We start from the raw sequence: 50,487 nt of genomic DNA, 5'->3' as shown, positions 1-50,487 counted from the left end.
CCGCAGGGGCATCCGCACCAAGCCCCCGCCGGGGCCACCGGGGCCCCCCCCCCCCCCCCCCCCCCCCCCCCCGGGGGGAACCACCCCCCGGGGGCCCCCCCCCCCCCCCCCCCCCCCCCCCCCCCCCCCCCCCGCCCCCGGAGCACCGGGCGGCCCGGTCGCCGCCCGGGTACGGCAGCACGCCTCAGCGCCCGGTCGCGTGCGCCGACACCGCGGCTGCGGGCCGGGATCTGCTCTCGGCGAATCGCCCTTGGTGCTCGTCTCCGGCGGTGCTTGAGTGGCCGGATGGAGATACTCGTTCTGGGTGGCACGGCATGGGTGGGCCGGGAGCTGTCGCGGCAGGCGGTCGGGCGCGGCCACCGCGTGACGTGCCTCGCCCGCGGCGAGAGCGGTCACGTGGCCGACGGAGCGGTGCTGGTGGCCGCCGACCGGCGCGATCCCTCGGCGTACGCACCGCTGCTCGACCGTGCGTGGGACGCGGTCGTCGAGGTGTCCTGGCAGCCCGGCCTCGTCCGCGGGGCCCTCGAAGCGCTGGGTGACAACGCGCGGCACTGGACCTACGTCTCCTCGGTCAGTGCCTATGCCTCCCATGCCGTGCCGGACGCGGACGAGTCCGCGGCACTCCTGGCTCCGACCGATCGGAGCGAGGTCGACCGCGCGCTGTACGGCGAGGCGAAGGCCGCCTGCGAGCGGGCGTCGACGGCCGCGGTGGGCGACCGGCTCGTCATCGCACGCGCCGGCCTCATCGGCGGACCCGGCGACCACACCGGCCGCTCCGGCTACTGGGTGGCCCGGGCCGCTCGGGATCCCCGGGGGCGGATGCTCGTACCGAAGTCGCCGCTCCTGCCGACCCAGGCGATCGACGTGCGGGATCTCGGCGCGTGGCTGCTCGACAACGCGGAGGCGGGGACCACCGGCACGTACAACACGGTCGGCCCGGCCGTTCCCTTCGGGGACTGGATCGAGCTGTCCCGCGCCGTCGGCGGGCACACGGGGCCGGTGACCGAGGCCGACCCGGACTGGCTGCTGTCGAACGGTGTGGCCGAGTACATGGGGGCCGAGTCGCTGCCGATGTGGCTGGTCGCACCGGGCTGGGAGGGCTGGTCGGCCCGGAGCGGCTCCGCGGCCGCCGCCGCGGGCCTGCGGCAGCGTCCCCGCGCCGAACTGCTGGCCGACACACTGCTCTGGGAGCGTCGGCAGGGCCTGGACCGGCCGCGGCCCGCGGGCCTCAGCGCACGCCGTGAGCGCGAACTGCTCGACGCTCTCGGCTGACGCGGCCGGCCGCCGTCCCGCGGCACGGACACCGTCCCCGTCGAGCCCCGGCCCCCGACGGCGAACGCCCCCGGACAGGGGTGGGGCCGCCCGGAGGCCCCGGTCGGCAACACCGCCCGGGGAGTGGGTGTTGCGGGAGCCCGCTCAGCCCTCCGCGACCCGGATCACGGGTGCGTGGGTGATGGGGAAGTTCACCGAGCGGGCGATGAAACACACCGCGTGCACCTCTCCGTGCAGCGCGCGTGCCTTCTCCGCCATCGACGCGTCGGCGACGGTCACCTCGGGGCGCAGGAGGACCCCGGTGATCTGGCCACCTCCGCCGCTCGCGTCCATGGTCATGGTGCCGTGGGCATGGTCCTCGTAGTCGACGACCGCGACTCCGCCGACGGCGCAGAGGTGGAGGTACCAGAGCATGTGGCACTGGGCGACGGAGGCGACGAGCAACTCCTCCGGGTTCCAGCGCGCGGGGTCGCCGCGGAACGCGGGGTCGGACGAGGCGGCGATCCCGGGCTTGCCGTCCGCCAGTACCTCGTGGTCCCGGCTGAAGGACCGGTAACCGTCCGTGCCCGATCCGAGGTTGCCCGTCCATTCGACGGTCACGTCATAGGTGTGTGCTGCTGCCATGGGCGTGAGTCTAGACAGGGCCCGGGGCGGTCCCCGGGCCCTGTTCGACGACACCGGTGCCGCGACGGCGGACGCGCGGTGGTGGACGCGCGACGGTGGATGCGCGACGGTGGATGCGCGGCACCGCGCCGGCGGCGGCAGGGGAGTCACGGGGTGCGGGCCGCGTCCGTTACCGCGGAGCGGCGGCCTGCCGGCACTCAGGGGTGGCCGCGGTCCTCAGCACCCAGGTGGCACGGCGCCCGGCCCGTCGTCTCCCGTCCGCTGCCGGCCGCCGGGCGCGGCTTCCCCGTGCATCCGGATCACCACGTACGCCTCGCCCTCCCTCGGCGGCCGCGTCCAGGAGCGGGTGGCGAACGTATGCAGCCGCCCGTTCACGATGGCATGACGCGGCAGACAGGCACCGAACTCCCCGGTCACCGCCTCCAGCAGCAGACGTTCCGCCTCGGCGCCGTCCTCCGGGCCACCGAAGAACCGGCCCGGGTCCAGCGCCCGTGGTATCTCTCCGCTTGACCCGGCCTTTCCGTCCGCGTATGTGAACGCGTACTGCTCGGCACCGTCCCGCGCCACCGAAAGGTGGAGGAACGGTTGCCCCGTCCTCAGGCCGCACCACACCACCACCGCGCGGGTGCCCGCGCCGGCGGCCGCGGCCGGGGAGACGAACCGCTGCGGGTCGAACAGGGCGGGATCGCCGTCGAAGGCGAAGCTCCAACCGGCGCCGGCCCGGCCGACCGCCATGAGAGCCCTGTCGTCGTAGGACGAGAACTCGATTTGCCCGTGCAGCGACTCGTGGCGTGCCTCCCAGAAGGTCATGGGTGCGTTCAGCACGGTACCGTCCCCGTCCGCGAGACGTCCGGGCAACTCCGCCGGCTCCACACCCTCCACCAGGACGAACCGGTAGGACGTGCGATGGTTGCCCGGGTCCGGCTCCGCGAGCCACGCCAGGTTGCCCGGGTCGAGCCCGGCCGTCGGCCTCGGTGCCTCACCCGCCTGCCCGCCCCTGGGAGTGGACAGCAGTTCGCGGCCCCGCTCCGGGGTCAGCAGCGGCCCGAGCACGGGGTCGGCCACCCACCCCAGCGGCGCCAGGTGGTCCGGTCCCAGCGGTTCCCACAGCGGCAGAGCGTTCATCAGCGTCCGCCATGCCCCGTCGGTGTCTCCCCACCGCGCCAGCTCCCGCGCCCGCTCGACCGCCTCCCCGAACGGTCCGGCCGCCGTGTACCGGTACGTGCCCTTCCGCACCTGGTCCAGCGTCGCGTGGGCCAGTGACCCCGGGTCGTCGCCGGCGCCCTGTGACGGGAACGTCATCGTGGCGTCGTCCCGGTACGCGTGCGCCGCGTGCTCGGCGACCAGCGGCGGCAGCACCTCGGACGTGTACTGCGGGTCCGTCACCATGTGTTCGAAGGACACCATGGAGGTCTGTCCGAGCAGGCGGCGAATCTGGTCGCCCAGCCCGGCGGCCCTCGGCCTGCCGTACTTCCTGGCCTCGTCCAGCGCCTTCCCGGCCCGTTCCCAGTCGCCGCGCAGCGCCTCCAGCCGGGCCTTCTCCACCAGGGCGTCCAGCTCTCGCGTCGTGTCGTTGGCGAACTCCGGCTCCTCGTCGCTCCGCCGCGCCCGCAGGCTGTGGAGCTCCCGGTGCATGTCCCGCATGAACTCCAGAAAGTTCGCGTGGCGCTCGGGTGGCGCGGCCCGCCAGCTCGCCCACGTGTACACGGCCCACTCGCCGTCCTCATCCACGTCCTCGGGATCCATGAGGACGTAGGTGATGTCGGACTCGACGTCGAGCTGCAGCCCGCGCCGCCAGATGTCCACCTCCCGCCGCTCCTCGGGCCCGGCGTCCTCGTCCAGGTACTCCTCGAACATGCCCGCGAGTCCCGAGTCGTCGTCGTGCCAGCGCGCGTCCGTGGTTCCCGCCAGCAGCCACACGAAACCGCCCGCGTGCCGCCACCCGTCGCTGACCTTGAGGAACTCCCGGTACGACGGGGGCATCCGCCGGCCGAGGCGCTCCTCCATGGCCGCGATCCGCTCCTCGGACGCGGGGGGTAACCCCAGCCACCGCGCCCGCCGCGCGGCCTCGTCGTCCTCGCCCCGCGTCTCACCGTCCGGCAGGGAATCCGCCCACTCCCCGCTCCACCGGAGCAGGAAGGACCGCCAGTCGAATGCCGTGTTGTCTGTCATACGCCCGATGCTGCCACCCGCCACTGACAGTGCCCCGCCGCCCGCCGCGGCCAACGGGACCCGCCGCGCACCCGGTCCGCCGACCCGCTTCGGCATGACGGGTGCCGCGTCCCACCCCGGTACGTCCCGACGGATGCGCGCGCGGAACCCAACTGGCACGCCGTCAGGCACGTCTGCCAGGGGCCGGCTCCCGTACCACGACAGTAGTGCCCGCTGTCCGCACGGCACGCCGCTGTACAGTGAGAAACGCCCTTGACCTGCAGCAAGCAGGCAGGGAGCCGACCTTGAGGAGCACTCGATGCTGCGGACCGTGTTCAAGTCGAAGATTCACCGCGCCACCGTCACTCAGGCCGATCTCCACTACGTCGGGTCCGTGACCATCGACGCCGGGCTCATGGAGGCGGCGGATCTGCTGCCGGGTGAGCTCGTCCACATCGTCGACATCACGAACGGCGCGCGCCTGGAGACGTACGTCATCGAGGGTGAGCGCGGCTCCGGGGTCATCGGGATCAACGGTGCCGCCGCGCATCTGGTGCACCCCGGTGATCTGGTGATTCTGATCAGCTACGCGCAGGTCGACGACGCCGAGGCGCGCTCGCTGGTGCCCAGGGTGGTACACGTGGACACGGAGAACCGGATCGTCGGGGTGGGCGCCGACGCGGCGGCGCCGGTGCCCGGGAGCCGTACCGAGCGCAGCCCGCACACGGCGGTCTGATCCGTCCGGCCGGGGCACTCCACGGAGTGCCGCCGGTCCGGCGGGTCCCGCAGCAGTCACGGTCCGCGGTCAGCGGTCCGTCCGTCCTACCGAGGGAGCAGGCCGCATGTCCGACAGACCGGAGTACGACATCCGGGACCACCGGGAGAAGGGCCTTCTGGAGGCGTACGAGAACGGCGAGGTCACCGGCCGTATCACCTACTTCGTGCTCGACGGCGATCCCGCCGCGCTGGTCCCCGTGCACACGGTGGTGGAGCGGGAGCACGAGGGCAAGGGCATCGCGGGCGCGCTGGTGCGGACGCTCTACGCGATGGCCGGGCGCGAGGGCGTCCCGGTCGTTCCGCTGTGCCCGTACGCCGCGACCTGGGCCGAGCGCCACCCGGACGAGGCCCCGGCCGCACCCCCGGAGCTGGTCGCGGCGGCGCAGGCGCAGCTGACCGCGGAATCGCGCCTCTGGTGACACCGGGCGGGTGCGGGACCGCCGCCCGGTCCCGCACCCGCCCGGCCCGCGCCGTCTCCCCGCCGCCGGTCACCCCGCCCCCGGCTACCCTGCGGATCATGCTCGCGCTGCTGCACACCTCCCCGGTCCATGTACCCGTCTTCGACGCCCTGCGTGATCAGGACCATCCCGGGGCGCGGCTGAGCCACCTCGTGCACGAGGATCTGCTGGCCCGTGCCGTAGCCGAGGGGCCCGAGGCCGTCGCGCCGGCCGTGGCCGGGATCCTGGCCACGGCGGCCGCCGGGGGCGCGAATGCCGTGCTGTGCACCTGCTCCACGATCGGGGCGGTCGCCGAGGCGGGCGCGGCCGGTGCGGGGATACCGGTGCTCCGCCTGGACCGGCCGATGGCCGCGGAGGCCGCGCGGGCCCGGCGGATCGTGGTGGTCGCGGCGCTGGGCAGCACCCTCGGGCCGACGGAGGCCCTGATCCGGGAGGAGGCCGCCGACCGGGCCGTCGAGGTACGGACCCTGCTGGTGGAGGGCGCCTGGGAACGCTTCCAGGACGGTGACGGCGACGGATACCTCGCCGCCGTGGCCGCCGCCGCCGACACCGTGCGCGACGCCGATGTGATCGTCCTGGCCCAGGCGTCGATGGCCGGTGCCGCAGGGCGTACGACCACCGCCGTACCCGTCCTGTCCAGCCCCCGCCCCGGTCTGCGGGCGGCCGTCCGGGCGAGCGCGCACGGGCGCTGAGCAGGCAGCCGGCCGCCGCCGGGGCATGCGCGGCGATCCGTTCCGGGATCTGAGGCGTGTGGACAGCGCGCGCGGGGGAACGCGGACGGGGAGACAGTGGGAACGCATGAACTCCGAACCCTGGAGGACCGGCATGACCCAGCCCCCCGTACCGCCCTCGCCCGTACCGACTCCGGGACCGCCGGGTCCCACACCGGGGCCGGTGCCCGGGCCGGGGCCCGTACCGTCGCCCCCTCCCGCGCCGGACCCGATTCCGCAGCCGCCGACGCCCGGACCCGAGCCCACACCGGAGCCCGAGCCCGCGCCCGGTCCGGCCTGAGACGGATCTCCGCGCCCGGCCCGGGACGGAAAGCCCACGGCGGGGCCCGGCATCGGTGTCCGGACCCGCGCCGCGCCCGCTCCCGGCGGGAACGGGCCCGGCGGAATCGGGCCCGCCACCGGGCCATGAGAACAGCCCGCCGAGGGCGTCCCGCCACCGTGCGGGCCCGACACCGCTGCGGCCCGGCACCCCGCGGCCCGGCACCTGGTCACGCGGTCGGCCGACGGGCCCGCCGCGGCCTGCCGTCAGTCCGTGGCCACCTCCGAGCGGTCACCGCCCCAGAGGGTGTGGAACGAGCCCTCCCGGTCGGTCCGGCGGTAGGTGTGCGCGCCGAAGAAGTCGCGCTGGCCCTGGGTGAGGGCCGCGGGCAGCCGCTCGGACCGCAGCGCGTCGTAGTACGCGAGCGCCGCCGAGAAGCCCGGCGTCGGAACACCCTGCCGGGCGGCCGTCGCGACGACCTCGCGCCAGTCGTCCTGAGCCGCGCCGGTCTCCTCGGCGAACTGCTTGTCCGACAGCAGGCTCGGCAGCTCGGGCCGGCTGTCGTACGCCTGAAGGATCCGGTCCAGGAACGCCGCCCGGATGATGCAGCCCTCGCGCCAGATCGAGGCGACCGCACCGAGGTCGATGTTCCAGCCGTACGCCTCGCTGCCCGCCCGGATCTGGTGGAAGCCCTGGGTGTACGACACGACCTTGGAGGCGTACAGCGCCTGCTCGACCCGCTCGGCGAACCGGTCCGCCTCCTCCTCGCCCAGCACCCGCGGTGAGGGGCCCGGCAGCCCGCGCGAGGCGTCGCGCAGCTCCGCGTGCCCCGACAGCGAGCGCGCGAAGACCGCCTCCGCGATCCCGGAGACCGGTACCCCGAGGTCGAGCGCGACCTGGACGGTCCAGCGGCCCGTGCCCTTCTGCTCCGCCCGGTCGGCGACGATGTCGACGAAGGGCTTTCCGGTCGCCGCGTCGGTGTGCGCCAGCACCTCCGCCGTGATCTCGATGAGATACGACTCCAGCCGGCCCGTGTTCCAGGTGCGGAAGGTCTCCGCGATCCGGGCGGGGGAGTACCCGGCGACCGAGCGCAGCAGATGGTAGGCCTCGGCGATCAGCTGCATATCGGCGTACTCGATGCCGTTGTGGACCATCTTCACGAAGTGGCCGGCGCCGTCGGGGCCGATGTGCGCCACCGTCGGGGTGCCGTCGTGGGCCTTCGCCGCGATCTTCTCCAGCAGCGGTCCGAGCGAGGCGTACGACTCGGCCGAACCGCCCGGCATGATGCTCGGGCCGTGCAGCGCGCCCTCCTCACCGCCGGAGATGCCCACGCCCACGAAGTGGATACCGCGCCCGCGCAGTTCCTTCTCGCGCCGGCGGGTGTCGGCGAAGTGGGCGTTGCCGCCGTCGATGATGACGTCGCCCTCCTCCAGCAGCGGCGCGAACTCCTCGATCACCGCGTCCGTCGGCTCACCCGCCTTGACCATGATGACCAGACGCCGCGGCCGCTCCAGCGCCGCGACGAACTCCTCGGCCGACTCGGCCGCGACGAAACCGCCCTCGTCACCGAACTCCTCGATCAGCGCCCGCGTCCTGGCCGCGGTGCGGTTGTGCACGGCGACCGTGAAGCCGTTGCGGGCGAAGTTACGGGCGAGGTTGCGGCCCATCACCGCGAGTCCCGTGACACCGATCTGGGCTGTTCCACTCATGCGTGCTCCTGGATGTCCTTCGGAAAATCCCACTCCGCCCCCACCGGTACGTGCGGGCGGACCCAGCCATTCATCGATCGGCAAGTCCGGGAAGTTCCCGAATATTTCCGGACTCTCCTGGAGTACACCCTCTCGGAGGCCGCGCAACCCCGGTACCTTTGCGGCGCTCCCGCCCCGTGTGCCCCGGTGCGCGGGGGCTGAGCCCTTGTCATAGTCCGGGCCGACCGCCTAAGTTGACCGCTTGGTACGTGACCGTTTCGTGATCTGCGTGATCCGTTCCCTGGGGGAGATTCCACATGGCCGCAACCGGTCGGCACCGCCGATACCAGCCGAGCCGCATCAACCGCGCGTCTCTCACGGTCACCGCGGGCGGCGCGGGCATGGCGCTCCCGCTGATCGGCGCGGGGACGAGCCAGGCCGCCTCCGTGGACGTCTGGGAGAAGGTTGCCGCCTGCGAGTCCTCCACCAACTGGAGCATCAACACCGGCAACGGCTACTACGGCGGGCTCCAGTTCACCCAGTCCACCTGGGAGGCGTACGGGGGCCGGGAGTACGCGCCCCGCGCGGACCTCGCCAGCAAGGACCAGCAGATCGCCGTCGCCGAGCGGGTCCTGAAGGGCCAGGGCCCGGGGGCCTGGCCGGCCTGCTCGGTCCGGGCCGGGCTCACGCGCGGCGGGGACGCGCCCGAGGTCTCACCGGAGCGGAAGGCCGCCGGGGAGGGCAAGAGCACCCGGGGAGAGCACCGCTCGCCGAAGCACGCGGCCCCCCAGCTGTCCGCACCGCAGCAGCAGAAGGCACAGCAGCGGCAGCAACCGCAGCCCAAGTCGACGCCGACCACCGTGCCCACCCAGCGCGAGGGCTACACCGTGGCCCACGGGGACTCGCTCTCCAGGATCGCCGACGCCAAGGACGTCCGCGGCGGCTGGCAGCAGCTGTACACGCAGAACCGCGCGGTCATCGGCTCCGACCCCGATCTGATCCACCCGGGCCAGCGGCTGGTCCTGCGGATACAGGCCCCCGCGCAGGGCTCCGGCGCCCCCGCGGCGCGGCCCGAGAGCAAGCCTCCCGCCTCCGCGGCGCCGGGGCCGTCCCGCACGGCGCCCGAGCAGGCCCCGCCGAAGACGGCACCGAAGAAGGACGTCCCCCGTTCGGACGTCCGCGAGGCCGCGCCCCGGGCGAAGCCGCAGCCGAAACCGCACACGAAGCCGCAGTCGAGGCCCCAGCCGAAGAAGCAGGACGCCAAGCCGGTCCGGGCCGCCAGGTCCGCGTCCGGGCTGAGCGCGCCCGTCGACGCGTCCACCGGCACCCCGTACCGCAAGTCGGGGTCCTCCTGGTCCAGCGGCTACCACACCGGCGTCGACTTCCCCGTCCCCACCGGCACCTCGGTGAAGGCGGTCGCCTCCGGCCGGGTCGTCTCCGCGGGCTGGGGCGGGTCGTACGGCTACCAGGTCGTCATCCGCCACAACGACGGCAAGTACAGCCAGTACGCGCATCTTTCCGCGCTCAGTGTGCGCTCCGGCCAGGAGGTCGCGAGCGGCCAGCGGATCGCCCGCTCAGGCTCCACCGGCAACAGCTCAGGACCGCACCTCCACTTCGAGGTCCGGACGGGTCCGGGGTACGGATCCGACATCGACCCCCTCGCCTATCTCCGATCGGGCGGCGTCTCGCTCTGAGGCGAACCCCCGGACTTCCGCGGACCGGGTCTCAGCAGCCCGGATCCGCGCGGACCCGAGGCCCGCGGACCGGGAACGGCACCGTCGCGTGAGGCCCGGCGGAGACGAAGGAGCCCGGACTTCGGAAGGGCGAAATCCCGACCCCCTGGGCTCCGCCTCGGCCCCCGGGCGCACCTCCGGCGACCTGGGCCGCCCCACGGGTGACGAACCGGGCTCCCGCTCGCGCGAGGCGGCGAGCCGCTCCGTCGTCAGCAGGACCAGCCCGGCCGCCGCCAGTGCGCCGAACGCCAGCGCCAGCGCGGTGCCCGGGATCCCGTACCGGAAGCTCTCGCCGAACATGGTGATGCCGACGGCCGCGGCCACCACCGGATTGACCACGGTGACCGTGGCCAGCGGAGCCGCGAGGCCCGCGCCCCGGTAGGACGCCTGGGAGAGCAGCAGTCCGCCGATCGCGAGCACCCCCACCGCGATCAGGCTCGGCCACTGCGCCAGCGGATGCGCCCATTCCCAGTCGACCGCGACCGTCTTGGTGAACACGGAGGCGATACCGAACGCCACGCCGGCGGAGGCGGCCAGCAGCACACTGCGCAGCACCGGCCGGTGGATCGTCTGCGCCACCAGGAAGATCAGCGCGACGACGCCGAAGGTCGCCGCCGCGAGTACCCCGCGCTGTCCCGTGCCCAGCGAGTCGGTGTCCGTGTCCCCGCTCAGCGCCAGCAGCCCGGCGAGGCCGGCCGTCGCCATGATCGCGCCCTTCCAGGCCATCGCGCCCGCCCGCCGCCGTACGAACAGCGCGGCCATCGGCAGGGCGAACACGATGGTGAGCGCACCGAGGGGCTGGACGACGCTCAGCGGCCCGTAGGCCAGGGCGATCACATGCAAGAGGGCGCCGAACCCGTTCAGGGAGACGGCGAACCACCACCCTGCGTGATGCAGCGGAGCGTACGGGCGGGCAGGGGTGGATGCGGCGACATGCTCCTGCATGATCGCCCCGGCCGCGTAGGCGACCGCGGAGACCAGCGACAGGAGCACGGCCAGCACGAGGGAACTCATGGAGACCACGATCTCTCTGTTCCGCGTCCGCGTCGTCGTCCTGGAGCAGGCAATCGGACGTACTGCCGACGGAGTACGAGCCTAGGCCTAAAGTCCTATGCGCGACGGTTGACCAGGTCACGGGGGTGGAGACGGGACCGGCCGCGGATACGGTGGCGTGCGGGCGGCGCACAGGGGCGCGGAATCGGGACACGGGGCGGTGAGCGGGGAGTGGACCTGCTGGAACTGGGAGCGATCGGCGGCTTCTTCGCCCTGCGGACCGGGGACGGTTCGTCCACGGGCGGACCGGGCGGAGAGTACCGGCCGGGCGGATCGGACACATCGGCAACGTGGCACGGCCTCCCGCTCGCGCGGCTGTACGCGGGCGCCGACGGGCCCCTCGCGGTCCGTGTCGACACCGTCGCCGTCCGGCTCCGCGCACCCGAGCGGCGTGTCGCCGCCTCCATCGCCCAGCTGGGACTCGCCGCACGGCTGTGGTCCGTCGCGCTCGGCTCCGCCGCCCTGTACGGAGAGCTCCCCGACCTCGATCCACAACGGCTCCACTGGGCTCCGGACCGCAGCTCGCCCGACGATCTGCGGCTCACCCGGCTGCGGACCGTGCCCGCGGGCGCGGGCGCGATCAGGGACATGGTGCAGTACGGGCACCTCGCCCCCCTCGCCGACGCGTTCCGCCGCGACACCCGGATCTCCCCGCGGCTGCTGTGGGGCAACGCGGGCTCGGCGCTCGCCGCGGCCGTACGGGAGATCGACCGCTGGGCGCGTGGGGCGGGCAGGCCCGAGGTCGGGGAACGCGCCGCCGCACTCGCCGCTGAGCTCTTCGGCCACCCCGATCTGTCCGGTACGGTTCACGGCCCCGGGCACCGCCGCACCAGCTGCTGTCTGTACTACCGGGCGGGCGGCGGGCTGTGCGGCGACTGTGTCTTCGACCGTCCGCCGGGTGCACCGGCCCCGTGATCCCGCGGCACGCCGTCTTCCCCCTGCGCCCCCGGTGGGTGACCATCGAAGGGTGAAGGTGGGACTGCTCACACGCGAGTACCCCCCGGACGTCTACGGGGGCGCCGGGGTCCATGTCGAGTTCCTCGCCCAGGAGTTGAGGGCGCTGACCGAGCTGGAGGTGCACTGCTGGGGCGAGGGCGAGGCCGAAGGGGTGCTGCGGCACCGGCCCGCCGACGGACTCGCCGGGGCGAACGAGGCACTGCGCGCCTTCTCCGTCGACCTGGCGATGGCCGCGGAGCTCCAGGGCCGCGAACTGGTCCACTCCCACACCTGGTACGCCGCACTCGCCGGCCACTTCGCCAAGCTCCTCCACGGCGTCCCGCACGTGATGACCGCGCACTCCCTGGAACCCCTGCGCCCGTGGAAGGCCGAGCAACTCGGCGGCGGTTACGCCCTCTCCGGCTGGGCCGAGCGCACGGCCATCGAAGCCGCCGACGCGGTCGTCGCCGTCTCACGGGGGATGCGGGACGACATCCTCGCGTGCTACCCCGCGATCGACCCCGGCCGGGTGCGGGTCATCCACAACGGCATCGACACCCGCCTCTACCGCCCCGACCACGACACCTCCGCCCTTCAGCGGCTCGGAGTCGACCCGAGCCGCCCCTATGTGCTCTTCGTCGGCCGGATCAGCCGCCAGAAGGGCGTCCCCCATCTGCTGCGCGCGGCCAGGGCCTTCGATCCGGAGGCACAGCTCGTCCTCTGCGCGGGCGCCCCCGACACCCCCGCGACCGGAGCCGAGTTCCGGGAGCTGGTCGACGAGCTGGACCGGGCCCGTGACGGAGTGCACTGGATCCCCGAGACGCTGCCGCGCCCGCAGATCATCCAGCTCCTCACCCACGCGTCCGTGTTCGTCTGCCCGTCGGTGTACGAGCCGCTCGGCATCGTCAATCTGGAGGCCATGGCCTGCGGCACACCCGTGGTCGCCTCCGCCGTCGGCGGCATCCCCGAGGTCGTGGACGACGGACGCACGGGACTGCTCGTGCCGTACGGCGCCCGGCACCCCGAGTCCTTCGAATCCGCCCTGGCACAGGCGGTGAACCGGGTCCTCGACGACCCGCCCGAGGCCGCGAGGATGGGCGCGGCCGGGCGGCAGCGCGCGGTGCGCGAGTTCGGCTGGGAGCGGGTGGCCCGGCGGACGTACGAGCTGTACGAGGAGGTGCTCGGGCGGAAGTGACCCGGTGACGCGGGACGCGGCACGGGGCACGGGGCGGCCCACCCGGCCGTCCGGTGTCCGGGGACCGTCCGGTGCGCCGGAGCCCGGGCACCCGGCGGCCGGGGGATCGGCCCATTTGTCCCAGGCGCCCGGGGGGCCGTAGGGTTGCGCATTTGGAACCCGCGGAACGCGCACGCGCCCACCGCGTTCGCGACGGAGGAACGGCAAGGCACATGACGGTGACAGAGGACAGCCCGGCGTTCGGGCCCGGGATCGATCCGGAGCGGCTGGCCGTGTGCCTGAGTGTGCTGGACGAACTGGACCGCCTGGAGATCGACCACCCGGACGCGATAGCGGTCCGCCGCGCGACCGCCGGCATCTACCGCACGGTGAAGCAGCGCCGCCGCCAGGAGCGCAGGGCTGCCAAGACCGCCCACGACAGGGCGGTCACGGAGGCCACGGCCACCGGCTCCGCCGAGCGGATCGACGACGAGACCGAGGGGCTGCTGCCGTCCTCCTCCGTCTCCGGGGAGATCGCGGGCATCCTCCAGCGCCCGAGGTCCTGCTACATCTGCAAGACCCGCTATGTCGAGGTCGACGCCTTCTACCACCAGCTGTGCCAGAAGTGCGCCGCCGACAACCGCGCGCGCCGGGACGCCCGGACCGATCTGCGGGGCAGGCGGGCCCTGCTCACCGGTGGACGCGCCAAGATCGGGATGTACATCGCGCTGCGACTGCTGCGCGACGGCGCGCACACCACGATCACCACCCGCTTCCCGAACGACGCGATCCGCCGCTTCAAGGCGATGCCGGACAGCGACGAGTGGATCCACCGCCTGCGGATCGTGGGGATCGATCTGCGGGACCCCGCGCAGGTCGTCGCGCTGGCGGACTCGGTCGCGGCCCAGGGGCCCCTGGACATCCTGATCAACAACGCCGCGCAGACCGTGCGCCGCTCCCCGGGGGCGTACCGCGAGCTCGTCGCCGCGGAGTCCGCTCCGCTGCCCGCGGGTGAGCTGCCGCCCTCGGAGGTCATCGGGACGTTCGGCAGCGGCGCCGTGGACTCCGTGGCCGCGCTGCCGTCGGCCGCGGGCCAGGGGCTGAGCGCCGACGACATCACGGGACTGGCCCTGGTGTCCGGCTCCGCGACCCCGGCCCGGATCGAGGCGGGCACCGCGATCGACGCGGGCGGCCTGGTGCCGGATCTGCACGACACCAACAGCTGGATCCAGACCGTCTCCGAGGTGGACCCCGTGGAGCTGCTGGAGGTGCAGCTCTGCAACTCCACCGCGCCCTTCATCCTCATCAGCCGGCTCCGCCCGTCCATGGCCGCCGCCCGCGCCAAGCGGACGTACGTGGTGAACGTCTCCGCGATGGAGGGCGTCTTCAGCCGCGGCTACAAGGGCGCGGGCCATCCCCACACCAATATGGCGAAGGCCGCGCTGAACATGCTCACGCGCACCAGCGCCCAGGAGATGTTCGAGACGGACGGCATCCTCATGACCGCCGTCGACACCGGCTGGATCACCGACGAGCGTCCGCACCCCGACAAGATGCGCCTCGCCGAGGAGGGCTTCCACGCCCCGCTCGACCTGGTCGACGGCGCCGCCCGCGTGTACGACCCCATCGTGCGCGGCGAGGACGGCGAGGACCTCTACGGCTGCTTCCTCAAGGACTACACGCCCGCGAACTGGTAACCGCCCCGCGACCCCGCCCGCCGGCGCGCCTGCGCGGCGTCCGACGGTAAACGCGCCATTTCGGTGTGTACGCGACGAGGCGGGGCCGACCTGCGTTCCGGGGCCGGGACGGGTTCATCGGGAACACGTTCCGGCCCCGGCGTTCACTGCTCCATCCGGGTTCCCTCCCGTGACAGCGTTCCGGGGCCCTCCATACCGCCGTACAGCCGGGTTCCGGTATCCATCCTTGGCCAGAAATGGGCAGAATCTCCGGCCCCATCGAGCATGCCCTTGCTCATTTGGTTACTCTGAGGGCCACGGACGCACCCAAGAGGTCCACAAATGCCCCTTGGCCGTCCTGGGACACGTCTGCAACCAGGCTGCGGTCCCGCCCACGTGCCGGCGCCACCGCGACCGAACCGCCCTTGTCCCAGTTACGCGACACAGAGGAGTGCGCGGTGACACCTGATGTGAAGAAGCAGCACGAGCAGCGGCCCCCCGAACGGACCGGCGAGCGGATCGCACGCTCCGACGAACTCGGCAGCCTCGAAGTCTGGGCCCGGTCGGCCCCGATCCGGCTGGCGGGGTACGAGGACGACCTCGCCGAGCCGCACATCCTGCCAGGGATCGACTGACCCGGGATCATCACGCGGTAACCCGCACCGTGCCCTCCGCGTTCGCGCGGGGGGCACGGCCGCGTTCCGGGCGGACCCGGTCTCGCGGACCCGGCACCCGGACCCGGTCTCGCGGGCCCCGCTCGTCCCCGTGCCCGCCTTCAGCGCAGCCGGGTGGGCGGCAGGAACTCCCATACCTCGTCCCGGTGCCACCACGCGCCCGTCGCCCTGCGCTCCCGCCGGGTCGTGTAGCGGTACCGCCAGATCCGGGCGCGCACATGGACGGGCGGGGCGCCGGGGAACGGATTGACGCCCAGCAGCCGCAGCGTGTCCCGGTCCCCCTCCAGCAGCCGCTCCACGAACGGCCCGAACCACGAGCGCGCGTACGCGGGGGAGAGCGCGGCGAACCACATCATCCAGTCGAGCCGCAGATGGTACGGGGCGAACTGACGCGGCATCCGGCGCGGATCCGTGGGCTTGCCCTTGAAGCCGTACTCCCGCCACACCGTGCCCGGGTGCAGGACCCTCTCGTCCGTGCCCTCCACCACCACCTCCCGGCGCACCCGGCTCACCGTGCCGAACGCGCCGTAGGAATTGACCAGGTGCAGCGGGTCGTACGTGGTGTTCATGCGCTGCCCGCGGGAGAGCAGATTGCGCGCGGGATACCAGCTGCGTACCACCACCAGCGCGGTGACGGCGATGACGACGACCGCGTACCACGGCGGCGCGGCCGGCAACGCGGGCGGAGCCGCGACGAGGGAGGCGTCCACGGCGGAGAGGGCCAGCACGATCGTGAGCCAGTTCAGCCAGGCGAAGTTGCCGGAGAGTACCAGCCACAGCTGCGTACAGACGATCAGTCCGGCCGCGACGCTCGCCACCGGCTGCGGGGCGAAGAGCGCGAGGGGCACCACGAGCTGGCAGAAGTGGTTCGCCCCCACCTCCACCCGGTGCAGCGGCCGTGGCAGGTGGTGGAAGAACCAGCTCAGCGGCCCCGGCATCGGCTGGGTCTCGTGGTGGTAGTACAGACACGTCAGATCGCGCCAGCAGCGGTCGCCGCGCAGCTTGATCAGCCCGGCGCCGAACTCCACCCGGAACAGCACCCAGCGCAGCAGGAACAGCACTAGCACCGGCGGGGCCGTACGGTCGTTGCCGAGGAAGACCGCCAGGAACCCGGTCTCCAGCAGCAGGGACTCCCAGCCGAAGCCGTACCAGGTCTGCCCGACATTGACGATCGACAGGTACAGCACCCACAGGACGGCCCACCAGGCCATCGCCACCGCGAGCGGCAGCCGGTCGGCCGCGCCCGCCACCAGCGCGGCCGAGAGCGCCGCGCCCGCCCAGGCGCAGAACGCGAACAGCCGGTCCGAATAGCGCAGTTGGAAGAGTCCCGGCGCCGCGCGGAACGGCAGGTGGCGCAGATGGCGGGGCACGGGCAGCATGCCCCGCTCACCGATCAGCGCCCGGAACTGAAGGGCCGCGGTGAGAAAGGCGACCACGTACACGGCAGCCAGACCCCGCTGGAAGACCAGCCGGCCCAGCCAGTAGCCGTTGTCACCGAACCACTCCATCGTCTCCATTATCGGTCGTGGCGAGCCGTCGCACGGTCCGGCCGAGCCGCCGGGCGCAGGCCCGCTGCAGCATCCGCGTGAGCGGTCCCCCGAGCCGGGTGTACCAGGATGCCGGGCGGCTGAAGGCCATCACGGTGAACCACACCGAACCGTCGTCCCGGATGTCGACGACGAAGGACTCCTCACCGCACTCCGGATGCCCGGTGAGCGTTCCGTAGGCGAATCCCGTCCGGTCCCCGCCGCACTCCGCCCAGACGACCTCGCAGGGTGCGGCGATCCGCAGCGGGCCCAGGCCCGCCGAGACCTCCACCCGCACCCCGGCCGCGGCGCGCGGGGCCGTGGCCCGCAGCCGCAGGCCCGCCGCGCGGTGCACGCGCCAGGTGGTGACCGCGGCGCCGGCCGCCTCGTAGACCGCCCGGCCCCGGCCGATCCGGGTCGTGTGGTGCAGATGGTGGTAGCCGTCGGGCATCGGCCCGAGCCGGGTGGCCCCCGCCTCGGGACAGGAGCGTGTGCGCCGAATGGGCGCAAGCCCTCCGGACGGTCCCGGGCGCCGTCGTCCGGGCAGGGGCAGACCGAGCCTCGCGATCAGGCTGACCAGGACGGACACACCCACCACACCCCCGGGCACCCGCGCGATCGGCTCCCCGTGAGCCGATACCAGGCATCCGATTGAACGCGTTCAAGTCGCGATGCGCCAGGGAATCCGGCAGAACTTGAAGGACATATGACGGTGATCACGGTGAGAAGACGGGAGATGCTCGTGCGTCCCATTCGTCGTCGGTGGTCCGCTCGTCGCCGGTGGTCGGCGGCGGCCGCGCTGTCCACCGCACTGTCCCTCGGATTCCTGGTCTCCGGATGCGGGGGCGACGACGTCGTGGCCACCGGCAAGGACGAAGAGGTCCTCCTCCAGCCCGCGGCCGACCAGGGCCCCGACCCGTACACCGCCACCACGGCCCGCGCGCTGCCCGCGCCCGCGCCGCAGGCGGTCCTGCCCTCGCCCCCGGCCGGTGGCCCGCCCACCAGGGGGCACACCCTGCGCACCCTCTCGGGGGCGACACCCGGCCTGTACGGCGGCATCCGGTCCATCGGCAGCTGTGACGTCGAGCGGCAGATCACGCTGCTGCGCGCCGAACCGGCCAAGGCCCGCGCGTTCGCCGGGGGCGCCGGGGTCTCCCAGAGCGCGCTGCCCGGCTTTCTGCGCGATCTGACCCCCGTCGTGCTGCGCGCCGACACCCGGGTCACCAGCCACGGCTACCGCGACGGCTCCGCGGCCGCCCGCCAGGCCGTCCTCCAGGCGGGCACCGCCGTGCTCGTCGACCGGCACGGCACCCCGCGCGTCCGCTGCGCCTGCGGCAACCCGCTCCGGTCGCCGACCGCTGTCGAGGGCGGAGTGATCCAGAAGGGCCGGCCGTGGACCGGCTACGACCCCGACCGCATCGTCGTCGTCAAACCGACCAACCAGGTCATGAGCAGCCTGGTGATCGTCGACGTGGCCAGCGAGAGATGGGTCGACCGGCAGACGGGCAGCGACGGCGAGAGGGACAGGCGCCCCGATGTGCTCCCGCCCGTGAACCCCGACGACATCTACACCTACCCTTCGGCACCGGCCGGGCCCGGGGACGGCACCGGCCCGGCTGATCCGGAACGTTCCACGGGCCCGGCTGATCCGGAACGTTCCACGGGCCCGGCTGATCCGGAACGTTCCACGGGCCCGGCCGACCCGGAACGTTCCACCGACCCGGCCGACCCGGAACGTTCCACCGACCCGGAACGCTCCACCGAACCGGCCGATCCGGAACGTTCCACCGACCCGGCCGACCCGGATCCCACCGACTGCCCGGACCCCTCGACGGCGGTTCCCGGGGACCCGGACGCTCCCGCGCTCCCGCCCGGCTGCCCCATCGGTCCGTACGACACCGCACCCCCCGTCGAGCCCGTGGACCCGGAGCAGTCCCCGGCCGATCCCGGGCTGCCCCCCGACGAGGAACTGCCTCCGTCCGACCCGGAGCCGACCGGCCCCAGCGAGCAGTCGGCCGAGCCGGACACCTACGCGGGGTGACCGGGCCGATGGCCCCAACCGGTCGAAGAATCCGACAAATGATGGCAGAGTGTCCCCATGGTTGATCGGGCAGCGGGGGCCCTGACGCTTCCCGACGACTGGCCGGCCGGCCCGGACAGGAGCCTGACCCTCAACCGGATGGGCAGCTTCGACTGGGACCTGGCCAGCGGACTGATGCATCTCGACCAGCCCGCGCACCGGGTCCTCGACATGCCGCCCGGCGAGTACGACGGCCGCCGGGAGACCATCACCTCCCGGATCCCGCCCGAGGACGCCGCCCGGCTGGAGGCGCTGGTGGCGCAGGCGCTGAAGAGCGGCAGCGAGCACTACGGCGTCTACTTCCGCATCCGCCGCCGCGACGGCAGTCTGCGCTGGACCCACACCCAGGGCTGTGTGCGCCGCGACGGCACCGGCCGCCCCCGCCGTGTCATCGGCATCGTCCGCGACGCCACCGAGGAGCTGGCCGACTCCACGGCCCGAATCGCCGCCGACACCGAGCGGCGCTGGCAGACGAGCGTCGTCGAGTCCACCACCGCCGCACTCGCCCACGCCCGGACCGTGCAGGACGTCATCGACGTCCTCAAGGACGCCCACGGCCTGGAGATCTTCGGCGCGACCAGCCTGGTGATGGGACTCCTGGAGCCCGGCGGACGCATCCACCTGGTCGCCGGGGGCCCGGAGGACGCCTTCGTGCCCGGGACCCGCTACACCCGCGTGGACGAGCAGTACCCCATGAGCGAGGTCGTACGCACCCTGGCGCCCCGCTTCATCGAGGGCCCCCGGGACTTCGCCGACTCCTACCCCGTGCTCTGGCCCCATATCGAGGAACTCGGCATCGAGTCCGCCGCCTACCTCCCGCTCATCGCCCAGGGCCGGCCCATCGGCGCCTTCGGTCTCCTGTACGGCGGCCGGACCGGCTTCAGCTCCGAGGAGCGCAATCTGCTGGTCGCGCTCGGCAGCAGCATCGCCCAGAGCGTCCAGCGCGCCGTCCTCTACGACCAGGAGCACGACCTCGCCGAAGGGCTCCAGCAGGCCATGCTGCCCCGCCGGATCCCCGATGTGCCGGGCGCGCAGATCGCCGTCCGCTACCGCTCGGCACGGATGGGCCGGGACATCGGCGGCGACTGGTACGACATCATCGCTCTCCCCGGCGGCCGGGTCGGCGCGGTCATCGGGGACGTCCAGGGGCACGACACCGACGCGGCCGCGGTGATGGGCCAGCTGCGGATCGTGCTCAGGGCGTACGCGGCCGAGGGCCACAACCCCGCCACCGTGATGGCCCGCGCCTCCGTCTTCCTGCACGAACTGGACACCGACCGGTTCGCGACCTGCATGTACGCCGAGGCCGACCTCTCCAGCGGCGTCGTCCAGGTCGTCCGCGCCGGGCATGTCGACCCGCTGGTGCGGGACACCGACGGAAGCTGCCGCAGGCTGCCGGTCGAGGGCGGGCTCCCGCTCGGCCTGTCCGCGGAGTTCGGCCGGATGGAGTATCCCGTCACCACCGTCGAACTGGACCCCGGGCAGACCCTGCTCCTCTACACCGACGGGCTCGTCGAGCAGCCCGGCGCCGATCTCGACGACGGTATGCAGCTGCTCACCGCGCTCGTCCACGGCGGACCCCGTGACATCCAGCAGCTCGCGGACCATCTCTGCGAGGTCGTCGACGAGCGCGGCGGAGACGACGACGTGGCCATCCTGCTGCTGCGCCGCAGGGGCGCGCTGACCCCGCGGACCGGCGGCAGACTCCACCAGCACGTCGCCCAGAACGACCCCGGGGCGCTGCGCTCGGCCCGTCGTATGGTCCGTTCGGCGGTACACGCCTGGGGCGCGCGCGAGCGGGCCGACGAGATCGAACTCGTCGCCGACGAGCTGATCACCAACGCCCTGATGCACACCGACGGCGGCGCGGTCGTCACCGTCCGGGTGCTGTCGGGACCGCAGCGGCGGCTGCGGGTGGAGGTCGAGGACCGCTCCAGCGCGCTGCCCAGACGGCGTGACCCGGGGGAGTCGGGGGTGTCCGGGCGGGGGTTGCTGCTGGTGGACCGGCTGACCGACAGCTGGGGCGTGGACTCCCGCGGCGGCGGCAAATGCGTGTGGTGCGAGTTCGCCGTTCCGGAGAGGGAACGGGAGGGCCCACCGGAGGGTTCGGGTGGTTTCGGGTGACGGCCGGGGCGCCACACCGGGCGAACGCCGATGATCCGGGTTTAACTGTCCGTGAACTGATCGCAGTTGACCGTAACCGACCGAAGGCGCTTGACTGCGCATTCCCTGGCCTTCTAGGACATGAGGACACCGTGAGCAGCGAGCGACTCGCCCCACTCGACCTGGCGTTCTGGCACCTTGAGTCAGCCGGTCATCCGATGCATCTCGGCGCGCTCGCCTTCTTCTCCGCCCCCGACGAGGACTCGGGCCTCGACGACGACGGCGTCCTGGACCTCCTCGCCACGCGCGCCGCCGCGATCCGCCGGCTCCGGATGCGGGTGCGGGACGTCCTGCTGCCCGTCGGCGGAGCCGCCTGGGCCGCCGACAAGGACTTCGACGTGCGGCGGCACGTCCGCAGGCTGCGCCTCGCCGGCGGCCCCGACTTCGCCGCCGAGGTCATCGCGATCGCCGGTGAACTCATGGAAAGCCCCCTCGAACGAGGGCTTCCGCCGTGGGAGATGTACCTTCTCACCGGCTCCCCTGGCGGCTCCTTCGCCGTCCTCGTCAAGCTCCACCACGCCCTCGCGGACGGGATGCGCGCGGTCGCGATCGGAGCGGGCATCTTCGACGAGATCGCCGATCTCCGCGGGGTACGGACCCGGCGCGCCGGGCCCGCGCCCGACCGGCCCTGGTTCGCCGACCCCGGCCGTATTCTCGGCTTCGCCCGTGACCGTATCGACGACCTGGGACGTGCCGTCGGGGTCGGCGCGTCCGTCGTACGGGCCAGCCGCTTCGACCCGCGCGGGCTGCCCTCCCTGTCGGCGGGCTCCAGCGGGACACGCCGGCTCGCGACCGCCGTACTCGACCTGGAGGAGGTGCAGCTCGTCCGCAAGGCGGTGGGCGGCACCTCGAACGACGTGCTCCTCGCCGTCGTCGCGGGCGGGCTGCGGCGCTGGCTCTCCGAACGCGGCGACGATCTGCCCCCGAGCGGGCCCCGGGCACTGGTGCCCGTCTCCCGCCGCAGGCCCGGCAGTCCGCCCGGCTCCGGGAACAAGCTCTCCGCGTACCTCCTCGAACTGCCCGTCGCCGAGCCGGATCCGCGCGCCCGGCTGGACGCGGTGCGCGTGTCGATGCACCGCAACAAGGCGGCGGGCCCGATGAAGGGCGCGGGCGCGCTGGCGGTCCTCGCGGACCAGCTGCCGCCGCTGGCCCACCGCTTCGGGGCGCCGCTCGCCGGGGGCGCCGCGAGAATGCTCTTCGACGTGCTGGTCACGAGCGTGCCGCTGCCGCGCTCGGCGCTGTCGTTCGGCGGCTGCCCGCTGCGGGAGATCTATCCGATGGCGCCCCTCGCGCGCGGGCAGTCGCTGGCCGTGGCGCTGACGACCTACGGCGGACAGGTGCATGTGGGCCTGGTCGCGGACGGGTTGGCGGTACCGGACGTGGGGCGGCTCGCGTGGGGCGTCGGCGAGGAACTGTCCGAGCTCACGGGCCTGGCGAGATAGCCCCGGGCCCGGCCTGCCCGGGGACACCACCGGCGGGGTGCCGCCTTGCGGCCCGTCAGGCGCCCGAGGGCGTCCTACCCGAGGGCGAACCAACCGTTGGCGGCCCGGCACCGGTTCGGCAGCCCGGTGGGCCCGGGCCCGGGCGGTGGAGGGCGGCAGGCGACGGGCGGAGGGCGGCGGAGGGGCCCCGACCTGCGAAGGGGGCGCGGCTGGGGCAGGCTGGACGCATGCCGGAGATGCCCGAAGTGGAATCATTGCGAGATTTTCTGGACGCCCATCTGAAGGGACAGGAGATCGCCCGGGTCCTCCCGCTGGCGATCAGCGTCCTCAAGACGTACGACCCTCCGCTCAGTGCGGTCGAGGGCGCCACGGTCACCGCCGTGGACCGGCACGGCAAGTGGCTGGACATCACTGCCGGGGGACTGCACCTCGTGATCCATCTCGCGCGCGCGGGCTGGCTCCGCTGGAAGGACGGGTTCCCGGCGGCCCCGCCGAGGCCGGGCAAGGGCCCCCTCGCGCTCCGTACGGTCCTCGCGTCCGGAAGCGGGTTCGACCTCACGGAGGCGGGCACCACCAAGCGGCTCGCCGTGCATCTGGTCCGGGACGCGGCCGAGGTGCCCGGTGTCGCCCGTCTCGGCCCGGACCCGCTCGCCGACGGATTCGACCGGGACACGTTCGCCGCGCTGCTCGCCGGGGAACGGCGGCAGATCAAGGGCGCGCTGCGCGACCAGAGCCTGATCGCGGGGATCGGCAACGCGTACAGCGACGAGATCCTGCACGCCGCGAAGATGTCCCCGTTCAAGCCCGTGCACAACATCGGCGACGAGGAGATCACCGCGCTGTACGAGGCCCTGCGGACCACCCTCGGCGAGGCCGTCGAGCGCTCGCGCGGGGTCGCCGCCGGCAGGCTCAAGGCCGAGAAGAAGAGCGGACTGCGGGTCCACGGGCGCACCGGTGAGCCCTGCCCGGTCTGCGGGGACACCATCCGCGAGGTGTCGTTCAGCGACTCCTCGCTCCAGTACTGCCCCACCTGCCAGACCGGCGGCAAACCGCTCGCCGACCGACGGCTGTCCCGGCTCCTGAAGTGACCGGCGGGCGCACCGGCGCGCGGTGTCAGCCCTTCAGGACGACCAGGGTCCTTCCCCCGAAGGTCCGCACCTCCCACCGGGCGATCTCACCGCTCGGCACATCGGTACCGCCCTCGATGTCGAGCGCCGTGCCGCCGCGCGGCTCGCCGCCGTAACCGGCGCCCGGGACCTTCCAGCTGAGCACCGGATGCTCGATCCCGTCCCTGCCGACGGCGATCAGCCGGCAGGCGGCGGGCCCTTCGAGCCCGCTGAGCCGCATCGCGACCGCCGTGCCCCAGGGCCGGTCCTCCACCACAGCGGACGCGGTGACACCCGTGGCCGTGTTCCTGGCCGTGACCGCGCCCGCCCGGCCGTCCGGGCTCCCGCCGAAGGACCCGGCGGCGAGCGCCGCCGAGGGCAGCGCGACGATCAGCGCGGCGGCGGCCACGATCAGCCGCAGGCGCCGCCTGCGGCTCCGCCGCCGTATCAGCGTGACCTCGTCGGCCAGCCGTTCCAGCAGCACCGCCGACGGACGGGTGTCGGCCACCCCCATGGCCGCCAGATCGGACAGCGCGGAGGCCGGCGGACCGAATTCGGAAAGCTGTACTGTGCAAATCACGCAGTCCGCGAGATGCTCCTCGAAGAGGAACGCGTCCCCCGGCTCCAGGACGCCCAGCGCATAGGCGGCCACGTCCTCGTGCCGCTGCTGGATGCTCATGACGTCCTCGATTCCTCATGTGCGCTACCGCGTCCCTTGCCTTCGGTCGCCGTTGAATACGGACCCCGGCCGGTTTGTGCTCAACTTTGCGGACGACAAGAGATCAACGCCGCACAAGCAGCGCCACACGGTGAAGCGGATCGTCGAGCGGCCGCTGGACGAGCACGGCGCGGATCAGATGGTCCGCGGCCACGCGCCGTGAGGAGATCCGGCTCCGGGCCGGCCGAGGTGTGGTGGAGGCGTTCGTCCCGCAGACCCACAAGCCCGGAGCTGAGGCGGAGGTCGATTTCCGCGACGTGACCGTGATGGTGGTGGCACGGGTCGGCGGTGTGGAGGCGACCACCGCTGCCACCCTGCCCCGGCTCATCGGGGTGTGAAGTCCGGAGAACTCGTCAAGGGCTGAGGAAGCTGCCCTGCCGACCCACGCCGCGCAACAACGTGTCGACCACGAGGGTTGCCAGTTCATCGACATCGTCGGCTTCGTCCGAGCGATTCCGGGCGGCCTCGTGAATGAGGGCGTAATAGACGCGGCGAGCCCACGCCAGGTCAGTGTCGGGGCGGAGCACGCCGGCTTCCAGTGCGCGCTGGAACAGGCGGTCGCACTGAGCGAGCACATCGGCATGGGCTCGTGCCACGTCGGGGTCCTCCGGTGTGGTCCTGCTCATGGCGAACCCCCACCCGATCTTGACCCGCAGGACGTTGGCGGTCGCTTGGTAGAGGGCGACCAGTGGTGGAGCGCTGTCGGGATGGGCGCTCGTCACGGCTTCGTGGAACTGCCGCGTGGCCCAGGCTGTCAGGGCGTCCACCAGGGCCTCGCGGCTGGTGAACCGGCGGTGCACGGTCGTCCGAGCGACGCCTGCCGCCTCCGCGATCTGCTCCATCGTGGCCGCCGGATTGGAGCTGAGGACACGCTCGGCGGCTTCCAGGATTGCCCTCACGGTCCGCTCCGCGTCCGCGCGCAGCGGCCGCTGCTGACTCTTCCGATCCACGAGGCTCCCTCTCCCTGACTCTTCGAGAAGAGAGTACGGGATAGTCGCTATTCCTCCGAAACTTGCGACATTGATGTCGCAGGTTCTAGGGTTTTCGCATCGAAGAAGGCTCATCTCTGAGTAGGAGTGCTCCATGGACCTGCAGCTGACCGACAAGGCCGCTGTCGTGACCGGCGCGAGCCGGGGGATCGGCCTGGCCATCGTCTCCGCTCTGGTGGGTGAGGGTATGCGGGTGGTGGCGGCGGCCCGGACGATCACACCCGAGCTCAAGGCCACCGGGGCGATCGGCGTGTCCGTGGACCTTTCGCAAGCCGACGGCCCTGCCCGGCTCGTCGCCCAGGCCGAAGCCGAGCTCGGCGGGCTGGACGTCCTGGTCAACAACGTCGGCGGCGGCGACGCCGGGGAGGGCCGGACGGGCGGTTTCCTCACCTTCACCGACCAGCAGTGGTACGACGCGTTCGACCTGAATTTCCTCGCCGCGGTCCGGACTACCCGGGCCGCGCTGCCTCACCTCACCGGCAGCCGCGGCGCCGTCGTCAACATCTCCTCCAACGGAGCCAGGACCCCGCATGCGGGCCCTATGACCTACACCACCGCCAAGGCCGCACTGACCGCGTTCGGCAAGGCGCTGGCCGAGGAGTTCGGCCCCCAGGGCGTCCGCGTCAACACCGTCTCGCCCGGTCCCGTCCGCACGGACATGTGGGAAAGCCCCGACGGCTACGGAGCCGAGCTGGCCAAGACGATGGGCATGGAACAGGAACAGCTCCTGGCCCATCTCCCGACCGCTATGGGCATGGTCACCGGCAGGCTCGTCAGCCCCGACGAGGTCGCCGCCCTCGTTGCCTACCTCGCCTCGCCCCGAGCCGGCAGTACCACCGGGGCGGACCACATCATCGACGGAGGCGCCATCAAGACCGTGTGACCCGGGCGCGGTGCTTCCCGGAGCCCTCATGCGCCCCGGTCCAGCCCACCCGGGCTGGACCGGGGCGGCTCTGCGCTCAGGCTCCACTCGTCGGAGCGAAGTGCGGAGAAGCCTCTTCGCCTCTGCTGGGCAGGAGGCGTTCTTCGAGGGCCACGTCCACGCACTCAACCTGCCGGGCGGTTGGGTGGGTGACCCCTCTTCCGCGATCCCGTGTTCCCGGTCGGGGCCGAAAGCCGTCCCCTCCCCTCCCGTTCCGCGCGGGCGGGCACCGTGGCCCGCCGGTCCGGGCGCGCCTACACTCCGCAGCATGCTGCGCGCACTGGCCGTCGACGACGAGAGACCGGCGCTTGAGGAACTCCTCTACCTCCTGCGCTCCGACCCCCGGGTCACCAGCGCCGAAGGAGCCACCGACGCCACCGAGGCCCTGCGCCGCATCAGCCGTGCCCTGGACGCGGCACCCGGCGGCGACGGCGGCATCGACGTCGTCTTCCTCGACATCCACATGGCGGGACTCACCGGCCTGGACGTGGCCCGCTTGCTGGCGCGGTTCGCCCGCCCGCCGCTGATCGTGTTCGTCACCGCCCACGAGGGGTTCGCCGTCCAGGCGTTCGACCTCAAGGCCGTGGACTACGTCCTCAAACCGGTGCGCAGGGAACGGCTCGCCGAAGCCGTACGCCGGGTCCGCGACCAGGTCCTCACCGCGCGCGAGCCCCGCCGTACCGACTCCTCGCGGACGTCGGGGACCACCCCGGTGCCGAGCACCGTCGCCGAGCAGATCCCGGTGGAACTGGGCGGTGTCACCCGGTTCATCCCGATCGGTGACATCGCCTATGTCGAGGCCCAGGGCGACTACGCCCGGCTGCACACCGAGGACGGCAGTCATCTGGTCCGTATCCCGCTCTCCACCCTGGAGGAGCGCTGGGCGGCACGCGGTTTCGTACGCGTCCACCGCAGCCATCTCGTCGCCCTCGACCGGATCGACGAACTCCGCCTGGACGCCGGTGCCACCACCGTGCGGGTGGGCACGGCGGAGCTCGCCGTCAGCCGCCGCCACGCGCGCCAGCTCCGTGACCTCCTGATGCGCCGGGTCAACGGCTGACCGCCCGGACCCGGACCGGCCGCGCGCCCCACCCGGGGCCGACCGCCCCCGGGGCGCCTGCCGTGCTGCCCGACCCCCGGGGCGCCGGCCGTGGCCACCGCCCCGCCCCCGGGCCGGTCTCCCGACGCCGGCCCGCCCGCGTCTACCGCCGGTAATCGCTCCTGCGTAGACTCCCAACCTCCCGAGCCCTCCCCGAGAGAGCGGACGACGATGTCTGCAGAGCAACGACCTCGCCGTGAGGTGGTCACCGGTGTGCCGCGCGCCGCACGGCGGGCCCCCGGCCACGCCCCCGCCCGCTCCGAGATCAGCGAGCAGACCACGCTCGGCGCCACCTACGTACGCTCCCTGATGCGCAGCCAGCTGAGGACCGCGCTGAGGGCACTCGGCACCCTCGCCCTCCTCGTCGGCACCCTCCCGCTGCTCTTCGCGCTGCCCACCGCCCTCGACGGATCCTCGCCCTCGCCGGAGCCCTTCGTGTGGTCGGTGCTCGGTGTGGCGGTCTATCCCGTCCTGTGGCTGACGGCCCGCCGGTACGTCCGCCGGGCGGAGCGCAACGAGGAGGACTTCACCAGGCTGCTGGAAGGTCGCTGACCCTTGCCCGCGCCCCTGCACTTGGGCGGCACCCGGTGAACCAGGCGTACGCGGTCACCGCCGTCACCGCCGTGGTCCTCGCCACCGTCCTCATCGGCGGGCTCGGACTGCGGATATCCCGGACGACCTCCGACTTCTACGTCGCCTCCCGCACCGTCAACCCCGGCCTCAACGCCGCCGCGATCAGCGGCGAATACCTCTCCGCCGCCTCCTTCCTCGGCATCGCCGGACTGGTGCTCCTCCAGGGCCCGGACATGCTCTGGTACCCCGTCGGCTACACCGCCGGCTATCTCGTCCTGCTGGTCCTGGTCGCGGCCCCGCTGCGCCGCTCGGGCGCGTACACCCTCTCGGACTTCGCCGAGGCGCGCCTCGAATCGGCCGCCGTGCGCAGGCTCGCCAGCCTCTTCGTCGTCGGCATCGGCTGGCTCTATCTGCTGCCCCAGCTCCAGGGCGCGGGACTCACCCTGGAGATCCTCACCGGGGCGCCGGGCTGGGTGGGCGGGGTGGTCGTCGCGTTCGTCGTCACGGGCGCGGTCGCGGCGGGCGGGATGCGGAGCATCACCTTCGTCCAGGCGTTCCAGTACTGGCTCAAGCTCACCGCCCTGCTCGTGCCCGCCCTGTTCCTGGCCGCCGCGTGGGCCGCTGCCGACGCCCCGCGCGCGGACTTCGACGCGCCCGCGGTCCTGCGCGAGCACACCGACGTACGCATCGACGACACCGTACGGATCCGGCTGGACGAGCCCCTGACCCTCACCGTCGACGGGGAGATCGACGGCACCGCGTACCGGGGGAGCACGGTCACCCTCGGCGAGGGCACGCACCGGGTGGCGCGGGGAACGAGCCTCGGGCTCCCCGAGGGCGCGCGGGTACCCGAGCGCGCCTCCTCCGGCACGGACCCGTCGAGCTGGTCGCAGCCGCTGTCCGGCGGCCGTGACGGCTACCACCTGTACGCCACCTACGGGCTGATCCTCGCCACCTTCCTCGGCACGATGGGCCTGCCGCACGTCGCCGTCCGCTTCTACACCAGCCCCGACGGGCGCGCCGCCCGCCGCACCACCCTGGTGGTCCTCGGACTGATCGGAGCGTTCTACCTCCTGCCCCCGGTCTACGGCGCGCTCGGCCGGATCTATGCCCCCGAACTCGCCCTCACCGGGGACGCGGACGCCGCCGTCCTGGTGCTCCCGGAACGGATGCTCGGCGGAACGGCGGGAGACCTGCTCGGCGCGCTGCTCGCGGGAGGGGCGTTCGCCGCGTTCCTGTCCACCGCGTCGGGGCTGACCATGTCCGTCGCCGGGGTCATCTCGCAGGACGTGCTGCCCTCGCGCGGGGTGCGGCACTTCCGGCTGGCGACGCTGCTCGCGATGACCGTGCCGCTGGCCCTGAGCGTGGTCGCCACCCACGTTCCGGTCGCCGACGCGGTCGGGCTCGCCTTCGCCGTCTCCGCGTCCTCGTTCTGCCCGCTGCTCGTCCTCGGGATCTGGTGGCGCGGGCTCACCCCGCCGGGCGCCGCCGCGGGTCTCGTCGTCGGCGGGGGCTCGGCGCTCACCGCGGTGATGGCGACCCGCGCCGGGCTGGCGCCCGAGGGCTGGGGGCACACCCTGATGGCCTGGCCCGCCGTCTGGTCGGTGCCGCTCGGCTTCCTCACCATGGTGCTGGTGTCCCTGGCGACCCCGCGCCACATACCCGCCGCGACCGCCGCGATCCTGGCCCGGCTGCATCTGCCGGAGGACCTCACCGGGCGGCCCGGACCCGAAGGAGCGGAGCGATGACCGGTACGGGAACGGCGGCGCTGGCCGCTGCCGGAGTGCTCCTCCTCATGGCGGGGATCGCGCTCGGCCGCTTCACCGAGCGGCGCGGCGCCCGGTCCGACCTCGATCTCGGGACACCCGTCGAACGCGCCACCTTCCACACCCTCCACACCGCTTCCCTCGCCGCACCCCCGCTGCGGGTCGGCCTCACCGAGGACACCGCCCGCAAGGCCGCTCGGCGGCTGCGCTCCCTGCTCGGCACCGAGGCGCTGTGCCTCACCGACCGCGAGTCCGTGCTCGCCTGGGACGGCCCCGGGGCGGACCACCACGAACAACGGGTGATGGTCCGCGTCGCCGAGATGCTGGACTCCGGCCGCAGCCAGAGTGTGCACACGGCGTGCGAGGACCTGGAGTGCCCGCTGCGCTGGGCCGTGATCGCGCCGCTGACCGGCGAGGAAGGGGTGCTCGGCGCACTCGTCGCCTATGGCTCGCGGGAGTCGGCCGTGCTGGTGCGGGCGGCGACCGAGGTGGCCCGCTGGGTCTCCGTACAGCTGGAACTGGCGGAACTCGACCGCTCCAGGACCCGGCTGATCGAGGCGGAGATCCGTGCCCTGCGGGCCCAGATCTCCCCGCACTTCATCTTCAACTCGCTGGCCGCGATCGCCTCCTTCGTCCGCACCGACCCCGAGCGGGCACGCGAACTGCTGCTGGAGTTCGCCGACTTCACCCGCTACTCCTTCAGGCGCCACGGGGAGTTCACCCAGCTCGCCGACGAACTGCGCTCGATCGAGCAGTATCTGGCGCTCGCCGGGGCCCGCTTCGGCGACCGGCTCAAGGTCACCCTTCAGGTCGCGCCCGAGGTCCTGCCGGTGGCACTGCCGTTCCTCTGTCTCCAGCCGCTCGTCGAGAACGCCGTCAAGCACGGCCTGGAGGACTCCACGGGCGCGTGCCGGATCACCATCGCGGCGCAGGACGCGGGGGCCGAGGCCATGGTGACGATCGAGGACGACGGCGTGGGCATGGACCCGGCCGAGCTGCGGCGCATACTCGCGGGAGAGCGCCCGGCCTCCGCCGGGATCGGTCTGTCCAACGTGGACGAACGGCTGCGCCAGGTGTACGGGGACGATCACGGGCTCGTCATCGAAACGGGTGTCGGCGCGGGCATGAAGATCACGGTCCGGGTGCCCAAGTACCGCGCCGGAGTGCACTCGTCACCGGGCCGGGGACCCTCCGGCCCCTCCTGAGCGCCCGCGCCGAGGTGCGCCGCCGGTTCGGGGCGAACTCTCCCGGACCGGGCCCGCCCCGCTGCAGCCGGACACCTCGCCAGGGGGCGGGTCCGTCCCGCCGCCGGGGCCCGTCCCGACGCCGGGCCCGGGGCCGCCACGCCCCCGCGGGCACCGTCGCGTCCACCGGTCGGTGGACCCGAAGTCCAACCGGTCGAGCCTCATGGCGGCGGGGTGCCGCCGACCAGCATGGTCGGCATGAAGAACTTCCCTGTGAGAACGGCACGCTGGAGCGCCCGGCACCCCTGGCGCGCGATCGCCGGATGGTTCGTCTTCGTGGCCCTGTGCCTCGGGGCCGGGCTCGCCGTCGGCGGAAACCCGGCCACGTCCGAGGACTACCGGGTCGGCGAGGCGGGCCGTGCGGAGGCCATGGCGGCCGAGGGCGGTCTGCAGCAACGGCCGCTGGAGCGTGTCCTGATCACCGCGAAGCCCGGGACCGGACCGCTGGACACCGAGGCCGCCGGCGCCGCTGCCCGGGACATCACCGAACGGATGAAGCGGCTGCCCGAAGTCCGCTCCGTGGGCTCCCCCGTCCCGTCGCGGGACGGAACGGCCCTGCGGATCGACGTGACGATGAAGGGGCCCGAGCTCGACGGAAAGAAGCATGTCGATCCGCTGCTGGCCCGAACCGCCGAGGTGCAGAAGGCCCACCCCAGGGTGCGGGTGGAGGAGGTCGGCGGCCCGTCCATCGGCAAGGGCGTCGACAAGCTGCGCGGTGACGACCTCGCCCGCACGGAGATGATCGCGCTGCCGGTCACCCTGCTGACCCTGCTGCTCGTGTTCCGCTCCTTCGCCATGGCCGTGGTGCCGCTGGTGCTCGCGCTGACCTCCATCGTCTCGGCCGTGGGACTGTCGATGCTGGCCTCGCACGCCTTCCCGGACGCCGGGGTCGGCACCAATGTGATCCTGCTGATCGGCCTAGCCGTCGGTGTCGACTACACCCTCTTCTATCTCAAGCGCGAGCGGGAGGAACGGGCGCGCGCAGGCGGCCGGCTCAGCCCGCATGCCGCGGTGGAGTTGGCCGCGGCCACCTCGGGGCGGGCCGTCGTCGTCTCCGGGCTCGCCGTCGCCGCCTCCGGCGCCACCCTCTACCTGGCCGACGACGTCATCTTCTCGTCCATCGCCACGGGCACCGTCGTGGTGACCCTGGTCGCCGTCGTCAGCTCGCTGACCGTACTGCCCGCGCTGCTCGCCGTGCTGGGCGCACGAGCCGAGCGCCGGGCCCGGCGCCGGGCGGAGGGCCGGCCCGCGCGGCGCCCCGGGGCCGGGAAGCCCCGGAAGGACCGCACCGGCGGTGGTGTCACCGGGGCCCTCCTGCGCGGCGTCGCCCGCCGGCCCGCCGCCACCCTCGCCGCCGGCACCCTCACGCTGCTCGCGCTCTCCGCCCCCCTGCTGGGACTCCGTCTCACCGACATGGGCCGTGAGACCCACTCCCGCACCGTCCCCGTGATGCAGACGTTCGACCGGCTGAACGCGGCCTACCCGGAACTGAAGGCCATGCACCAGGTCGTCGTGCGGGCCGAGCCGGACCGGGCCGGTGACGTGGCGGCCGCGCTGCGCGAACTCGCCGACCGTGCACAGGCCGATCGGACCTCCACGGGGGCCGGGGCACCCGTGACCTCCCCGGACCGCCGGATCACCCTGGTACAGCTGCCGGTGCCGCACCATGTGAGTACCGCCGAGGCCCGGCGCTCGCTCGACCGGGTCCGTACGGTCCATCTGCCGGGGACGGTGGGGGCTGTGAGCGGCGCGGAGAGCGCGGTCACGGGAGACGTGGCACGGTACGCCGACTATCCCGCGCACCAGAAGCGCAAACTGCCGCTGATCATCGGCACCTTGCTGCTGGTGACCTTCGGCATGACGGTGTGGGCGTTCCGGTCCGTGGTGCTCGGTCTGATCGGCGTGGTGCTCAATCTGCTGTCGGCCGCCGCCTCGCTCGGGGTGCTCGTCCTCACCTTCCAGGGCACCTGGGCCGAGGGGCTGCTCGATTTCACCTCCACCGGCTCGATCGGCTCCCGGGTCCCCCTGTTCCTGTTCGTGATCCTGTTCGGCCTGTCGATGGACTACCAGGTGTTCGTGATCAGCCGGATCAGGGAGACCGTCCGGCACGGTGCCCCGACCCGGCGGGCGGTCCTCGACGGCATCGGCAGCTCCGCCGGGGTGGTGACGAGTGCCGCCTTCGTGATGGTGACGGTGTTCGCGAGCTTCGCCGCCCTGCATCTGATCGAGATGAAGCAGATCGGCTTCAGCCTCACCGTGGCGGTGATCATCGACGCCTTCGTCATCCGGATCGTGATCCTGCCCGCGCTGATGCTGCTCCTCGGCGACAGAGTCTGGTGGCCCTCACGGATCCGAAGCCGCCCGGCCGCCCCGGATCCGGAGCGCCGGCGCACGGTCACCGTAGGCTGACGGGCATGGACGAGGGACCGCGCTACGGCACCGTGACGGGAACGCCCGTGCTCCACCGCTGGAACGCGGTCCTGTGGGTCCTGTGCGGCCTGGTGCCGCCGGCCATCGCGACGGCGGACGACCCCGGGGCCACGAGGGCGGGCGTGCTCATGCTGCTGGGCGTCATCAGCCTCAGCTACGCCCTGACCGCCCTCTTCCCGGGCCAGTGGCTGCTCGGGCGGCGCGGCCATCTGTACGTCCTCGCCCTGGGCTTGGGCGGGGTGTCGTATCTGATGGGCGGCGGGGCGGCCCTGTATGTGTTCTCCCAGCCGCACTTCTGGATCTACGCGACAGGTCCGTCCGCCGCGATCGGCTTCAGCGGCCTGGCCGCCGGGCTGGTGGTGGCGGGGGATCTGCTGCGCGCCGGACCGGACGGCTGGGCCGCGGAGCTGACCTCGGGCAACGTCGTCGCCGTCCCGCTCGGGTTCGCGGGAAGCGTCCTGCTCGGCCTCGCCTTCCAGGGGCTGACGGCGCAGAGCGAGGCCCGCGCCCACCGACTGGCGGCCGAACTCGCCGGCGCGCGGCGAAGCCTGGCCCGGATCGAGGCAAAGGCGCAGCGCGAGCAGGGAGCCACCGAGGAGCGCGAGCGCCTCGCCCGGGAGATCCACGACACCCTGGCCCAGGGGTTCGCCTCGATCGTCGTCCTGGCCGAGGCCGCCCGTACCGCCCTGGAGTCCGATCCCGGGCGGAGCGCGCAGCAACTGCGGTCGATCGAGCAGACGGCACGGGAGAACTTCGCCGAGGCCCGGGTGCTCGTGGGCTCCGCGCCGCGCGGCGGCCTCACCCAGGGCCCGGTGTCGCTGACCCTGCGCCGCGTTCTGGACCGGTTCGCCGAGGACACCGGGATCACGCTGAACACGGAACTGGGGGAGGTCAGCTGCGACCAGCCGACCCGGATCGCCCTGCTGCGCTGCCTCCAGGAGTCGCTCGCCAACGTCCGCAAGCACGCGGGCGCCTCCACGGTCGGCGTGGTCCTCGCCCGCCGCTCGTACGGCGTCGAACTCGAAGTCACCGATGACGGGAGCGGGTTCGTCGTGGAGGAATCCCGGGGGTTCGGCCTCGACGGTATGCGCAAGCGCCTGGCCGAACTCGGCGGCGAGCTCACCGTCACCAGTTCGATCGGCGACGGGACGCTCGTCCTCGCCGTGATTCCCGACCACGGGCAGGTGTGAGATGCCGACGAACAGTCCGGTGGAGCGCGTGCTGCGCATCGTCCTCGCCGACGACCACACGGTGATGCGCGCGGGGGTCGCCGCCCTGCTCGCGTCCGATCCCGGCATCGAGATCGTCGGGGAGGCCGACAACGGCCGCGAGGCCGTCGACCTCACCGAACGGCTCCTGCCCGATGTGGCGCTGCTGGACCTCCGGATGCCCGTGATGGACGGGGCCGACGCCACCGCCCGTATCGTGGCCGGGCCCGCGCCGACCCGGGTCCTGATCCTCACCACGTACGACACCGACGCCGAGATCGAGCGCGCGGTCGAGGCGGGCGCCATCGGCTATCTGCTCAAGGACACGACGCAGGAGCAGCTGAGCGACGCGATCCGCGCCGCCGCCCGGGGCGAGACCGTGCTCGCCCCCCGGGTCGCCGAACGCCTGGTGGCCAGGATGCGGCAGCCCGCCCCGATTCCGCTGACGGCCCGCGAGGCCGAGGTGCTGGGCGGTGTCGCGGACGGTCTGTCCAATGCGGAGATCGGCAGGCGGCTGGTCATCGCGGAGGCCACGGTCAAGACCCATCTCCTGCGGGTGTTCGCCAAGCTGGACGTCAGCGACCGTACGCACGCGGTGGTGGTCGCTCTTGAACGCGGTCTGCTGATCCGCCCGTCGCCCCCGGGGTGATCGGGGCGCGGGCGCGGGCGCGGGGGGATGTCCGCGGGCCACGTCCCCGCACGGGGAACGGGCACCGGCACGGGGAGCGGGGTCTGCCGACCGCACGACGGCCGCACCATGGGCAGGAGAAGGGGGACGCGCAAGGCACTCCGGCGCCAGGGCGCTCGTGAGTCCCGCACAATCACGGCGGACACCCGGCCGATGCCTGCCGACGAGGTGCTTCCGGGCGGGCGGATCGCCGGGGTGCCGCCCGCGGCCGCACGGTCACGGCTGCGCGGGTGGGCGGATCGATCACGATCCGTCCGGGGCACGATCACCGGAGCACAGCCGTGCGGGCTCGCGGGTGATGTCCGGGCAGGCCCCCCGGCCGTGCCGGTCGGCGGCCCGGGGCAGGGCCCGCGCGCGAGTCCGGCCGCACCGTGGGCAGGAGAGCCGCGGGAGCGGCTCAGAAGAGATGGATCGCCAGATGGCTCAGGGGCAGCCCCATCTGCCAGGCAGGCGTCCATATCTGCTCGCCCTCGTCCACGATCATGTCCAGCGGGTTGGCGGGGTGCCACGGTTCGGAGTCGCCCAGGTCGGCGGCGAGGAGCTCGGTCTGCCGCAGCCATCTCCAGGAGTCCCTCGCCAGCGCCAGATCCGGGTCCGGTCTGCCGCCGAGTCCGCGCTCGCGTTCCTCACGGGCGGCCAGCCGCTCCCGGACCCACTCCGGCCAGGGATGGCCGTACGAGGTGAGGTTCAGCCACTCCTCTATCCGGGCCACCGCCCGTGCGCCGGCGAGTTCGTCGGAGCTGTCGCACAGATAGATGGTCAGTGCCAGTGTTTCCCGGCCCGCCCGGTACTCCAGCGTGCCGTTCTCCACGAGAGCGCCCGTGCGGAGCATCTCGTCGGCGATGTACTCGGCGCAGAGCCACGCCATGGGGATTGCCAGCGCTTCTCCGCTGGTGCCGTTCGTGCTCTCGGGCTGCACCTTCCCACCTTCTTCCGGACGACTGCGTGTCGACTCGGAGACGAGCCTCCACCGAGTGACACGGCCGCGCGCCCGTCTTTACTCAACTTCACCGTGACGTTTCGCATACTGCGGCCCGATCGCCGTGGCCACAGGGGGGCGGGGATACCGGCGGGACGTCCGGGACGCGCGTGATCGTCCGGTGATCAGCCCTGGGGGCGGGGGAGGAGCAGGGGCCGTGTGCCGTGGGGCGTGACGGGGGAGGGAGCCGGTGGCTCAGGCCGCCGCCCGGCGGGGGCGGGCATAGCCGGGGAGACAGCGGGCGAGGGCACGCAGCGCGTAGTACGAGCGGGACTTGACCGTGCCGGGAGGTATGCCGAGGGACCGCGCCGCCTCGTTCACGCTCAGCCCCTGGAAGTAGAGCCGGTCCAGCACCGCCCGGTGGTCGGGGCTCAGCGACCCGACCGCCGCGCGCACATCCAGCGCCGCGACCGCCGTCTCGGTGATGTCCGAGGGGTCGGGGGTGGTGGCGAGCACGCTGTCCCCGATCTCGGTGGGCCGGGCGAGCCGGGAGCGGCGGGCGTCGATCGCGAGGCGGCGGCCGACGGTGAAGAGCCAGGGCCGCATCGACTCGTACGGGGCGGCGAACGCCTCGGGGTGCTGCCAGGCGCGTACGAGCGTCTCCTGGAGCAGATCCTCGGCGCGCTGCTGGTCCCCGTAGGTCAGGCCCTGGAGGAAGCTCAGCAGCGCGGGGCCGTGTTCGCGTTGCAGGTCCGCGATGGCCCGCTCGTCGGTGGTCGAGGAAGCGGTCACGGTCGCCGTCGGCATGGCCAACACCCTTTCGCGCGGAGTCGTGGATGGCGGGTACGGGTCACTGGGGATCGGGTCGCTGTGCTGCGGGGGGCTGTGGGGCGTATACGAACCCATCCGGAAGCCGGGTGACAGTCGGCTCGCCCCGGTCCTCGGCAAGCGGTCGCTCCGAGCGGCGAGTGGTGCGACGAGCGGGTGGCCGGATCCGGGCGGCCGGGGAAACGGGCCCTTGGACGGCGAACGATCCGAACGGTCCCGTCCGGTGACCGCGGGCGCCGTGCGTCCGGTGAGCGACCGGCCCTGACCGAGGTTCGATCGGCCGGGTCTGTTTGCGGTCCACCCGGTCCGGCCGGGGCCGCCCGATGTTCGTTGTGCGTCCGTTCGCTTCTGTTCGCGTTCGTTCGCGCCCGCTTGGACCCGTCCCCGTCCGTTCGCGCCGCCTCGGATTCACTCCGGCTCGTTTCAGGGCCTTTCGGGTCATCTTCCGGCCCGTTGCGGCGATCCGGCGGCCGTGTCGCTTGACTCCGCACCACTCTCCCTGTGCATTCGGATTGGCATATCAAATTCTCTTTGGATGGGTTGGTGGCCGCTCATGGGACGGCGCTCGCGCCACGGGACCGCCGTCGCCGCCGCCCTGCTGCTCGGGGCGGTCGCCGCGTGTGCCGGGCCCGGCGGCGGCCCGGCCGCTCAGTCCCCGCGCCCGTCCGGGCCCTCCGGGTCCACGGCCACGGGCGAAAGCGCCCCGGAGCGCGGATTCACCCTGGTCGCCAGCGGCGACGTCCTGCCGCACGACTCGGTCATCCGCCGGGCGAGGGAGGACTCCCGGGGCGACGGCTACGACTTCCGGCCGATGCTCGCGGGTGTCCGGTCGATCGTCGCCGAGGCGGATCTGGCGATCTGCCATATGGAGACCGTGTACGGGGAGGAGGGCGACTACCGGGGCTACCCCACCTTCACCTCACCGCCGCAGGTCGCCCGGGGCCTCGCCGCCACCGGCTACGACGCCTGCTCCACCGCCTCCAACCACTCCCTGGACGACGGCGCGGACGGGATCGAGCGCACTCTCGACGCACTGGACACGGCGGGCATCCGGCACAGCGGCTCCGCCCGTACGGCCGAGGAGGCGGCCACCCCCGCCTGGCTGAAGGCGGGCACCGCGAGGGTCGCGCAACTGGCCTACACCTACGGAACCAACGGCTCCCCGCTGCCCGACGGACGGCCCTGGGCCGTCGCCCTCATCGACGAGAAGAAGATCGTCGCGGACGCCCGCGCCGCCCGGAAGGCCGGTGCCGATGTGGTCGTCATCAGCCTCCACTGGGGCACGGAATGGCAGACCGACCCCGACGAACGGCAGCTCGGCCTCGCGAAGAGCCTGACCGCGTCCACGACGGCGGGACGCCCCGACATCGACCTGATCACCGGCACCCATGCGCGTGTCCCCCAGGCGTACGAGAAGGTCAACGGCACCTGGGTCGTCTACGGCATGGGCGCCCAGATCGCCGGCACGATGGTCAACTACTCCGGCCGCTTCGACCCGCGCGGCAACCAGGGCTCCATCGGCCGCTTCACCTTCTCGCCTCCGGCGAAGGCGGGAGCGCGGTGGCAGGTGACCAAGGCGGAGTTCGTACCGCAGATGATGGACATCGAGGCGGGCCGGGTGGTCAACCTGCCGGGCGCGCTGACGGAGGAGGGGGCTCCCGAGGAGTACCGCGAGGCCCAGGAGGACATCAGTGAGGCGGTGCTCGCCCGGGGCGCGGCGAAGGACGGCCTCACGATGGGCCGTTGACGCTCCGGGCCGCGATGCCCGTCTCCGGGCGCGGCCCGGTGGGGCCGCCCGTCTCCGGGCGCGGCCCGGTGTGTCGGCGCTCGTCCTCGGGCGCGGTCTGATGGGGCCACCTGTCGGGCGCGGCTCGCTGTGTCCGTGTTCGTCCTCGGGCACGCCCGGTGTGACCGGCCCTGCCCGGGCGTGCGGCCTCGCCGGGGGCGCCGCCCCCCAGTCCCCGGGCCTCGAACGCCGGCCGGGCTGAACCGCCTGCCTCCCGTCCCGCGGGTCCCGTGCCACAGGCGTCGGCGGGGCTGCCGGTCACCGGGCCCGCGTCTCGATCGCCGCCGGGCCGGATTCGCGTCGGAAGGCCGGGGGCCGGCGGAGCACGTCCGCACGGCCGGGAGATCCCAGGGTCAGGGGTCAGGTGTCAGGTGTCAGGGGACCACGGTGACGGGCCAGTGGCCCGTCCTCACCAGGCGGACCGCCACCGAGCCGATGAAGCGGTGACCCGCCGACTCCGACAGACCCACCACCACCGCGTCCGCCTTCAGCTCGTCCGCCGCGCTCACCAGGCCGCCGTACGGATCACCGGGGAACGTGTGGAACTCCCAGCGGACGTCCCAGATACCCCGTACCCGCTCGGTCGCGGACCGGATCTCCGCCACCAGGCCCTCCGCGATCTCGCCGGTCGTGTCCGCGACGGGTGCTCCCAGCGCCGCCCCCGCGGGCATCACCGGCTGGATGTACACGATCGCGAGCAGCGCGTTCTGCCTGCGGGCGAGACCGCTCGCGTACGCGACCGCCCGCAGCGACGAGTCGGAGCCGTCGACACCGGCGACGATGACCTTCGGCCCGTCGGTGCCGCGCTCGAACTGAGGGGTCTGTCGATCGGTCACACCATCGAGGCTAACCGGTCCGAGAGGCGGCCCGTCGGCCGCTTCCATAGAGTCTGTTCATGAGCGTCACCGTGAAGGAGACCGCTTCGGTCCGCCGCCCTTCGATGAGCAGGGTGCCCGGCGCATTCGCGATGATCTTCGCTCTGCTCGGCGTGTACTGCGCGGCCATCGCGCTGATCCCACCCCTGCGGTACCTGCTGCGCCCGATCACACGCTTCCTGGACGTCGTCGTCGTACCCGTCAGCGCGAACCTCGCCTACGCCGTCTTCCTGCTGCTGCTCGCCGCCGCCGTCGGCGCCCGCAAGAAGACGGCCTGGTGGCTGGTGGTCGTCTATCTGTCCCTGCTGCTGCTCGCCGACATCCTGCTGATGGTCCTCGTCGTGGAGTGGACCTGGGCCGCCAATCTGGCACTGTGCGCGATCGCGCTGACCGTGCTGGTGGTCGCGCGCCGCGAGTTCTACGCCCGGACCAGGCACGGCGCCTTCTGGCGGGCCCTGCTCGTCCTCATGACCGGGCTCACCCTGGGAATCCTCGCCGGATGGGGACTGGTCGAGCTGTTCCCCGGCGGCCTGCCGCAGTCGCAGCGGCTGCTGTGGGCGGCCAACCGGGTCCTCGGCGGGCTGGTGTCCACCGACGAGTTCGACGGCCGGCCGTCCCGCTTCCTCTTCTTCCTCCTCGGACTGTTCGGCGCGATCGCGCTGCTCGCCGCCGCCGCGACCCTCTTCCGCTCCCAGCGCATGGAAGCCGCGCTCCACGGCGACGAGGAGGCCCGTATCCGCGCCCTGCTCGGCGCGTACGGCTCACACGACTCGCTCGGCTACTTCGCCACCCGCCGGGACAAGGCCGTCGTCTTCTCGCCCAGCGGCAAGGCGGCGGTCACCTACCGCGTCGAGGCCGGAGTCGCCCTCGCCAGCGGTGACCCCGTGGGCGACCGGGAGGCCTGGGGACCGGCCATCACGGCCTGGCTGGACGTCGCCCGGCGCTACGCCTGGGCCCCGGCGGTGATGGGCGCCTCCGAGGAGGGCGCCAAGGCCTACGCCCGCTCCGGGCTCGGCGCCATCCAGCTCGGCGACGAGGCGATCGTGAACGTCGCCCGCTTCGATCTCGACGGCCGTGACATGAGAGTCACCCGGCAGGCGGTGAACCGGGTGCGCCGGACCGGCGCCACCGTCCGGGTACGCCGCCACTCCGCCCTGACCGACGACGAGATGCGGACCGTCGTCGAGCGGGCGGACACCTGGCGCGACACCGAGACCGAACGGGGCTTCTCCATGGCGCTCGACCGCCTCGGCGACCCCGCCGACGGCGACTGCCTGCTCGTCGAGGCGTTCGGCGGCGACGGACGGCTGGAGGCGCTGCTCTCCTTCGTCCCCTGGGGCAGGGACGGCATCTCCCTCGACGTGATGCGCCGCGACCGCGCCGCGCCCAACGGCATCATGGAGTTCATGGTCGCCGAGCTCTGCGCCCAGGCCGGCCGGCTCGGCGTACGCCGGATCTCCCTCAACTTCGCCGTCTTCCGCTCCGCCTTCGAGGAAGGCGCCCGGATCGGCGCGGGTCCCGTCCTGCGGATGTGGCGCGGCCTGCTGCTCTTCTTCTCCCGGTGGTGGCAGCTGGAGGCCCTGTACCGGTCGAACGTGAAGTACCAGCCCGAGTGGTACCCGCGCTTCCTCTGCTACGGGGACGCGGGCTCGCTGGCCCGCGTCGGACTCGCCTCCGGGATCGCCGAGGGCTTCGTCTCCGTGCCGAGCCTGCGCACCCTGTGGGGCAGGGGACGCCCCCGGGGGCTCACCACACCCGTCAGTACCGAAGGCCTCCCGTCCATCGACATGCTCGGGCTCGCCGGACCCGGCTCACCGGCGGAGGCGGTGCGGCGCCAGCCGCCCGAGCAGGTCCGCGTCCGCCACCGGAAACTGGCACGGCTGCGCGAGGCCGGTGTCGACCCGTACCCCGTGGCGACCGTCCGGCGCACCGCCACCCTCGCCGAGATCCGCGACAGCCATGCCGAGCACAGCGGGCGGACGGTGACGGTCGCCGGCCGGGTGATGGCCGTACGCGACTTCGGCGGTGTCGTCTTCGCCGTCCTGCGCGACTGGTCCGGGGACCTCCAGGTCGCCCTCACCAGGGACCGCTGCGGACCCGCGGTGCTGAAGGGCTTCACCGACGACGTCGACCTCGGCGACCACATCGACGCCACCGGCACCGTCGGCGTCAGCGACAAGGGCGAGCCGTCGGTGTTCGTCACCGGCTGGCACCTCACCGGCAAATGCCTGCGGCCCCTGCCCGACCAACGGCACGGGCTCGCCGACCCCGAGGCCCGGGTGCGCCGCCGCTATCTGGACCTGGTCGCGGGCCCGGACGCCCGCGAGGTCGTACGCCGCCGCTCCACGGTGGTCCAGGCGCTGCGGCAGGGCCTGCTCGACCGCGGCTATCTGGAGGTCGAGACCCCGATGCTGCAGCAGATCCACGGCGGCGCCAACGCCCGGCCGTTCACCACCCACATCAACGCCTACGACCTCGACCTGTATCTGCGGATCGCGCCCGAGCTGTATCTCAAGCGGCTGTGCGTCGGGGGCATGGAGAAGGTCTTCGAGCTGGGCCGCACCTTCCGCAACGAGGGTGTCTCCTCCAAGCACAACCCCGAGTTCACGATGCTGGAGGCGTACCAGGCGTACGCCGACTACCACGTCATGCTCGATCTCACCCGTGAACTGATCCAGGGTGCCGCCACCGCCGCCTTCGGCTCGCCCCTCGCGCACAGGGCGGGACCCGACGGGAAGCTCGTCGCCCACGACATCTCCGGGCCCTGGCCGGTGAAGACGGTCTACGGAGCGGTGTCCGAGGCGCTCGGCGAGGAGATCGATCCCGACACGGGGGAGGCCGAGCTGCGCCGCCTCTGCGACTCGTCGGGCGTGCCGCACACCCCCGACGACACCCGCGGTGACGTGGTCCTCGAAATGTACGAGCGGCTGGTCGAGGAACGCACCGGGCCGCCCACCTTCTACAAGGACTTCCCGACCGACGTCTCCCCGCTGACCCGCCAGCACCGCGACGACCCGAGGCTGGCCGAACGCTGGGACCTCGTAGCCTTCGGTACGGAACTCGGCACCGCCTACTCGGAGCTGACCGACCCCGTCGAGCAGCGGCGCAGGCTAATGGCGCAGTCACTGCTCGCCGCGGGCGGCGACCCGGAGGCGATGGAGGTCGACGAGGACTTCCTGGACGCGCTGGAGTACGCGATGCCGCCGACGGGCGGGCTCGGTATCGGGGTCGACCGGCTGGTCATGTTCCTCACCGGGCTGACGATCCGCGAGACCCTCCCCTTCCCGCTGGTCCGCCGCACCTGACGCCCGGCCCGCGCGGGGACGCCGGCGGGCCCGGACGCCGGCCGTGCCGGGGGTCTGCCGTGGAGGTCTGCCGTGTGTGGGGCCCCGGGGGAATCCGCGGCAGGGGAACACCAGAGGAGCCGCCCGCGTGTTCGACTGCTCCCATCGGGTGTTTTCGTCCGCACGGGCGTGTTGGTGTCGGATCCGGCCCCTTGACCGTGCGAGCAGTTGGTCATGAAGAAGGATCAGACGCCCCCGGACCGCCGGTCGGTTCTCCGTATCGCCGCCGGACTCGGCGCGTTCGCCACCGCGGGGCTGCTCGTGACCGATGTGACCCCGGGCGGGGAGGCCGCCCCTCCCCGGTCCGGCGGCGGCGCGGCGGGCTCCGCGGGCGGTGTCCGTCCGGTGAGCGGCCCCCAGATCGCCGGGACCCCACCGCTGAAGTCGTCGTCCTACCGGCTGCTGCCCATGACGGGCCACCAGCCGGCGAAGGCGCGCCGGGCTCTGCCGCCCGTACGCAGGCACCCCTTCCTGCGGCTTCCGGAGACCGGCAGGACGATGGTGCTGACCTTCGACGACGGACCCGACCCCCGCTACACGCCGGACATCCTGAGCGTCCTGCGCCGCTACGGCGTGCCCGCGATGTTCTTCGTCTGCGGCGGGATGGCGGCCGCGAGCCGGGGCCTGTTGCGGGAGATGGCCGACGACGGCCATGTGATCGGCAACCACTCCTGGTCGCACCCGCTGATCCCCAAGCTCCCGCCGTCCGGGATCCGCAGTGAGCTGGGCCGTACGAGCGAGATGATCGAGAAGGTGCTGGGGGAGGCGCCCCTGTGGTACCGGGCCCCCTTCGGCGCCTGGAACAGGCTCTCGTTCGAGATCGGCGCGGAGCTGGGGATGGAGCCGCTGGCCTGGACGATCGACACCCTCGACTGGACCGAGCCGGGCACCGGGACGATCGTGCGCCGGGTGGTGGAGGGCGCGGGGCCGGGTGTGGTGGTGCTGTCGCACGACGCGGGCGGCAACCGTTCGCAGAGCGTGGCGGCCCTGCGGAGCTATCTGCCGAAGCTGCTGGACGCGGGGTACCGGATCACGGTCCCGTCCCGCTGAGCGTGCCCGTTCCCGGCGGTGTGCCCGGCGGCGAGTCAGCCGGTCGCTCGGGCGCGGCTGGCTCCCGAGCCACCCGGGCCGGCGCCACCCGTGCCGCCACCCCATACCGCCACCCCGTACGGCCACCGGTGCCGGAGCCCCTTGGGAGAACGTCGCGCCGGGGAAACCCCCGGGAGCCGCGCCAGGGAACACCGGCGCGAGCCGTGCCGGGGAGGCCGCACGGCTCGCCGCCGGTCAGCGCGACGTGATCATCCGGGCGAAGACGACCACGTTCCCGTCGTGGCCGTCGTCCCGGGAGCAGCCGCCACCGCAGGTGATCACGCGCAGTTCGGGGTAGCCGGTGTCCCCGTAGACCCTGGCGCCGGGGAATTCGTCCTTGTGGTACACCTCGACCCCGTACACCTCGAACACCGCGGTCTTGCCGTCGAGCCTCGGCACCTCGATCAGCCGGCCCCTCTCGATGGAGCCGAGACCGTGGAAGACGGCGGGCCCCGAGCGATTGCCGACATGCCCGACGAGCACGGCGGTGCCGCGCTGGCCGGGGGAGATGCCGTTCTGGTACCAGCCGGCGATATGGGGATTCCCGGCCGGCGGTGCCTCGATCCAGCCGTCGGGATCGAGCCCGACGTTCATGACCGGGGCGTCGACCCTGATCGAGGGGATCCGCACCCGTTCGGCCGGTGCGAAGTCCAGGGACCGGGGGGTGGCGAGAGGTGCGAGGGTCTCCCTGTCGGGACGGCTGAGTGAGGCGGCAGCGGCGGGCTGCGGCGGGCCCAGGGCGACATCCACCCCGTCTTTCATCAGCGCGATACCCGTGAGCATCACGAGGGCCAGTACGCCCCAGGGCGAGCGCATCCTCGACTCCGGGCCGTTGTCGTCCTCGCCCATGGATTCTCCCCTTTGTCATCTTTTCAGACGTCTACGGACACGCTAAGTGAGCGCGGCGGGAGTGGCGAGGAGGGAAGGGCGAACGGGTGGCGGCGGCCACCCGGCGTGATCCATCCGTGTCATCGGGTCGGACAGAACTTCTGACGGTCCGTGACCTGCGGCTCCGTCAGGCGTCGGCGGCGTGTCGGGGGCCGGCGGGATCACCGGGGTGGACCGGTGCCGAAATGCGAGGAGTGGTGTACTCGGTGATGGTTCGTTATCGCGGCGCCGACGGCCGTCTCCGCGGATGTCGGGCCGAGGGAACCCCCGAGACCGCCGAGCGCCACCCGGCCGGAGGTCCGTCCGGTCAGACAATCGCGCCGACCGTGCGGCGACGGCTCTCCACCGCCCATGCCCGACGCCGCTATTCCGGTTGTCCGGGCCGTTGTTGTTCCGGTTGTCCGGGCTGTTTCTGTTGTCGCGGTTGTCGCGGCCTTCGGAGAGCCGGACCGTGGGGAAGGCGTTCGATGTGACCGTGCCACCGCGGTACCTGTTTCCACAAGGCAGGCAATGCCCCTCGATGACCGAAACGCCAAAAGCCCCTTTTCTCTCCCGCGGTCTCTGCCGGGCGAATGGGTCATAGTCGTAGCCCGGCCGGAGGACACGGCCGGCGTGTCCCCCCCGCCGACGCCGGACGCGCGTCCCGCCCGCGATGGCCGCCGGGACCGCGTTCCCCCTGGTCCGGGCGGGTCCGTACCGAGGGGCCCGGGCTCGCCGGCGGAGGACCCCGGACGGGTGGCGAAGAAATTTCCGACCGCGTTGAACACATCGCCGTCCCGTGTCCGTACCTAGGGCCATGAACGGCGCACCCAAGGCGTCGCATCAGGCTGGATGAACTACGGGAGTGGACATGAACACCTGGCGGAACGCCTCGCTCGCGGTGACTGCGGCGGCCGTACTCGCGCTGACGACGGCGTGCGGTCAGGACAAGGGCAAGGAGAACACGAACGGTCAGTCCGTCGGTGCCGCGAACCAGGCCCAGCCCGGAAACGGCGGCTACGGGGATTACGGATCGGGAGGCGCCAGCGCCCAGGGAGCGGCCGCCAAGCCGGCCGGCCAGCTGGCGGTGTGGAACAGTCCGGACCTCGGCAAGGTCGTCACCGACAGCGCGGGTCTCACGCTCTACCGCTTCGACAAGGACACCGCCTCACCGCCGAAGTCGAATTGCGATGGCGACTGCGCGAAGGCGTGGCCGGTTGTCGCCGCGGGCGGCGCCTCGGCCGCGCCCGGCATCGACGCCTCGCTGATCGGCGAGGTCACCCGGTCCGACGGCAGCAAGCAGCTGACCATCGGCGGCTGGCCGATGTACCGCTTCGCCAAGGACACCAAGGCCGGGGACGCCAAGGGCCAGGGAGTCGGCGGCACCTGGTTCGCCGCCGCCCCCGACGGCAAGAAGGCCGGTGGCGGCGCGGGCGGCGGGGCGGGCTCGGACGGCTACGGCACCGGCGGTGGCGGGGGCGACGCCGGCGGGCAGCCCGCCGATCAGGCGGGGCTCTCCACCCGTCAGGACCCCAAGCTCGGTGAGATCGTCGTCGACAGGAACGGCAGGACCGTCTACCGCTTCATGAAGGACTCGGCCTGGCCGATGAAGACGGCCTGCACGGGTGACTGCCTCAAGAAGTGGCCGGTTGTCGCCCCCGTCGACAAGAACGACACCAAGGGAATCCTGAAGAAGGGATTTGTCACCTTCAACCGTCCCGATGGAATCAAGCAGCAGACCATCGACTGCTGGCCGCTCTACACCTTCGCGGGCGACGCCAAGGCCGGAGACACCAATGGCCAGGGAGTCGGCGGCACCTGGTTCGCGGTAAACCCGCAGGGCAAGCCGGTCGGAGCGCCCAAGTAGTCCCCTCGCCGCGACTCCGGCCCGGCCGGCCCGCCTCACGTCCCCCGCGTGACGGCGGGCCGGTTGCCGTGCCGGAGTTCTGTGACCAAGAACGGACCGCGAATTTCCGCTTGGGCTCGCCCAATTGGCGGGCGATCAGTAGCCTCGGCTCGAACACTGGCCATGCACATGGCCGGACTTACTCCGTGGCGACTTGGAGACATCGATGGAGCGTCCCGCCTGGGCCCCGCCCGGCATCGACATATCGGTGCCGAGCGTGTCCCGCATGTACGACTACTATTTGGGCGGTTCGCACAATTTCGAGGTCGACCGGGAAGCCGCCCGCAGGGCGATGCGGTTCATGCCGGGACTGCCGAAGATCATGCAGGCCAACCGGGCGTTCATGCGCCGTGCGGTGAATTACGCGGTGGAGCGCGGAGTCACCCAGTTCCTGGACATCGGGTCGGGAATTCCGACATTCGGAAATGTCCACGAGGTGGCGCAGAAGGCGAACGCCCGCTGCCGAGTTGTCTACGTCGATCACGATCCGGTAGCGGTCGCCCACGGCCGGGCCGTGCTCGAAACGTACCCGCAGACGGCCGTTTTCGCCGCCGACCTGCGCAAACCCCGGCACATCCTGGAGAGCCCGGAGGTCGGCGAACTCCTCGATCTCCGGCAGCCGGTGGCGCTCCTGCTGGTTGCCGTGCTCCACTTTGTCGAGGACTCGGACGACCCCTACGGCGCGGTGGGGGAACTGCGGGATGCCCTCGCGCCGGGAAGTCTGATCGTCATCACCCACGCCGCCTACGACGGCGTGCCGGTGTCGCAGGAGCAGACGGCGGACGCGGTCGGCGTCTACCGTGACATCCGCAATCCGTTGATCATGCGTTCACATGAGCAAATTGCTCGGTTCTTCGAGGGGTACGAGATGGTCGAGCCCGGACTGGTGTCCATGCCGCACTGGCGGCCGGACACCCCAGCCGAGCAGGAGGACCCATATGCCTTCTCAGGCTTCGCAGGGGTGGGGCGCAGGGCGTGATGGCGCCGTCGCAGGCATCGGGTCCCACGGCGGACCCGGACGGTCTTGAGGACAGACTCCGCCGTTTCGCGACCATCTGGAGCCGTGCTGTCTTTCCCGTGACGGCGACCTCCCTGACCCGTTCCGAGGTCGAGGAGCATCTGCTGCCGCTGGCCCGGCAGTTGAGCGAGTCACTGCACGCGCGCCCCTTCGACCCGCAGGCGGCGCAGCGGATCGGTGCCGCGCTCGTCGAGGCGCACTGCACCGACCCCGAGGCGCTCACCCGCACCCTCGGTGTCATCGACTCCTATCTGGTGCTGTACTGCGGCGACGCCGGGGCGGCCGACCTGGCCGTCGAGGAGAGCCGCGCCCGCTGTTCCCGGCTCCAGCACGCGGTCGCCGCGGGCTTCGCCCAGGGGCTGCGGGACCGTACGCTCGCCGAGCAGGAGGCCATAGCGCGCTCCTCGCTCCAGGCCCGCACCGACGCCGTGCACGCCCTGCACGCCACCGAGACGCGGCTGCGCGCCGTCTTCGAGGGGGCCGCGATCGGCATAGGGATCGCCGATCTCGGGGGCAACGTCCTGGAGGTGAACGAGACACTGACCCGGATGTTCGGCGGGCTCGAACATCATGTGCGGGCCAAGCGGATCACCGAATGGGCCCATCCGGAGGACCGGCCCCACATCGGACAGCTCTACCGTGAGCTCATCCGGGGCGAACGTGAGCACTTCCGGGTCGAGAAGCCGTTCTTCCGCCATGACGGCACCGTCCTGTGGACCAATCTGACGATGTCCCTGCTGCGGGACCCGGAGGGCCGGCCGCAGTACCTGCTGGCACTGCTGGAGGACACCACCGAGAGACGGCTCCTCAACCTGCGCCTGCGCTACGAGGCGACGCACGACGCGCTCACCGGGCTGCCGAACCGGACACTGTTCTTCGAACGGCTGGAGAAGGCGCTCACCGCGGGCGGCGACGCCCGCTTCGGGCTCTGCTATCTCGACCTCGACGGCTTCAAGGCCATCAACGACAGCCTCGGACACGCCACCGGCGACCGGCTGCTCGTCGAGGTCGCGGACCGGCTCCAGAGCTGCGCCACCGCGCCGGGGGAGATGGTGGCGCGCCTCGGCGGCGACGAGTTCGTGGCGCTGACCACCGGGCCCGACACGGAGTACGAGGTCGGCGAGCTGGCCTCCCGCATACTCTCCGCGCTCGGCGCGCCGATCCGGGTCGACGGACGCGAGTTCACGGTCCGCGGCTCCATCGGCATCGTCGAGGGTCCCGCACGCGGACGCACCACCGCGGAGGTGCTGCGCAGCGCCGACATCACGATGTACCGGGCCAAGTCGGCGGGCGGCAACCGCTACGAGCTGGCCGACCCGGAGCTCGACGCGCGGGCCATCACCCGGCACGGGCTGACGACCGCGCTGCCCGCGGCGCTGGAGCGCGGTGAGTTCTTCATCGAGTACCAGCCCCTGATCCACATGGGTGACGGAACGGTCCACGGCGCGGAGGCGCTGGTGCGGTGGTCGCACCCGCAGCACGGTGTCCTCGGTCCGGACCAGTTCATTCCGCTCGCCGAGCACACCGGGCTGATCGTGCCGCTGGGCCGCTGGGTGCTCCAGGAGGCCGTACGGCAGGCACGGTACTGGCAGGAGCACCGCACCGAGGGCGTCCCCCTGCGGATCAATGTGAACCTCTCGCCGACCCAGCTCCAGCACCCCGGCCTCGTCACCGACACGGTCGCCGTACTGGAACGCGCGGGCCTCGAACCCGGGGCTTTGTGCCTGGAGGTCACCGAATCCGCGCTCATCGGCGCGGACGAGGGGCTGCTCCGGCCGCTGCGGCAGCTCGCCGAGCTGGGGGTGGACATCGCGCTCGACGACTTCGGCACGGGGTACTCCAATCTCGCGAACCTCCGGCGGCTGCCGGTCAGCGTGCTGAAGCTGGACCGCTCCTTCACCAAGGGCATGCAGCACGCGCCGGTGGACCCCGTCGACCTGAAGATCGTCGAGGGGATCGTGTCCCTGGCCCATAGCCTGGAACTCGCGGTCACCGTGGAGGGGGTGGAGACGGGGGTCCAGGCGGACCAGCTGCGGGAGCTGGGCTGCGATACGGCTCAGGGGTGGTACTACGCACGTCCGGGGCCGCCGGACAAGCTGCATTCGCTGTCGCTGGCCGACGCGATCTGATCCCACCGGCCTCCGGAGCCCCGCCGCCACATCCGGGCGGGGCCGCGCCCTCCTTCCCCCGGGCCTTCGCGGCCCGGGGCCGTGCGCGCCTCACTCGCCGGCCGGGCTGGTGCGTGCGGGTTCTTGTTCGGTGCGCGTGGTTGCCGGGCTCTGCCCCGGTCCCCGCGCCTCCATCGCCGGCGGGGCTGGATGTGTCCGCGGGCTCCTTGTGTACGGATGGCCGGTGGGGCCGGAAGTCTCCGGGGGCGGGTTGCCTTCTCAGCCCGTCCGGCGTTTGAGGACACGGCCGCGGGGGGGGGGGGGGGGGGGGGGGGGGGGGGGGGGGGGGGGGGCCCGGGCCGCCCCCCCCCCCCCCCCCCCCCCGCCCCCCGCGCCCCCGCCCCCCCCCCCGCCGCCCCCCCCCCCCGCCCCGGGGGGCCGGGGGGGGGGCGGGGCCCGCCCCCCCCCCCCCCCCCCCCCCCCCCCCCGGGGCCCCCCCGGGCGCGGCTCTGCGCTCAGGCTCCACTCGTCGGAGCGAAGTGCGGAGAAGCCTCTTCGCCTCTGCTGGGCAGGAGGCGTTCTTCGAG

At 72.8% G+C, this 50,487-nt stretch carries 41 protein-coding genes; 29 read left to right on the top strand and 12 right to left on the bottom strand.

Annotated elements, in window-relative coordinates; translation table 11 throughout:
* Nucleotides 1–285: 285 nt before the first annotated feature.
* Nucleotides 286–1,272, top strand: a complete 987-nt coding sequence (locus tag ACFYT4_RS20585) for an NAD-dependent epimerase/dehydratase family protein (protein ID WP_389270640.1) — start codon at nt 286–288, stop codon at nt 1,270–1,272.
* A gap of 144 nt (nt 1,273–1,416) precedes the next feature.
* Here the strand turns inward: ACFYT4_RS20585 and ACFYT4_RS20580 are convergent, their stop codons facing one another.
* Nucleotides 1,417–1,896: an OsmC family protein gene (locus ACFYT4_RS20580; protein WP_389270637.1), complete on the bottom strand. Its 480-nt coding sequence runs from the start codon at nt 1,894–1,896 to the stop codon at nt 1,417–1,419.
* Nucleotides 1,897–2,112: 216 nt separating this feature from the next.
* On the bottom strand, nt 2,113–4,068 hold the full coding sequence (locus ACFYT4_RS20575; protein WP_389270634.1) for an SMI1/KNR4 family protein: 1,956 nt from the start codon (nt 4,066–4,068) through the stop codon (nt 2,113–2,115).
* Between the two features lie 298 nt (nt 4,069–4,366).
* On the opposite strand from ACFYT4_RS20575, the gene panD reads away from it, so the two are divergent.
* The 3 genes from panD (at nt 4,367) to ACFYT4_RS20560 (ending at nt 5,974) form a co-directional block, all read left to right on the top strand.
* Nucleotides 4,367–4,783: an aspartate 1-decarboxylase gene (gene panD / locus ACFYT4_RS20570; RefSeq protein ID WP_389270630.1), complete on the top strand. Its 417-nt coding sequence runs from the start codon at nt 4,367–4,369 to the stop codon at nt 4,781–4,783.
* A gap of 106 nt (nt 4,784–4,889) precedes the next feature.
* On the top strand, nt 4,890–5,243 hold the full coding sequence (locus ACFYT4_RS20565; protein ID WP_389270628.1) for a GNAT family N-acetyltransferase: 354 nt from the start codon (nt 4,890–4,892) through the stop codon (nt 5,241–5,243).
* A 98-nt stretch (nt 5,244–5,341) separates the two neighbouring features.
* Nucleotides 5,342–5,974, top strand: coding sequence for an aspartate/glutamate racemase family protein (locus ACFYT4_RS20560; RefSeq protein WP_389270625.1), 633 nt, complete (start codon nt 5,342–5,344; stop codon nt 5,972–5,974).
* A gap of 564 nt (nt 5,975–6,538) precedes the next feature.
* Here the strand turns inward: ACFYT4_RS20560 and gndA are convergent.
* Nucleotides 6,539–7,981, bottom strand: a complete 1,443-nt coding sequence (gene gndA / locus ACFYT4_RS20555; RefSeq protein ID WP_389270622.1) for an NADP-dependent phosphogluconate dehydrogenase — start codon at nt 7,979–7,981, stop codon at nt 6,539–6,541.
* Nucleotides 7,982–8,277: 296 nt separating this feature from the next.
* Between gndA and ACFYT4_RS20550 the strand changes: the two genes are divergently transcribed.
* Nucleotides 8,278–9,654 carry a transglycosylase family protein gene (locus ACFYT4_RS20550; protein WP_389270619.1) on the top strand — a complete coding sequence of 459 codons (1,377 nt, stop codon included), beginning with the start codon at nt 8,278–8,280 and terminating at the stop codon, nt 9,652–9,654.
* On the opposite strand, the gene ACFYT4_RS20545 is transcribed toward ACFYT4_RS20550, so the two are convergent.
* Nucleotides 9,556–10,707, bottom strand: a complete 1,152-nt coding sequence (locus ACFYT4_RS20545) for a DMT family transporter (protein ID WP_389270616.1) — start codon at nt 10,705–10,707, stop codon at nt 9,556–9,558. The genes ACFYT4_RS20550 and ACFYT4_RS20545 overlap by 99 nt on opposite strands.
* Nucleotides 10,708–10,917: 210 nt before the next feature.
* Here ACFYT4_RS20545 and ACFYT4_RS20540 point away from each other — a divergent pair, with 210 nt between their 5' ends.
* The 4 genes from ACFYT4_RS20540 to ACFYT4_RS20525 all read left to right on the top strand — a co-directional run bounded on the left by ACFYT4_RS20540 (nt 10,918) and on the right by ACFYT4_RS20525 (nt 15,167).
* Complete coding sequence (locus ACFYT4_RS20540) at nt 10,918–11,661, top strand: (2Fe-2S)-binding protein (protein WP_389270613.1); 744 nt, start codon at nt 10,918–10,920, stop codon at nt 11,659–11,661.
* Nucleotides 11,662–11,713: 52 nt separating this feature from the next.
* Nucleotides 11,714–12,877, top strand: a complete 1,164-nt coding sequence (glgA, locus tag ACFYT4_RS20535) for a glycogen synthase (RefSeq protein ID WP_389270610.1) — start codon at nt 11,714–11,716, stop codon at nt 12,875–12,877.
* A gap of 212 nt (nt 12,878–13,089) precedes the next feature.
* Nucleotides 13,090–14,553 carry an SDR family NAD(P)-dependent oxidoreductase gene (locus ACFYT4_RS20530; protein ID WP_389270607.1) on the top strand — a complete coding sequence of 488 codons (1,464 nt, stop codon included), beginning with the start codon at nt 13,090–13,092 and terminating at the stop codon, nt 14,551–14,553.
* A 437-nt stretch (nt 14,554–14,990) separates the two neighbouring features.
* On the top strand, nt 14,991–15,167 hold the full coding sequence (locus tag ACFYT4_RS20525) for a hypothetical protein (RefSeq protein ID WP_389270604.1): 177 nt from the start codon (nt 14,991–14,993) through the stop codon (nt 15,165–15,167).
* A gap of 140 nt (nt 15,168–15,307) precedes the next feature.
* Here ACFYT4_RS20525 and ACFYT4_RS20520 read toward each other — a convergent pair whose 3' ends face one another.
* Both ACFYT4_RS20520 and ACFYT4_RS20515 read right to left on the bottom strand, forming a co-directional pair.
* On the bottom strand, nt 15,308–16,714 hold the full coding sequence (locus ACFYT4_RS20520; protein WP_389270601.1) for a lipase maturation factor family protein: 1,407 nt from the start codon (nt 16,712–16,714) through the stop codon (nt 15,308–15,310).
* Nucleotides 16,698–17,234, bottom strand: a complete 537-nt coding sequence (locus ACFYT4_RS20515) for a DUF1990 family protein (protein ID WP_389270900.1) — start codon at nt 17,232–17,234, stop codon at nt 16,698–16,700. The genes ACFYT4_RS20520 and ACFYT4_RS20515 overlap by 17 nt, the downstream gene beginning before the upstream one ends.
* Before the next feature lie 204 nt (nt 17,235–17,438).
* On the opposite strand from ACFYT4_RS20515, the gene ACFYT4_RS20510 reads away from it, so the two are divergent.
* The 4 genes from ACFYT4_RS20510 (at nt 17,439) to ACFYT4_RS20495 (ending at nt 23,505) form a co-directional block, all read left to right on the top strand.
* On the top strand, nt 17,439–18,773 hold the full coding sequence (locus ACFYT4_RS20510; protein ID WP_389270598.1) for a DUF6777 domain-containing protein: 1,335 nt from the start codon (nt 17,439–17,441) through the stop codon (nt 18,771–18,773).
* Between the two features lie 57 nt (nt 18,774–18,830).
* Entirely contained in the window at nt 18,831–20,936 is a 2,106-nt protein-coding gene (locus ACFYT4_RS20505) for a SpoIIE family protein phosphatase (protein ID WP_389270595.1), read from the top strand.
* Between the two features lie 131 nt (nt 20,937–21,067).
* Nucleotides 21,068–22,417 carry a wax ester/triacylglycerol synthase family O-acyltransferase gene (locus tag ACFYT4_RS20500; RefSeq protein ID WP_389270592.1) on the top strand — a complete coding sequence of 450 codons (1,350 nt, stop codon included), beginning with the start codon at nt 21,068–21,070 and terminating at the stop codon, nt 22,415–22,417.
* 227 nt (nt 22,418–22,644) lie between these two features.
* Nucleotides 22,645–23,505 carry an Fpg/Nei family DNA glycosylase gene (locus tag ACFYT4_RS20495; protein WP_389270589.1) on the top strand — a complete coding sequence of 287 codons (861 nt, stop codon included), beginning with the start codon at nt 22,645–22,647 and terminating at the stop codon, nt 23,503–23,505.
* A gap of 25 nt (nt 23,506–23,530) precedes the next feature.
* Here ACFYT4_RS20495 and ACFYT4_RS20490 read toward each other — a convergent pair whose 3' ends face one another.
* Complete coding sequence (locus ACFYT4_RS20490) at nt 23,531–24,202, bottom strand: zf-HC2 domain-containing protein (protein ID WP_389270586.1); 672 nt, start codon at nt 24,200–24,202, stop codon at nt 23,531–23,533.
* Nucleotides 24,203–24,278: 76 nt separating this feature from the next.
* On the opposite strand from ACFYT4_RS20490, the gene ACFYT4_RS20485 reads away from it, so the two are divergent.
* On the top strand, nt 24,279–24,404 hold the full coding sequence (locus ACFYT4_RS20485) for a hypothetical protein (RefSeq protein ID WP_389270584.1): 126 nt from the start codon (nt 24,279–24,281) through the stop codon (nt 24,402–24,404).
* 31 nt (nt 24,405–24,435) lie between these two features.
* Complete coding sequence (locus tag ACFYT4_RS20480; protein ID WP_389270581.1) at nt 24,436–24,579, top strand: hypothetical protein; 144 nt, start codon at nt 24,436–24,438, stop codon at nt 24,577–24,579.
* Nucleotides 24,580–24,594: 15 nt separating this feature from the next.
* On the opposite strand, the gene ACFYT4_RS20475 is transcribed toward ACFYT4_RS20480, so the two are convergent.
* Complete coding sequence (locus ACFYT4_RS20475; RefSeq protein ID WP_389270578.1) at nt 24,595–25,191, bottom strand: TetR/AcrR family transcriptional regulator; 597 nt, start codon at nt 25,189–25,191, stop codon at nt 24,595–24,597.
* 133 nt (nt 25,192–25,324) lie between these two features.
* Here ACFYT4_RS20475 and ACFYT4_RS20470 point away from each other — a divergent pair, with 133 nt between their 5' ends.
* The 8 genes from ACFYT4_RS20470 (at nt 25,325) to ACFYT4_RS20435 (ending at nt 35,121) form a co-directional block, all read left to right on the top strand.
* Nucleotides 25,325–26,113, top strand: coding sequence for an SDR family oxidoreductase (locus ACFYT4_RS20470; protein WP_389270575.1), 789 nt, complete (start codon nt 25,325–25,327; stop codon nt 26,111–26,113).
* 307 nt (nt 26,114–26,420) lie between these two features.
* Nucleotides 26,421–27,212, top strand: a complete 792-nt coding sequence (locus ACFYT4_RS20465) for a LytR/AlgR family response regulator transcription factor (RefSeq protein WP_389270571.1) — start codon at nt 26,421–26,423, stop codon at nt 27,210–27,212.
* Nucleotides 27,213–27,422: 210 nt separating this feature from the next.
* Nucleotides 27,423–27,803, top strand: a complete 381-nt coding sequence (locus ACFYT4_RS20460; protein WP_389270568.1) for a hypothetical protein — start codon at nt 27,423–27,425, stop codon at nt 27,801–27,803.
* A 35-nt stretch (nt 27,804–27,838) separates the two neighbouring features.
* Nucleotides 27,839–29,572: a cation acetate symporter gene (locus ACFYT4_RS20455; protein WP_389270565.1), complete on the top strand. Its 1,734-nt coding sequence runs from the start codon at nt 27,839–27,841 to the stop codon at nt 29,570–29,572.
* Nucleotides 29,569–30,795 (top strand): sensor histidine kinase, encoded by a 1,227-nt coding sequence (locus ACFYT4_RS20450; RefSeq protein ID WP_389270562.1) that lies wholly within the window; start codon nt 29,569–29,571, stop codon nt 30,793–30,795. Before ACFYT4_RS20455 ends, ACFYT4_RS20450 begins: the two co-directional genes overlap by 4 nt.
* Before the next feature lie 237 nt (nt 30,796–31,032).
* Complete coding sequence (locus tag ACFYT4_RS20445) at nt 31,033–33,243, top strand: MMPL family transporter (protein ID WP_389270559.1); 2,211 nt, start codon at nt 31,033–31,035, stop codon at nt 33,241–33,243.
* Between the two features lie 5 nt (nt 33,244–33,248).
* Entirely contained in the window at nt 33,249–34,454 is a 1,206-nt protein-coding gene (locus tag ACFYT4_RS20440; RefSeq protein ID WP_389270556.1) for a sensor histidine kinase, read from the top strand.
* Between the two features lies 1 nt (nt 34,455).
* Nucleotides 34,456–35,121 carry a response regulator gene (locus tag ACFYT4_RS20435; protein ID WP_389270553.1) on the top strand — a complete coding sequence of 222 codons (666 nt, stop codon included), beginning with the start codon at nt 34,456–34,458 and terminating at the stop codon, nt 35,119–35,121.
* 436 nt (nt 35,122–35,557) lie between these two features.
* Here ACFYT4_RS20435 and ACFYT4_RS20430 read toward each other — a convergent pair whose 3' ends face one another.
* Together ACFYT4_RS20430 and ACFYT4_RS20425 are read right to left on the bottom strand one after the other, a co-directional pair.
* On the bottom strand, nt 35,558–36,079 hold the full coding sequence (locus ACFYT4_RS20430) for a hypothetical protein (protein WP_389270550.1): 522 nt from the start codon (nt 36,077–36,079) through the stop codon (nt 35,558–35,560).
* 255 nt (nt 36,080–36,334) lie between these two features.
* On the bottom strand, nt 36,335–36,886 hold the full coding sequence (locus ACFYT4_RS20425; protein ID WP_389270547.1) for a sigma-70 family RNA polymerase sigma factor: 552 nt from the start codon (nt 36,884–36,886) through the stop codon (nt 36,335–36,337).
* 556 nt (nt 36,887–37,442) lie between these two features.
* Here ACFYT4_RS20425 and ACFYT4_RS20420 point away from each other — a divergent pair.
* Nucleotides 37,443–38,654, top strand: a complete 1,212-nt coding sequence (locus tag ACFYT4_RS20420) for a CapA family protein (protein ID WP_389270544.1) — start codon at nt 37,443–37,445, stop codon at nt 38,652–38,654.
* A gap of 413 nt (nt 38,655–39,067) precedes the next feature.
* Here ACFYT4_RS20420 and ACFYT4_RS20415 read toward each other — a convergent pair whose 3' ends face one another.
* The gene (locus ACFYT4_RS20415; protein WP_389270542.1) at nt 39,068–39,529 is read right to left on the bottom strand and encodes a universal stress protein; all 462 of its coding nucleotides are present in this window, start codon (nt 39,527–39,529) and stop codon (nt 39,068–39,070) included.
* Nucleotides 39,530–39,588: 59 nt separating this feature from the next.
* Between ACFYT4_RS20415 and lysX the strand changes: the two genes are divergently transcribed.
* Nucleotides 39,589–42,873, top strand: a complete 3,285-nt coding sequence (gene lysX / locus ACFYT4_RS20410; protein ID WP_389270540.1) for a bifunctional lysylphosphatidylglycerol synthetase/lysine--tRNA ligase LysX — start codon at nt 39,589–39,591, stop codon at nt 42,871–42,873.
* Nucleotides 42,874–43,086: 213 nt separating this feature from the next.
* Complete coding sequence (locus ACFYT4_RS20405) at nt 43,087–43,962, top strand: polysaccharide deacetylase family protein (protein WP_389270538.1); 876 nt, start codon at nt 43,087–43,089, stop codon at nt 43,960–43,962.
* Nucleotides 43,963–44,196: 234 nt separating this feature from the next.
* Here the strand turns inward: ACFYT4_RS20405 and ACFYT4_RS20400 are convergent, their stop codons facing one another.
* On the bottom strand, nt 44,197–44,850 hold the full coding sequence (locus ACFYT4_RS20400) for a class F sortase (protein WP_389270535.1): 654 nt from the start codon (nt 44,848–44,850) through the stop codon (nt 44,197–44,199).
* Between the two features lie 889 nt (nt 44,851–45,739).
* Between ACFYT4_RS20400 and ACFYT4_RS20395 the strand changes: the two genes are divergently transcribed.
* The 3 genes from ACFYT4_RS20395 (at nt 45,740) to ACFYT4_RS20385 (ending at nt 49,921) form a co-directional block, all read left to right on the top strand.
* Nucleotides 45,740–46,735, top strand: coding sequence for an SCO0930 family lipoprotein (locus ACFYT4_RS20395; protein WP_389270532.1), 996 nt, complete (start codon nt 45,740–45,742; stop codon nt 46,733–46,735).
* A gap of 205 nt (nt 46,736–46,940) precedes the next feature.
* On the top strand, nt 46,941–47,753 hold the full coding sequence (locus tag ACFYT4_RS20390) for an SAM-dependent methyltransferase (protein WP_389270528.1): 813 nt from the start codon (nt 46,941–46,943) through the stop codon (nt 47,751–47,753).
* Nucleotides 47,753–49,921 carry a putative bifunctional diguanylate cyclase/phosphodiesterase gene (locus ACFYT4_RS20385; RefSeq protein WP_389270898.1) on the top strand — a complete coding sequence of 723 codons (2,169 nt, stop codon included), beginning with the start codon at nt 47,753–47,755 and terminating at the stop codon, nt 49,919–49,921. The genes ACFYT4_RS20390 and ACFYT4_RS20385 overlap by 1 nt, the downstream gene beginning before the upstream one ends.
* Nucleotides 49,922–50,487 lie beyond the last annotated feature (566 nt).

The organism is Streptomyces sp. NPDC004609, assembly GCF_042873655.1.
In the GTDB taxonomy this organism is placed as follows: Bacteria; Actinomycetota; Actinomycetes; order Streptomycetales; family Streptomycetaceae; genus Streptomyces.
The sequence above is the reverse complement of the archived record's forward strand: the minus strand, read 5'-3'. Positions and strand labels throughout refer to the sequence as shown.

Coding starts and splice junctions, on each gene's coding strand:
- ACFYT4_RS20585 (WP_389270640.1), top strand. CDS start 286: ATGGAGATACTCGTTCTGGGTGGCACGGCATGGGTGGGCCGGGAGCTG.
- ACFYT4_RS20580 (WP_389270637.1), bottom strand. CDS start 1,896: ATGGCAGCAGCACACACCTATGACGTGACCGTCGAATGGACGGGCAAC.
- ACFYT4_RS20575 (WP_389270634.1), bottom strand. CDS start 4,068: ATGACAGACAACACGGCATTCGACTGGCGGTCCTTCCTGCTCCGGTGG.
- panD (WP_389270630.1), top strand. CDS start 4,367: ATGCTGCGGACCGTGTTCAAGTCGAAGATTCACCGCGCCACCGTCACT.
- ACFYT4_RS20565 (WP_389270628.1), top strand. CDS start 4,890: ATGTCCGACAGACCGGAGTACGACATCCGGGACCACCGGGAGAAGGGC.
- ACFYT4_RS20560 (WP_389270625.1), top strand. CDS start 5,342: ATGCTCGCGCTGCTGCACACCTCCCCGGTCCATGTACCCGTCTTCGAC.
- gndA (WP_389270622.1), bottom strand. CDS start 7,981: ATGAGTGGAACAGCCCAGATCGGTGTCACGGGACTCGCGGTGATGGGC.
- ACFYT4_RS20550 (WP_389270619.1), top strand. CDS start 8,278: ATGGCCGCAACCGGTCGGCACCGCCGATACCAGCCGAGCCGCATCAAC.
- ACFYT4_RS20545 (WP_389270616.1), bottom strand. CDS start 10,707: ATGAGTTCCCTCGTGCTGGCCGTGCTCCTGTCGCTGGTCTCCGCGGTC.
- ACFYT4_RS20530 (WP_389270607.1), top strand. CDS start 13,090: ATGACGGTGACAGAGGACAGCCCGGCGTTCGGGCCCGGGATCGATCCG.
- ACFYT4_RS20520 (WP_389270601.1), bottom strand. CDS start 16,714: ATGGAGTGGTTCGGTGACAACGGCTACTGGCTGGGCCGGCTGGTCTTC.
- ACFYT4_RS20510 (WP_389270598.1), top strand. CDS start 17,439: ATGACGGTGATCACGGTGAGAAGACGGGAGATGCTCGTGCGTCCCATT.
- ACFYT4_RS20505 (WP_389270595.1), top strand. CDS start 18,831: ATGGTTGATCGGGCAGCGGGGGCCCTGACGCTTCCCGACGACTGGCCG.
- ACFYT4_RS20495 (WP_389270589.1), top strand. CDS start 22,645: ATGCCGGAGATGCCCGAAGTGGAATCATTGCGAGATTTTCTGGACGCC.
- ACFYT4_RS20490 (WP_389270586.1), bottom strand. CDS start 24,202: ATGAGCATCCAGCAGCGGCACGAGGACGTGGCCGCCTATGCGCTGGGC.
- ACFYT4_RS20470 (WP_389270575.1), top strand. CDS start 25,325: ATGGACCTGCAGCTGACCGACAAGGCCGCTGTCGTGACCGGCGCGAGC.
- ACFYT4_RS20465 (WP_389270571.1), top strand. CDS start 26,421: ATGCTGCGCGCACTGGCCGTCGACGACGAGAGACCGGCGCTTGAGGAA.
- ACFYT4_RS20460 (WP_389270568.1), top strand. CDS start 27,423: ATGTCTGCAGAGCAACGACCTCGCCGTGAGGTGGTCACCGGTGTGCCG.
- ACFYT4_RS20450 (WP_389270562.1), top strand. CDS start 29,569: ATGACCGGTACGGGAACGGCGGCGCTGGCCGCTGCCGGAGTGCTCCTC.
- ACFYT4_RS20445 (WP_389270559.1), top strand. CDS start 31,033: ATGAAGAACTTCCCTGTGAGAACGGCACGCTGGAGCGCCCGGCACCCC.
- ACFYT4_RS20440 (WP_389270556.1), top strand. CDS start 33,249: ATGGACGAGGGACCGCGCTACGGCACCGTGACGGGAACGCCCGTGCTC.
- ACFYT4_RS20435 (WP_389270553.1), top strand. CDS start 34,456: ATGCCGACGAACAGTCCGGTGGAGCGCGTGCTGCGCATCGTCCTCGCC.
- ACFYT4_RS20425 (WP_389270547.1), bottom strand. CDS start 36,886: ATGCCGACGGCGACCGTGACCGCTTCCTCGACCACCGACGAGCGGGCC.
- ACFYT4_RS20420 (WP_389270544.1), top strand. CDS start 37,443: ATGGGTTGGTGGCCGCTCATGGGACGGCGCTCGCGCCACGGGACCGCC.
- lysX (WP_389270540.1), top strand. CDS start 39,589: ATGAGCGTCACCGTGAAGGAGACCGCTTCGGTCCGCCGCCCTTCGATG.
- ACFYT4_RS20405 (WP_389270538.1), top strand. CDS start 43,087: ATGAAGAAGGATCAGACGCCCCCGGACCGCCGGTCGGTTCTCCGTATC.
- ACFYT4_RS20400 (WP_389270535.1), bottom strand. CDS start 44,850: ATGGGCGAGGACGACAACGGCCCGGAGTCGAGGATGCGCTCGCCCTGG.
- ACFYT4_RS20395 (WP_389270532.1), top strand. CDS start 45,740: ATGAACACCTGGCGGAACGCCTCGCTCGCGGTGACTGCGGCGGCCGTA.
- ACFYT4_RS20390 (WP_389270528.1), top strand. CDS start 46,941: ATGGAGCGTCCCGCCTGGGCCCCGCCCGGCATCGACATATCGGTGCCG.
- ACFYT4_RS20385 (WP_389270898.1), top strand. CDS start 47,753: ATGGCGCCGTCGCAGGCATCGGGTCCCACGGCGGACCCGGACGGTCTT.